General features: G+C 62.3%; 60 protein-coding genes and 1 pseudogene (2 of these 61 only partly in view). 25 read left to right on the top strand and 36 right to left on the bottom strand.

Going from position 1 to position 57,186, the window contains the following annotated elements; all coding sequences use genetic code 11:
* Positions 1–816: the 5' portion of a polysaccharide biosynthesis/export family protein gene (locus QNO18_RS24580; protein ID WP_283180081.1), read on the bottom strand. The gene continues 381 nt to the left of window position 1, outside the view; only the first 816 of its 1,197 coding nucleotides appear in the window; its start codon is at positions 814–816; the stop codon falls past the left edge of the window.
* A gap of 741 nt (positions 817–1,557) precedes the next feature.
* Here QNO18_RS24580 and QNO18_RS24575 point away from each other — a divergent pair.
* The 8 genes from QNO18_RS24575 (at position 1,558) to QNO18_RS24540 (ending at position 6,617) form a co-directional block, all read left to right on the top strand.
* Positions 1,558–2,103, top strand: coding sequence for a sigma-70 family RNA polymerase sigma factor (locus QNO18_RS24575; protein WP_283180080.1), 546 nt, complete (start codon positions 1,558–1,560; stop codon positions 2,101–2,103).
* Positions 2,100–2,816 (top strand): hypothetical protein, encoded by a 717-nt coding sequence (locus QNO18_RS24570; RefSeq protein ID WP_283180079.1) that lies wholly within the window; start codon positions 2,100–2,102, stop codon positions 2,814–2,816. The genes QNO18_RS24575 and QNO18_RS24570 overlap by 4 nt, the downstream gene beginning before the upstream one ends.
* 112 nt (positions 2,817–2,928) lie before the next feature.
* Positions 2,929–3,564: a hypothetical protein gene (locus tag QNO18_RS24565; RefSeq protein ID WP_283180078.1), complete on the top strand. Its 636-nt coding sequence runs from the start codon at positions 2,929–2,931 to the stop codon at positions 3,562–3,564.
* Positions 3,565–3,618: 54 nt separating this feature from the next.
* Positions 3,619–3,993, top strand: a complete 375-nt coding sequence (locus QNO18_RS24560) for a hypothetical protein (protein ID WP_283180077.1) — start codon at positions 3,619–3,621, stop codon at positions 3,991–3,993.
* Positions 3,990–4,256, top strand: a complete 267-nt coding sequence (locus QNO18_RS24555) for a hypothetical protein (protein ID WP_283180076.1) — start codon at positions 3,990–3,992, stop codon at positions 4,254–4,256. Before QNO18_RS24560 ends, QNO18_RS24555 begins: the two co-directional genes overlap by 4 nt.
* 112 nt (positions 4,257–4,368) lie before the next feature.
* The gene (locus QNO18_RS24550; protein WP_283180075.1) at positions 4,369–4,878 is read left to right on the top strand and encodes a hypothetical protein; all 510 of its coding nucleotides are present in this window, start codon (positions 4,369–4,371) and stop codon (positions 4,876–4,878) included.
* A 76-nt stretch (positions 4,879–4,954) separates the two neighbouring features.
* Positions 4,955–5,839, top strand: coding sequence for a hypothetical protein (locus QNO18_RS24545; RefSeq protein WP_283180074.1), 885 nt, complete (start codon positions 4,955–4,957; stop codon positions 5,837–5,839).
* A 64-nt stretch (positions 5,840–5,903) separates the two neighbouring features.
* The gene (locus tag QNO18_RS24540; RefSeq protein WP_283180073.1) at positions 5,904–6,617 is read left to right on the top strand and encodes an ankyrin repeat domain-containing protein; all 714 of its coding nucleotides are present in this window, start codon (positions 5,904–5,906) and stop codon (positions 6,615–6,617) included.
* Between the two features lie 7 nt (positions 6,618–6,624).
* Here QNO18_RS24540 and QNO18_RS24535 read toward each other — a convergent pair whose 3' ends face one another.
* The 7 genes from QNO18_RS24535 to QNO18_RS24505 form a co-directional block, all read right to left on the bottom strand.
* Positions 6,625–7,062: a DUF1176 domain-containing protein gene (locus QNO18_RS24535; RefSeq protein ID WP_283180072.1), complete on the bottom strand. Its 438-nt coding sequence runs from the start codon at positions 7,060–7,062 to the stop codon at positions 6,625–6,627.
* Positions 7,002–7,508: a hypothetical protein gene (locus tag QNO18_RS24530; protein ID WP_283180071.1), complete on the bottom strand. Its 507-nt coding sequence runs from the start codon at positions 7,506–7,508 to the stop codon at positions 7,002–7,004. Before QNO18_RS24530 ends, QNO18_RS24535 begins: the two co-directional genes overlap by 61 nt.
* The gene (locus QNO18_RS24525) at positions 7,505–8,011 is read right to left on the bottom strand and encodes a hypothetical protein (protein WP_283180070.1); all 507 of its coding nucleotides are present in this window, start codon (positions 8,009–8,011) and stop codon (positions 7,505–7,507) included. Before QNO18_RS24525 ends, QNO18_RS24530 begins: the two co-directional genes overlap by 4 nt.
* The gene (locus tag QNO18_RS24520) at positions 8,008–8,607 is read right to left on the bottom strand and encodes a hypothetical protein (protein ID WP_283180069.1); all 600 of its coding nucleotides are present in this window, start codon (positions 8,605–8,607) and stop codon (positions 8,008–8,010) included. Before QNO18_RS24520 ends, QNO18_RS24525 begins: the two co-directional genes overlap by 4 nt.
* A gap of 105 nt (positions 8,608–8,712) precedes the next feature.
* Positions 8,713–9,051, bottom strand: coding sequence for a hypothetical protein (locus QNO18_RS24515; protein WP_283180068.1), 339 nt, complete (start codon positions 9,049–9,051; stop codon positions 8,713–8,715).
* Between the two features lie 4 nt (positions 9,052–9,055).
* Positions 9,056–9,649, bottom strand: coding sequence for a hypothetical protein (locus tag QNO18_RS24510; protein ID WP_283180067.1), 594 nt, complete (start codon positions 9,647–9,649; stop codon positions 9,056–9,058).
* On the bottom strand, positions 9,646–10,239 hold the full coding sequence (locus tag QNO18_RS24505) for a hypothetical protein (protein WP_283180066.1): 594 nt from the start codon (positions 10,237–10,239) through the stop codon (positions 9,646–9,648). The genes QNO18_RS24510 and QNO18_RS24505 overlap by 4 nt, the downstream gene beginning before the upstream one ends.
* Before the next feature lie 149 nt (positions 10,240–10,388).
* On the opposite strand from QNO18_RS24505, the gene QNO18_RS24500 reads away from it, so the two are divergent.
* From QNO18_RS24500 to QNO18_RS24485, 4 genes are read left to right on the top strand one after another with little or no spacing between them, the layout of a single operon-like run.
* Complete coding sequence (locus QNO18_RS24500) at positions 10,389–10,931, top strand: hypothetical protein (RefSeq protein WP_283180065.1); 543 nt, start codon at positions 10,389–10,391, stop codon at positions 10,929–10,931.
* Positions 10,932–10,934: 3 nt separating this feature from the next.
* Positions 10,935–12,527, top strand: a complete 1,593-nt coding sequence (locus QNO18_RS24495) for a hypothetical protein (protein WP_283180064.1) — start codon at positions 10,935–10,937, stop codon at positions 12,525–12,527.
* A gap of 20 nt (positions 12,528–12,547) precedes the next feature.
* Entirely contained in the window at positions 12,548–13,174 is a 627-nt protein-coding gene (locus QNO18_RS24490) for a hypothetical protein (protein ID WP_283180063.1), read from the top strand.
* Between the two features lie 55 nt (positions 13,175–13,229).
* Positions 13,230–13,703, top strand: a complete 474-nt coding sequence (locus QNO18_RS24485) for a hypothetical protein (protein WP_283180062.1) — start codon at positions 13,230–13,232, stop codon at positions 13,701–13,703.
* An 86-nt stretch (positions 13,704–13,789) separates the two neighbouring features.
* Here the strand turns inward: QNO18_RS24485 and QNO18_RS24480 are convergent, their stop codons facing one another.
* The 5 genes from QNO18_RS24480 to QNO18_RS24465 form a co-directional block, all read right to left on the bottom strand.
* Positions 13,790–14,221: a hypothetical protein gene (locus QNO18_RS24480; protein WP_283180061.1), complete on the bottom strand. Its 432-nt coding sequence runs from the start codon at positions 14,219–14,221 to the stop codon at positions 13,790–13,792.
* A 12-nt stretch (positions 14,222–14,233) separates the two neighbouring features.
* A complete protein-coding gene (locus tag QNO18_RS24475; RefSeq protein WP_283180060.1) occupies positions 14,234–14,821 on the bottom strand; it encodes a hypothetical protein in 588 nt (195 codons plus the stop codon).
* Positions 14,805–15,032 carry a hypothetical protein gene (locus QNO18_RS25900; protein WP_349293953.1) on the bottom strand — a complete coding sequence of 76 codons (228 nt, stop codon included), beginning with the start codon at positions 15,030–15,032 and terminating at the stop codon, positions 14,805–14,807. The genes QNO18_RS24475 and QNO18_RS25900 overlap by 17 nt, the downstream gene beginning before the upstream one ends.
* A complete protein-coding gene (locus tag QNO18_RS24470) occupies positions 14,983–15,480 on the bottom strand; it encodes an SOS response-associated peptidase family protein (protein ID WP_283180059.1) in 498 nt (165 codons plus the stop codon). Before QNO18_RS24470 ends, QNO18_RS25900 begins: the two co-directional genes overlap by 50 nt.
* A 105-nt stretch (positions 15,481–15,585) precedes the next feature.
* Positions 15,586–16,716 (bottom strand): helix-turn-helix domain-containing protein, encoded by a 1,131-nt coding sequence (locus tag QNO18_RS24465; protein WP_283180058.1) that lies wholly within the window; start codon positions 16,714–16,716, stop codon positions 15,586–15,588.
* A gap of 318 nt (positions 16,717–17,034) precedes the next feature.
* On the opposite strand from QNO18_RS24465, the gene QNO18_RS24460 reads away from it, so the two are divergent.
* The gene (locus tag QNO18_RS24460) at positions 17,035–17,157 is read left to right on the top strand and encodes a hypothetical protein (RefSeq protein ID WP_283180057.1); all 123 of its coding nucleotides are present in this window, start codon (positions 17,035–17,037) and stop codon (positions 17,155–17,157) included.
* A 91-nt stretch (positions 17,158–17,248) separates the two neighbouring features.
* On the opposite strand, the gene QNO18_RS24455 is transcribed toward QNO18_RS24460, so the two are convergent.
* From QNO18_RS24455 to QNO18_RS24445, 3 genes are all read right to left on the bottom strand, one after another.
* Positions 17,249–17,950: a ParB/RepB/Spo0J family partition protein gene (locus QNO18_RS24455; RefSeq protein WP_283180056.1), complete on the bottom strand. Its 702-nt coding sequence runs from the start codon at positions 17,948–17,950 to the stop codon at positions 17,249–17,251.
* 104 nt (positions 17,951–18,054) lie between these two features.
* A complete protein-coding gene (locus QNO18_RS24450; protein ID WP_283180055.1) occupies positions 18,055–19,083 on the bottom strand; it encodes an AAA family ATPase in 1,029 nt (342 codons plus the stop codon).
* 659 nt (positions 19,084–19,742) lie between these two features.
* On the bottom strand, positions 19,743–19,907 hold the full coding sequence (locus QNO18_RS24445; RefSeq protein ID WP_283180054.1) for a hypothetical protein: 165 nt from the start codon (positions 19,905–19,907) through the stop codon (positions 19,743–19,745).
* 83 nt (positions 19,908–19,990) lie between these two features.
* Here QNO18_RS24445 and QNO18_RS24440 point away from each other — a divergent pair, with 83 nt between their 5' ends.
* The 7 genes from QNO18_RS24440 to QNO18_RS24410 all read left to right on the top strand — a co-directional run bounded on the left by QNO18_RS24440 (position 19,991) and on the right by QNO18_RS24410 (position 36,266).
* A complete protein-coding gene (locus QNO18_RS24440; protein WP_283180053.1) occupies positions 19,991–20,176 on the top strand; it encodes a hypothetical protein in 186 nt (61 codons plus the stop codon).
* A 937-nt stretch (positions 20,177–21,113) separates the two neighbouring features.
* Positions 21,114–24,947 (top strand): SdrD B-like domain-containing protein, encoded by a 3,834-nt coding sequence (locus tag QNO18_RS24435; protein ID WP_283180052.1) that lies wholly within the window; start codon positions 21,114–21,116, stop codon positions 24,945–24,947.
* 146 nt (positions 24,948–25,093) lie between these two features.
* Positions 25,094–28,750, top strand: a complete 3,657-nt coding sequence (locus tag QNO18_RS24430; RefSeq protein WP_283180051.1) for a hypothetical protein — start codon at positions 25,094–25,096, stop codon at positions 28,748–28,750.
* A complete protein-coding gene (locus QNO18_RS24425) occupies positions 28,747–29,283 on the top strand; it encodes a DUF11 domain-containing protein (RefSeq protein WP_283180050.1) in 537 nt (178 codons plus the stop codon). Before QNO18_RS24430 ends, QNO18_RS24425 begins: the two co-directional genes overlap by 4 nt.
* Positions 29,280–32,099 carry a hypothetical protein gene (locus tag QNO18_RS24420; RefSeq protein WP_283180049.1) on the top strand — a complete coding sequence of 940 codons (2,820 nt, stop codon included), beginning with the start codon at positions 29,280–29,282 and terminating at the stop codon, positions 32,097–32,099. Before QNO18_RS24425 ends, QNO18_RS24420 begins: the two co-directional genes overlap by 4 nt.
* Entirely contained in the window at positions 32,096–35,668 is a 3,573-nt protein-coding gene (locus QNO18_RS24415; protein ID WP_283180048.1) for a hypothetical protein, read from the top strand. Before QNO18_RS24420 ends, QNO18_RS24415 begins: the two co-directional genes overlap by 4 nt.
* 388 nt (positions 35,669–36,056) lie before the next feature.
* Entirely contained in the window at positions 36,057–36,266 is a 210-nt protein-coding gene (locus QNO18_RS24410) for a hypothetical protein (protein ID WP_283180047.1), read from the top strand.
* A 402-nt stretch (positions 36,267–36,668) separates the two neighbouring features.
* Here QNO18_RS24410 and QNO18_RS24405 read toward each other — a convergent pair whose 3' ends face one another.
* From QNO18_RS24405 to QNO18_RS24365, 9 genes are all read right to left on the bottom strand, one after another.
* Entirely contained in the window at positions 36,669–37,670 is a 1,002-nt protein-coding gene (locus tag QNO18_RS24405; RefSeq protein WP_283180046.1) for an ABC transporter permease, read from the bottom strand.
* Positions 37,664–37,831 (bottom strand): hypothetical protein, encoded by a 168-nt coding sequence (locus QNO18_RS24400; protein WP_283180045.1) that lies wholly within the window; start codon positions 37,829–37,831, stop codon positions 37,664–37,666. The genes QNO18_RS24405 and QNO18_RS24400 overlap by 7 nt, the downstream gene beginning before the upstream one ends.
* Positions 37,831–38,055 carry a hypothetical protein gene (locus QNO18_RS24395; protein WP_283180044.1) on the bottom strand — a complete coding sequence of 75 codons (225 nt, stop codon included), beginning with the start codon at positions 38,053–38,055 and terminating at the stop codon, positions 37,831–37,833. The genes QNO18_RS24400 and QNO18_RS24395 overlap by 1 nt, the downstream gene beginning before the upstream one ends.
* Positions 38,016–38,516 (bottom strand): ATP-binding cassette domain-containing protein, encoded by a 501-nt coding sequence (locus QNO18_RS24390; RefSeq protein ID WP_283180043.1) that lies wholly within the window; start codon positions 38,514–38,516, stop codon positions 38,016–38,018. Before QNO18_RS24390 ends, QNO18_RS24395 begins: the two co-directional genes overlap by 40 nt.
* Positions 38,509–39,774, bottom strand: coding sequence for a hypothetical protein (locus tag QNO18_RS24385; protein WP_283180042.1), 1,266 nt, complete (start codon positions 39,772–39,774; stop codon positions 38,509–38,511). The genes QNO18_RS24390 and QNO18_RS24385 overlap by 8 nt, the downstream gene beginning before the upstream one ends.
* On the bottom strand, positions 39,771–40,802 hold the full coding sequence (locus QNO18_RS24380; protein WP_283179844.1) for an HlyD family efflux transporter periplasmic adaptor subunit: 1,032 nt from the start codon (positions 40,800–40,802) through the stop codon (positions 39,771–39,773). Before QNO18_RS24380 ends, QNO18_RS24385 begins: the two co-directional genes overlap by 4 nt.
* Positions 40,803–40,813: 11 nt before the next feature.
* The gene (locus QNO18_RS24375; RefSeq protein WP_283180041.1) at positions 40,814–40,981 is read right to left on the bottom strand and encodes a hypothetical protein; all 168 of its coding nucleotides are present in this window, start codon (positions 40,979–40,981) and stop codon (positions 40,814–40,816) included.
* Between the two features lie 416 nt (positions 40,982–41,397).
* The gene (locus tag QNO18_RS24370; protein WP_283180040.1) at positions 41,398–41,664 is read right to left on the bottom strand and encodes a helix-turn-helix transcriptional regulator; all 267 of its coding nucleotides are present in this window, start codon (positions 41,662–41,664) and stop codon (positions 41,398–41,400) included.
* Entirely contained in the window at positions 41,589–42,485 is an 897-nt protein-coding gene (locus tag QNO18_RS24365) for a hypothetical protein (protein ID WP_283180039.1), read from the bottom strand. The genes QNO18_RS24370 and QNO18_RS24365 overlap by 76 nt, the downstream gene beginning before the upstream one ends.
* A gap of 66 nt (positions 42,486–42,551) precedes the next feature.
* Here QNO18_RS24365 and QNO18_RS24360 point away from each other — a divergent pair, with 66 nt between their 5' ends.
* A complete protein-coding gene (locus QNO18_RS24360) occupies positions 42,552–42,941 on the top strand; it encodes a hypothetical protein (protein WP_283180038.1) in 390 nt (129 codons plus the stop codon).
* A gap of 270 nt (positions 42,942–43,211) precedes the next feature.
* Here the strand turns inward: QNO18_RS24360 and QNO18_RS24355 are convergent, their stop codons facing one another.
* The 6 genes from QNO18_RS24355 to QNO18_RS24335 all read right to left on the bottom strand — a co-directional run bounded on the left by QNO18_RS24355 (position 43,212) and on the right by QNO18_RS24335 (position 48,247).
* Positions 43,212–43,703 carry a L,D-transpeptidase gene (locus QNO18_RS24355; protein WP_349293949.1) on the bottom strand — a complete coding sequence of 164 codons (492 nt, stop codon included), beginning with the start codon at positions 43,701–43,703 and terminating at the stop codon, positions 43,212–43,214.
* Positions 43,704–43,726: 23 nt separating this feature from the next.
* Complete coding sequence (locus QNO18_RS25895) at positions 43,727–43,909, bottom strand: hypothetical protein (protein ID WP_349293948.1); 183 nt, start codon at positions 43,907–43,909, stop codon at positions 43,727–43,729.
* Positions 43,909–44,712 carry a TlpA disulfide reductase family protein gene (locus QNO18_RS24350; protein ID WP_283180037.1) on the bottom strand — a complete coding sequence of 268 codons (804 nt, stop codon included), beginning with the start codon at positions 44,710–44,712 and terminating at the stop codon, positions 43,909–43,911. The genes QNO18_RS25895 and QNO18_RS24350 overlap by 1 nt, the downstream gene beginning before the upstream one ends.
* Positions 44,713–45,066: 354 nt before the next feature.
* Positions 45,067–46,461, bottom strand: a complete 1,395-nt coding sequence (gene dsbD / locus QNO18_RS24345; protein WP_283180036.1) for a protein-disulfide reductase DsbD — start codon at positions 46,459–46,461, stop codon at positions 45,067–45,069.
* 147 nt (positions 46,462–46,608) lie between these two features.
* Positions 46,609–47,241, bottom strand: a complete 633-nt coding sequence (locus tag QNO18_RS24340; protein WP_249498910.1) for a DsbA family protein — start codon at positions 47,239–47,241, stop codon at positions 46,609–46,611.
* A 169-nt stretch (positions 47,242–47,410) separates the two neighbouring features.
* Complete coding sequence (locus QNO18_RS24335; RefSeq protein ID WP_283180035.1) at positions 47,411–48,247, bottom strand: DMT family transporter; 837 nt, start codon at positions 48,245–48,247, stop codon at positions 47,411–47,413.
* On the opposite strand from QNO18_RS24335, the gene QNO18_RS24330 reads away from it, so the two are divergent.
* Positions 48,128–49,045 (top strand): LysR substrate-binding domain-containing protein, encoded by a 918-nt coding sequence (locus QNO18_RS24330; RefSeq protein WP_283180034.1) that lies wholly within the window; start codon positions 48,128–48,130, stop codon positions 49,043–49,045. The two genes, QNO18_RS24335 and QNO18_RS24330, sit on opposite strands and share 120 nt — an antisense overlap.
* 58 nt (positions 49,046–49,103) lie before the next feature.
* Here QNO18_RS24330 and catB read toward each other — a convergent pair whose 3' ends face one another.
* Positions 49,104–49,730: a type B chloramphenicol O-acetyltransferase gene (gene catB, locus QNO18_RS24325; RefSeq protein ID WP_283180033.1), complete on the bottom strand. Its 627-nt coding sequence runs from the start codon at positions 49,728–49,730 to the stop codon at positions 49,104–49,106.
* A 912-nt stretch (positions 49,731–50,642) separates the two neighbouring features.
* Positions 50,643–50,889: pseudogene (locus QNO18_RS24320) on the bottom strand (IS5/IS1182 family transposase); the annotation flags it as partial.
* A gap of 239 nt (positions 50,890–51,128) precedes the next feature.
* Here QNO18_RS24320 and QNO18_RS24315 point away from each other — a divergent pair.
* From QNO18_RS24315 to murF, 3 genes are read left to right on the top strand one after another with little or no spacing between them, the layout of a single operon-like run.
* Entirely contained in the window at positions 51,129–51,962 is an 834-nt protein-coding gene (locus QNO18_RS24315; protein ID WP_283180032.1) for a CapA family protein, read from the top strand.
* Positions 51,959–52,405, top strand: a complete 447-nt coding sequence (locus QNO18_RS24310) for a hypothetical protein (protein ID WP_283180031.1) — start codon at positions 51,959–51,961, stop codon at positions 52,403–52,405. Before QNO18_RS24315 ends, QNO18_RS24310 begins: the two co-directional genes overlap by 4 nt.
* The gene (gene murF / locus QNO18_RS24305) at positions 52,395–54,107 is read left to right on the top strand and encodes a UDP-N-acetylmuramoyl-tripeptide--D-alanyl-D-alanine ligase (protein WP_283180030.1); all 1,713 of its coding nucleotides are present in this window, start codon (positions 52,395–52,397) and stop codon (positions 54,105–54,107) included. The genes QNO18_RS24310 and murF overlap by 11 nt, the downstream gene beginning before the upstream one ends.
* Before the next feature lie 171 nt (positions 54,108–54,278).
* On the opposite strand, the gene QNO18_RS24300 is transcribed toward murF, so the two are convergent.
* The 3 genes in view from QNO18_RS24300 to QNO18_RS24290 are tightly spaced (at most 20 nt apart) and all read right to left on the bottom strand, a layout consistent with a single transcriptional unit that may run on beyond the window.
* Positions 54,279–56,552 (bottom strand): DPP IV N-terminal domain-containing protein, encoded by a 2,274-nt coding sequence (locus tag QNO18_RS24300; RefSeq protein ID WP_283180029.1) that lies wholly within the window; start codon positions 56,550–56,552, stop codon positions 54,279–54,281.
* The gene (locus tag QNO18_RS24295; protein ID WP_283180105.1) at positions 56,545–56,688 is read right to left on the bottom strand and encodes a hypothetical protein; all 144 of its coding nucleotides are present in this window, start codon (positions 56,686–56,688) and stop codon (positions 56,545–56,547) included. The genes QNO18_RS24300 and QNO18_RS24295 overlap by 8 nt, the downstream gene beginning before the upstream one ends.
* 20 nt (positions 56,689–56,708) lie before the next feature.
* A protein-coding gene (locus QNO18_RS24290; protein ID WP_283180028.1) for an ABC transporter ATP-binding protein crosses the window boundary here: on the bottom strand, positions 56,709–57,186 show its 3' portion. The gene runs 320 nt beyond the window's last position; only the last 478 of its 798 coding nucleotides appear in the window; its start codon lies off the right edge, out of view — the gene reads right to left on this strand; the stop codon is at positions 56,709–56,711.

The raw sequence follows: 57,186 nt of genomic DNA, 5'->3' as shown, positions 1-57,186 counted from the left end.
CAGCCGCGACTGCGCCTGTTCGTCATCCGCAAGGGTGGAAACCGGACGCAGCCCCCGCGTCACCAGATCCTTGCTGCGGTTCACCTCGACGCGGTTGCTCTCGACCGCTTTCACAAGCACATCATGCCGCTGTCCCATCAGATCGATCCGGTTCTCTGCTTCGGCGATCGCATCGGTCAGCAGGCCGCGCCGCGTGGCCAGACTTTGCGCATCCAGCGCGATGATCTGATCCTCGGCGGCGGTCAGCTCGTCGAACAGTGTCCGGTCAATATCTGAGCGGATCTCGGAGGGCACATCGCCCCAGCCTACCTTAGCACCGCCCGCGATCTGGACCCGCACGCGCGCCAGTTGTGCCGCCCGCCGCGCCAGATCGGCCCGCAGACCGCTGAGACTGCCTTCAATACTGCGCTTTTCCAGCACCCGGGTTTCGGCATTATTGGTCGAAACGGCTGCCCCCCCCGCCAGTCCCGCCGCCTGTTCTGCGGTCAGGAACGGCTGATAATTGTAATTGCCCGGCGTCTTTACATCGCCGATGACAAAGATCGGACGGAAACTGGCAACCGAAAGCTCCACCCGGGGGGCAATAAAAATCTCACGCTCGATGTAAGAGCGGGCGATCAGGTCACGCGCATCGCTGAGCCGGGTATTCTCCACCGACACCCCGCCGATAAACGGCAATTGCACCTGCCCGTTGCCGCCAACGACAAAACGCTGCGGCGGCTCGCTGTCATCAAGGATATCAAGTTCCAGCTCATCACCGATGCTGATCATATATTCATCAGGCGTCGCCCCGAAGGCGACGGTGACAGGCAGCAATAAAATGATCATGCTAAGAAGTGCGGCAGTAAACCCTGCCTCAAAAAGATCTGCCTTCGTGGGGGCATCAGCACACCTCAGGAAAAACGAATCGAAGCCGGGAAAACTGTATAGATCAGATTAGCGCCACAAAACCGCGGCGGATACGAAATCTTTTTAAGTTTGCGGGACAACAGGCGTGCAGCCTGTAATTGCATGGAAACCGCGCAAAGTGAGTAAAGCTCCTATTGACAATTCTAGGTTGCATGTTGTGCCTTACACTCACCCCACGCATTCAAAAAATCGGGTTCATGATCAATCCGCATTGTAGTGGCCTATTTGCAAAATGGCGGCTTGAGGGGCGACCTCGCCTCTCGCTTACTGGTTCGGGTCACGCGGATGAGCCCGGCGAGGGCGAGGGCGTTAAAGCTGTTCATAAGTGCCGCGCGGATGATGATTTCGGGGGCCTGGCGGGCTAGGGTTAGGTCATGTTGCCTGCATCAGGCTCTGGCTCCCCCATTTGTCAACATGACCTAAAGCGCACCTCGGCCATTACGGCACCGGCCGCTTCAACTGGCGGCAACCCTGCCCCGCGAATTCCAGTCGCTTGCCTCTTTGCGGGGTACGAAGGGCGCGTTGGCGTGCCATCGGCGGATATGTGCACATTCTGACGCCCCAGGCCTGCGGGGGGTGGGCGCGCGCGCGACCGGATGTTTCGTTACACGCACTGCGCTAATGGGACAGGTGGCACAGGGTTTGGGAGTGTTGACATTCAACAATGAGCCGCAGTTTGCAGAGGCTGACCAGCTTGTCGCACGCGCCCGGGCAGGCGATGCTGATGCTTTCGAGCAGCTGTTGCGCCAGCATTACCGCTTCATCTTTCGGGTCGCCCTGCGCTGGCTCGGAAATGACAGCGATGCCGAAGATGTCACCCAAGCAGTTGCCATGCGGCTCGCGCGGGCGATCCAGGGCTTTGACGGCCGCTCGGCTTTTACCAGCTGGCTTTATCGGATCACGCTGAATGCTGTGCGCGACCTGCAACGCAGCCAGAGCCGCAGCAGACGGCTGCACGATGCCGTGGCGCTGGTCAGTGAAGACAGCCATTCCGGCGACCAGGAGGATGCGCTGAGGATCGCCGATATCTGGCGCGTGGTGCGCAGCCTGCCCGATCAACAGCGCGATGCCGTCATGCTGGTGCATGGAGAGGAATTGAGCCAGGCCGAGGCCGCGCGTATCATGGGCTGCAAGGAACCCACCGTCGCCTGGCATATCCACAAAGCGCGTAAAGCATTGAGGCAGATCCTGTGAGCGCCCGCCCTTCTGATCCGTTCGACCTGTTGCAACAGGTGCCGCTCCGTGAGCCGGATCCGGCGCGGCTTGAGGCGGATGCCGCGCGGGCGCGGGCGGAGTTCCTCGACGCGGGCGCGCAGCAAAAGCGCGGCTGGTGCTGGCCCGCGTTCCTGCGCGGCTGGCGGCTGCGTTTCGCGATCCCGCTGGGCACCGGGCTGGTGGCGGGGATTGTGATGGGCATCTGGCTGGCGCTGCCCGGCGCGGGGCCGGATGTGGGGTCGGACGTACGGCCAGACGGGCAGAGGCTGGCCGATGAAAGTCCGGCCAGTCCAGGCAATCGGCTTGGCGCGCGCAGCGGACCCGGAACAGAGGCGGGCAGCGCAGAAGTTTCGGCGCGTTACAGCTTTGACGGGTTCGAACTTTTGCTGCGCGAGCCGCCGCGGCAACTGGTGCTTTCCTTGGCGCAAGACGGTCAGGATCTGCCCTTCAGCACCTATGTCGCCGAGGACGGCGTAGAGTTCCGCGTGCTTGACGCCTTCATCCAGCCGCGCGCGGGGCAAGACCCGCTCCTGTTGGTGCAATCGGACTATGGCGGGTTCACCAATTGGAACGCCTATGAGATGAGCCCTGGCGCAATCACCCTTTCCGGGCGGCTTTCGCTTTTGATCCATGATGCCGCCAGCCGCGAGGATCTGATCGCCCGCCTTGCGGGGCCTGAAATTGCGCCCTGACTTTTTTCCCTTTGCCGCAAAAGCCGGGCGCTGAGCAGGCGTCCTACAGGGGAAGAGGCAAAAAGGTGCTGTCATGTTCTGCTGCATATCCCTGTATAAGGCCGCGCGCTGCATGGCGCTGGCGCTGGCCCTCGCTCCCGCAGTCGCTGCGATGGCGGTGCCGGCGCAGGATTTTCCGGTCACGCCCGGCAGCACCCTGACCGGCGAGGTCATCACCGAGGTCTTTCCCGCCACGGGCGGCCAGCGGATCCTGCGCGAGACCGGCCGAGGCGAGGCGACGATCCTGGAAACCGCGCCGGGCGAAATCACCTTCACGGCAAAAAGCGAGACGGCCGACCGCGGCGGCATCAGCTTTTCCTTCCGGTTGCGACAGGGCAACGATGGGATCTGGCGCGAAATGCTTGCCGACAGCCATATCGCGGTGACCCCTGGTGGGCGGATCACTGGCCTGAACGATAGCGGATCAGACCTGATCATCCTGAGCGGCCTTGCCTCTCAAGAGTGGGTGCAGCTGGAAATCCGCCATCAGCCGCACCCGTTCGGACCGGAAGGCGAGCCGCCGGATCTGGCAGAGCTGGTCGATCTCCGCTTCCATTTCGATCTGCGCGCGCCGTCAAAGGCGGCGGCTGCCCCCCTCCCCGAAAAAGACAGCAATGCCTGCCGCCAGATCCAGTGGCAGACCCGCGCCAGCCCCAACATCTTTGGCGGTGGAGTCGATCTGATCCGTGTGCCGGTCTGCATTCCCTAACCTGACCATACGAGCTCTGGCGGCTTACCCCGGCCAAATTCAGAAGGTGACCCCATGATCCGCATCTTTGCCACTCTTGTTGCGCTCAGCCTCGCACCGGCAGCCCAGGCCGATGGCACGGCCCCTGCCCTGCCAGAGCCTGCGGCCGGTCAGTCCTGGTGGGGCCTCGGGTCCACCGGCATTCTGTGCTATCAACTGCCCTGCCCTTTCCACGGCGTCTTCCCGATCGCCCGCGATGGCACCAGGGGAAAACCGCTTTCGCCCGGAGATGACCGCGACCCGAACCTTGGCGGCCCGGATGCGGACCTGACACGGATCAGGGCGGCTTTCGCAGCCGGGGAATGCCTGATCGCCGAAGGGCGGCTTGAGGACGACCGGCTGCTGATCAGCCGCATTCACGGCCATTGCGATCCAGGGGGTGCACCATGAGATGCTGGTTGACCGGCGCGGCGCTTGTGCTTGCCATCGTCGCAGGCGGATGGTTTGGCTGGAGCGTATTGAGCGCGCCCTGCGGCTGGCTGGGGCGTGACGGCTGTGAGGCGCGGCTCCGCCTCCGCAATCTCACCATTGTCGGCGATACCATAGCCAGCGATGTGGAGGGGCGGCTCTGGCTGGCGGGGTGGATTATCAGCCCCGGCGGCGCGGCGATGATCGTCTCGAGGCCCGGATGGTCTTCGTCCGGCCCGACCTAACCGGCACCGGCGAAGAGCTCCGCATTGACACCGCCACCGGTGCCGCACCCGATCAGCTGCGGATCTCACCCAAAGCGGACCGGATCGCGCTGAGCTGCAATGCGCTTTACGTTTGCGACCTGCCGGGGGCAACAAACACGACCAGAGCCGGGTGATCGTCTATGAAGCGAATGGCGACAGGCTGTGGTTTGAAGGCATCCCACATCATGAAGCGCGGCCCGATGCCGATGCCCGCGCCTTTGATCTGGCCTGGTCGGCATCGGGTAGCGTGGTTTTTGCCCATCTGCCTTTCTTAGCGGAGGATGGCAGTCTGATCCTGACCCGGCAACTGCCGCTGGAGGGGCCGACCGGCCGCCTTGCCGCCACCGCGACAGAGATCGCAGGAACCGGCGTGACGCTGCCCGCGCTGCCTGCGGATTTCATCCCTTTTTCCCGCCAGCAAACCGCGCTTTCGCCGGATGGCGACCGGATCGCGGTCTTGTCGCGACGTTTTTCCGGCCCCGGCGCGCTGCGCGGGATGATCCGGGTGTTCGATCTGGAAACCGGCGCCATGCTCGTCCGCCATGACATTGCCGAAGATCTGGCCCCGCGATCCTCTGGCACCCGGAGCGCGACGCGGTGATCGTCGCGGTGAATGATCCGCCCGCTGAGGGCGCGGGGACTGAGCTGCGCTTTTACCGCGCAACGGAGGAAGGCAAATGAGACCGCGAAGCCTTTTGATCGCCGCAGGCCTTGCTGCCCTGCTGACCGGCGGCGGCTATGCACTGGCGCGCCAGGGGCTGCAGACCTGCGGCTGGCTCGACCGGCTGACTGGCGCTTCGGGCTGCCTTGGCAGTGTGAGGTTTGAAGGCGTGGCGCCTTCGCGCCTGAACAGTTCACTGCCCTATGGCGGTCAGGGGCAATTCCTGATCGCCTCGGACATCCTGACCGCCGATGGCTGGCGCACCGGGCTGATCCTGATTGACCCCGTTTCAGGGCGGGAAACCGGGCGCTACCAGGTTCCGATGCTCTATGGCGATGTGCAGCTTTTCACCGCGCCGGATGCGGGGCCGGGGGGGGATCCGGACGGGGGTCCGATCCTTATCGCCTGCGGCGTCACAGTGCCACGCTGCGGCGAGGATGGCGGCTCCGCCCTGAGCGCAGAGCGCGGCGCATTGCAGAATTTCACCGCCTTTCCGGTTTCAGATCCATATGTCTTTGCCTGGCCAGGCACGACCGTCCCTGATCAGGAAGCCTATGGCAACCGGGCTGAATTCGTCGCGGGAGGCGTAAGGATCCTTGCCGATCGCAGGCACGAGGGGTTGCAGCTTTTTGACCTGGACGGAACACTGGTCGCGGATCTGGCAAGGCAACAATTCCCGATGCAGATTATGTCGATCTCGCGCGATGGGATGCGGATCGCAAGCTGGGGTGCAAGGTCCGGCGCTTCGGGCGACAGCGACCGGATCATGATCTGGGATGGGATGGACGGACGCATGCTGGCTCAGATCGAAGGCAGCCGGGGTGGCGGCTGCGGGCCCAGCCTTTCTGGTCGCCGGATGGCAAGATGTTGTTTGCGCCTCGATTCTCAGAGGGTGCGATGATCATTGACCGGTTCAGCCTGCCATGAAGCGGTTATGGCGGATTTCCCTTATAGCGATTTGCGGTGTGGTAGCGCTGGTCCTTGTGCAGGGTCTGATCCGCGACCTGCTGGAACGCCCCGGCGATCATTTTGACGACCCCCAGACCCTTGCTCTGGCCGAGGCGCTGATGGCCCGGGACGAGGCCCGGATCACAGCCCTGGTTGCCGCAGGCGCCGATCTGAACGCGCAGGACAAGGACGGGCTGACCTTGCTGCAATGGCAGGTCAGGCGCGGTGATCTGCGGCGGACAAGGCAACTTCTGCTGCTGGGCGCGGATCCGAACCTGCAGGGGCTGCATGGCAATACCGCGCTGCATCTGGCCGCGGCCGAGCGAGGCGATGCGATGCTGAAACTCCTTCTGGATAACGGCGGTGACCCGGATGTGCGGGCAAAGCGGTTGGGCGAGAGCCCGATCTTCATAGCGCTGGATGCGAGAGCGCAGAAAAATATCGACCTGCTGATCGCGCGCGGGGCGGATATCGAACTCCCGAACAGCGAGGGCAGCCGCCCTCTGGCGAGTGCCGCCGCGATCAACAGTTTCGACACCGTTGTGATGCTCCTGAAGCGCGGGGCGGACCCGGAAGCGACCGACCGGCTCGGCTTAACCTTTCAGCCGTCCTTCTTCCGCACCGACCAAAGGCTGCTCAACGCCGGGGCGCTGCGCAACCGCACCTGGGTGATCGACTTCCTAAATGAGCGCGGCATCCCGCTGGACCCGCAGGCGCTGCGCGCGCCTTAAGTGCGCCTCACCAGATCTCGTTGCGGATCAGGGTTTCGGGCAGGTCTTCGCCGTCGAAAATGGCATCGACCGCGAAATGCACCAGCTGGAAGCGGCCATCTTTGTAACCCCATTCGGTCAGCGTATAGGCGTCATTCTGGCCGCGCCATTTATTGCGCTCGACCATCGTGCGGCTGGCGGGATCATAGACCGGATTGACCACCTCACGCAGGTCACGGATCTCGCCCAGGCTGACCGAGACCGGCTGCTGGCTCTGGTCCCCATCGGGCCAGACCACCTCGACCATGGGCGAGGGAAAGAGCACCTCGGTGATCGTGCCATGCTGATCGGCCATCAGGAAAACCTCGGTCTGGTTATAGGCGCCCCTCTGGCAGGGGAAGCCGATCAGCAGCGCCTGGCGGGCGGCGCTTTCCTCGCCGATCTGCAGCTCATGCCCGGCGGGCACCTCACCCCCGGGCCTCTCGCATTCCTCGGGCAGGTTGGCCGCGTGAAAAGCGGCAGCATCCGCGCGGGCCTTGTTCTGCCAGCCGCCCGCGTCACCGGCGAGGGCGCAGGATAGCGCGCGCGACAATCCTCAAGAAAAGCCATCGCCTCGGGACCGAGCATGTCAGGCAAAGGCGGGTTGTCGGCATAGGGAACCTGCATGTCGAGATAATCGCGGTCCCATATATCGGTGTAGCCAAGTTCCGCGCCCATCTCGGCGAACATCTCATTCGCGCGGTCGTAATCCTGCTGATGCCCCGGCAGATACTGGGAGGAATAGCGGCTCAGCTCCACCGCGCAGACCATGCGGTCATGAAGGTGGGGCGGCAGTGGGGTTTCCGCCGCCGCTGCGCCGGGGCTGATCATCAGGGCAAGGGCACCGCCCTGCAAAAGCGCGCGCCGAGTCATGTCGCTTCTCCGATGGTCAGCACCAGGAACGAGCGCTGCATATGCAAACGCAGCATCAGATCATAGGCGGGCTGGTGCCGGTATCGGCCCGGGGTGGCCACGGTCAGGGTCGCGGCGCAGAGCCCGCTTTCAGAGGCTTTGGTGCCCGATGTCAGCGTGCCCTGTGCATCTTCCGGCATCAGGGACTGCCAGCGCGCCTCCATCAGCCGCGCGGCGGTTTCGGCCGTTTCGCAATCGGCATAACTGAGCGAGAGGATCGCCGCGGGCCCGTCAAGCTGCGCATCGGTGAGGATGGCTCCAAACCAGGGCGGGATGCCAGCCTCACCCTCTTTGATCCGATCCTCAAGGCGCTGCCGGATCTCGTCGAGATTGCCTGCTTCGGGCAGCAAAAACTCGACCGGGTCGAGGCTCATCACCCCAAGCGCGGGCGAGACGACCATCGCATGAACCACCTCGCCATCGCCCACCGCCTGCGACAGCCCGTCAAGCGCGGTGATGATCACCGGGTTGTCGGCGGCCGAATTCCCTCGGCCAGCAGCACCGGCATCGCCTCGGGTGTGGTTGTGCTGATCACCAGATCCGCCTGCGCCACGGCAAAACGCGGCGCGCCCACGCGGCTGAGCCAGGGATCACCCGGATCGGCTTTTGCCAGATCCTGGGACAGCGGCTCGCCATTGCCGACCACACCGGGCAGACCGACCGGCGCAAAGCCGCGATCCGCAAGGCCCGCGATCAACCCGCTCGCCGCTGCCTCGTCTTTCAGGCCCCAGAGCACGACGTCATAGGGCGCCTGACCAAAGCCCGCGAAAAAGCGGACATCGTCCAGGGGCAGCCCGGCTTTTTCCGCCCAGGCCTGCGCATCACTCTCCAGCGCCGCCTCGAAGGGGCGCATAAAGGCCCCGGGCCAGGCGCGTGTCGACTTGCCCGGGGCAAGCGTGTTCATCGCCGTGACATTGACAAAAAAGGCCAGCTCGGGCGCGGGATTGGTGAGGATCACCTCGGGCAGGCCATCCAGCGCCTCACGCAGGGGGGTGACCCCATCGGCGAGGCTCTGGCTGGCGGGCAGCAAAAGGGCTGCAGCAAAGATGCTGTGACGCATGATCTGTCTCCTGGTCGGTCATCTGAAGGTAAGACGGTCGCGCGGGCGGCAAGTTTTGCCAGTGGGTGGATTTTTCCGCGCCGGTTTCTCAGCAGGCGCTTTCCGTCACAGCGCGATCTTGCGGCACTGAGTGACGCTGAGCCCCAGGTCATCAATGTTGCGATCCGGCAAAGGCGGGCGCCGGACGGCCAGAAAATCCGCTGACGGGTCAGCGCTGCCCGAGGTCACCACCCGCAGCCTTGCGGCATGGAAATCGGCATATTGGCTCTGCCGGTCCTGCAGCCAGGCCCAGGTATCTGCGCCTGCAGGCGCCTCTGCCGCCAGTGTGGCGAACCCTTTGGCAGCGGCGCGGGCGCGCTGCTCCTCATATTCCAGCGCGGCCTCAAGATCTGCATCGGGCAAAGCCAGGCGGCCTTCCCGTGCTGCGATAAAGGCATCAAGCACACGCTCACTGGCGACCCGCCCCTCCGGGCCTTCCCGCCCGGTAAAGATCGCGGCACAGACCGCATTCGTCTGATGGCAGAGCGGGCGAGGGCCCCGGACGGGCCTTCGGCAAGCAGCGCCATTTCACAATCGAGCCAGTCAGTGGACAGCCGCTCCGCAAGCCCGTCCAGCGCCGGTTGGGGACAGGGCTGTCGGTCGCAAGCAGCGCCTGCTGTTCTGTGCCGCGCAAAACCGCCTCGCGGTTGCCGGCCAGCCGGATTTTGAAATCGACCACTCCCAGCAGCGCGTCCCAGTCCTGCGCCGCGCTTTCAGGTGCCTCCAGAGGATCCAGCGCCGCCCGCAGGCGTTGCAATTCGGCGATCCCGGCCCCCAGGGCACGAGCGGCCCTTTCCCGGGTGGCGGCATCGGGGGTCTTGCGCCCGAAGCGCAGTTCGAGCGCCACAGCCGCGGCATTCTGCGCGGCTTTCATCACCCCTTCGGGGCGCGAAAACAGCTGATCGGCGCAGGTCTGGTTGGCCACCAGGCTGAACCCGGCCGCCTGCGCACCCACGGGCGCGGCGAGGCACAGCATCAAAGCGATATATTGCGGGCGGGTCATGAGCCGAAATCCGGCTTCGCCGCCCGCGCCAGGGCGTCGATCTGCTGATTGCGAAACGCGCTCAGCCCTTCGAGGAAGCGGCGCGCATCGGCCTCGCCATAGGCGCGGTGGCTGATCGCGAAGAGGAAAACCCCGTGCTGGCCCTGATCATCCTCGGCGGTGAAATAGCGGTAGCCATTCCATTCCAGGATCATTTCGCCCGCCTCGGTATGGCCGCTGATGACGAAATCCAGGATCAGCTCCTGGCCGTCCTTATGCTCAAGGATGCTGTAATTGGTCACCGGATCGCTGGCCTTGCGCGCATTGAGTTCGGTCACCTTCTGCGCGACAGCGTCGGCGGGGCTGATACCGCCCGCCAGAAACTCCAGCATGACCATGCTGGTCTGGGCGCCCGGCTGCTGTCCTGCCGGAAGGTATTCCTGCTTGGTATAATGCGGGGTGGGCTGCGAACTCCAGGCCAGGCCATACTCCGCGCCGCCAAGCGTGATGGGGCCGGGGATACCAAGGTAATCCTGCGCCATCTCGGCCATGGCCGCGCCGGTGTTAAGAAACAGCGCCATCGTCAATCCGGCAAGGGCCTGTCTGAACATCTCTGATCTCCTCTGAGCCGATTTCCCTTTTGCAGATGAGACGCGCGCCCGGCCTCCGACTTTTGCCAGGCTGAAAAAAACTCTGATGGCGCAAAAGCCGGGCCGGGGTCGGGCGTCCTACTGCCGAACCCGTTCTGAGGAGAGAGAGAATGAAAGCCGCAATTCTTGCCGCCAGCCTGATCGCCGCCGCCCATGGCGCCCATGCCGATGCCGCTGCCGATTATGTCGGCCTCGCGGGCAGCTATCTCACCACGATGGACCAGTCGCCCGATCTGACGGATCTCTCCGGCGAATGGCTGATGATGTCGCAGCTTTCTCCCGAGGCTCCCGCCGCGCCTGAGGATGTGACCCGGATGCTGGAACGCTTCTGCGGTGGCAATACCCCCACGAGTCTGGTGATCGAGGCGGTTTCCGATGTCAGCATGACCATGAGCCAGCAGATGCGCGATGTGACCTATACCGAGGGCTACCATTGGGCCGGCGGCCACCGCTTCCTGCGCGAGGGCAATATGGATGCGACGATCGAGCGGCTTGGTCTTGCGGGCATGGCGCCGGAAAAGCTGCGCCCGATGCGTCAGCAGATCGTGCGACAGCAGCTTGCGACGGTCGATATTCTGCGCCCGGCGCCTGATATGCTGGTGTTGATGCAGGATGGCATCGCCGGGATGCTGATCCGCTGCCCGGCGGGCTGAGCCATGCTGCGCCGCACCTTTCTGGGTCTTGCACTGGCCCTTGCACTGGCCCTTGCGCCGACCACCGCCCCTGCCGATGATCTCGCCGATCTGAACGAGGCTTTCGGGGCGGTGATCAATCCTCTGATGAAGGCGCGGGCGCATTTTGATACCTGTCGCGCCGCCTTTCCCGACCGCGAGGGGGCGCTGCGGGACGGGTTCAGCGCCTGGTATCACCGCCATGACATGGCCGAGGCCGAGCGCGCGATTGCGACTCTCGCTGCGGTCGATCCCGCCATTCAGGCACAGATGGATGAGGGCGAGGCGCTGGTGCGCCAGGCCATCGAGGCGGAAGTCACCGCCGATCCCTCGGGCTGCGATGATTTCGCAGGGGTTCTGGCTGACAGCTATGATCCGGGCCGGGCTTTGCAGCGCCTGAAACGCAGCCTGCGCCGATTCGGCCTTGATTTGCCTCCCGCCCCGCCCAGCCCGCACCCGCTGATGGCGGAAAATGAAGTGCTGCCGCTGGCTTTGCTGTCTGCGCGGATTGAAACCGTGATGTCCACGGTCGGCAGCCACGAAGGCTCCGCCGACAGCCGCGATCTGCGCGAGGCGCGGGGGGCCGAGGCCGAGGCCTGGCTGCGCGCGCATCCGGTGCTTATGGTCTCGGGGCGGGTGATTGATGATGATGAAATCCGCGACTGGCGCGGTGATCAGCAATCGCGTTTTACCCTGCGCTGCCGCAGTTTCGAGACGGATGCCTTTGAGGCCCATTTCGCGCAGATGATGGGCGAGGAGGCGGTGCTCACAGGCGGGGTGCGGTCGGTTACGGCCAATGCGACTGGCGGGGTGATCACGCTGGACCGCTGCAGCACTGAAGCCCTTGGCGATGCCAGGGGTCCGGTCGCAACCGGTGATGACAGCGCAGGCCTGATGCTGCGCCCACCAACTGCCGAAGAAATCTATGCCGGTCCGGGACAGGGGATCGCCACCAAGGACCTGACCCATATCCTCTACGAGGCCGATTTCGATTTCCGCATCGATGGCTTCGGCAACAGCTATACCGACCGCAATGAGGCGATCTGGCTTTTGCTGGACGATGGCAGCGCCTATCGCCATGGCTGGTCCTTCCCCTTCACCGACCTGAATGTCGATGTCTCAAAAGCCCGCGAACCCGACCGCTGGCTGCAATGGGAAGAAAGCGGCGAGGGCTTTGTCCTGACCGGGGCCGATGGCACCACCCAGGATCTGACCGGCGCGCAGGCGCTGGTCTCACCCGAGGCGGATTTCCGGCCCGAGGCGCGCTATTATTATCTCAATATCGGCATGGGGGGCGCGCGGTCGGACCGCAGCTATACCTTTACCGCAGAGGGCTCTGTCACCTATCGCCGGGGAGCGTTTGTGGCAGGCAATGTCGGCACCGGCTATCTGATCACCAGCGGCACTGCGGATGAACCCGTCACCTCGACCTATCGGTTTGAGGATTTCGCGCTGATCCTCCAGACGCCCGAGGGCGAGATCCGCCATTTTGTGGCCCGCCCCACCTCCTCTGACGCAACCCGGCCCGACACGCTGTTGATCGGCGGCACGGCCTATTGGCTGGAGAAGGACGAATGAGACGGGGTTGGTGCAGACGGATGCTCGCCGCACTGCTGGTGCTGGCGGCGGGTATAGGTCCCCTTATGGCCGAGGATCGTGATGCCAGCATCACCCATTTCCGCAGCCATGCTCTGGCCGAGATTGCAAACCCCGCGGGCCCGGATCAGGGTCTCACGGCGATGGCGGTCGAGGTCAGGCTTATCCTGTTGCAAAATCCACTTTCGCCGGGGGATGTCGCAGAATTCGGCGCACTTGCACGGGGGCTGCCGGGCGCATTGCCGGCCAATCGGGCGCTGATCCTTGATGTGCTGACCCAGATGCTGAACGCCGCCCGCGACCCGCAAAGCGCCGAACTCCCGGCGCAGGATCGCAAGGCGGCTCTGGGTGCCGCCCTGGCCCTCGCCAGTGAAGGGGAGACCGACAGCCGCGATGCCGCCTTGCGCTATCTGCGCGAAACCGGTGACAGGGCGGCTATCGGGCCGGCCATTGCCGCGATCCACGAAGGCGCTTCAACAACCCGACTGGAAGCGGCGTTCGTGCTCCATGACCATGCCAAAGGGCCAGAGGCCGCGCGGATCAGGGTCACGATCACCCGCGCCGATCCTGGGGAGGATGCGGATCTGCTTCGGCTTTTCGCAGCAATCCTCGCCCTGGGGCCGGAGTGAAATCGGGAACAACCGCCCTTTAAATAACATGTCAAAGACAGCCCGGAGGCAGAAATTGCCAAATCTTGCCAAGCCCTTTTTCGCCCTGATCCTTGGGATCGTGCCGTTCTTCCTCTTCATCGGCACCACCAGCATGACCACGTCAAATGGCGAGATAATAGCCGAAAGCCGCCTGAATTTCGGGGGGATTCTGCTCGCGCCGATCGGGGCAGGTCTCGCCTGGAGTGTCTTGTCAGAGCGCAGGCCGGGGCCTGCCGGGCGCAAGCCGCTGGCGGTGCTAGCCGCGCTGATCTGCGCGCTGCAACTGGTCAGCGCGTCCGGTCTGTGGCGCATCGACCCGCTGGACTGGCTGATGCCCGACCGCAATCTGCCCGCCCTGCAGTATACTGGCCTCTCCGGGATGACCGGATCGTGCTTTTGCCCGAGTCGGAGGAAAACTATTGTTGAACGTCACGTCCAACTTCAAAGATCTATCGCCGCATTACTGAACCTACACGCGGGAAGCAGCGTCAATGAAAATCCCGGCTAGGGAAAAGCTTCTTCGCTTGCTCCCTCGGGTGCAGCGCTCTGGCCGCTATACGCGTCGGTCTGACGGTCTCCCCTGCCCTCTCGGTCTCAGCCCCGATCCGCAACTGATGCCCGATGGTGAAAAGCCGTGCTGACAGATCCTCGATGCGCTCGGCGATCAGATGCGTCACCTGCCCGTCTCTCGGCAATGGCGCTTTTCGAGGAGACCCCTGCCCTTTCGAGACGAGCCTCAAGATCGGCCAGAAGCTCGATTTCGCCGCCAAAGAGATGCGGCACGCCCGAGACATCGACGATCAAGCCATCCGTTCCGTGTTTGGCGGCATATGGACCGTAGCGGCTCGCCCATCTGCGCAGACCATCGAGCGCCCTGCCCTCCCCGATCAGATCAACTGGCCGCGTGGAGAGCAGCGGACAGATGGCGCGCGCATCGGCCAGAGGCATGCCGCGATGGAGCCCGGCAGCGCTTGCGATGCTGTTGAGGCAATGCAGATGTTCCGCGTTCGACGCCCGGAGCGTCAACGCGAAAGGCCCTCAACGGGGCGGGCTCTCAGGCTGATGTCGCTCGCCAGCCTGAGGAACCAGATGGACAGCAGCCGTCGTGCCGTTCCAACTCACATCATAGATTCCGGGCGTTCCCTGTTTGTTCTTATTGGGGATCCAGCGATGACGAGTCGAGCCCAGCGGATCACATTTCCAGCGGGTCTCGGCGACATTGCTTCCCTTGCCCTCATGGATCAGCACGAGGCCCGTTGTGTCCCCGGCCTCCGCGGCCAGTTGGAGCCGCCTGCCCGCGGTCAGCGAGATCGGCTTTTCCGGAGCGGCGATGACCAGAGAAACCGGTCGTGCCCTTAGCGCTTCTTCGACGGTCCAGCGCAAATCGGTCTCGTCTTTCGCCTCTATGAAATACAACCGCTCGGCTATGCCGTCTGGCAGGGATCCTGGCATTGGCCGATCACGGTCATGCGTCAACACGATCCAGAAGACCGGTCCCGCCAATCTTGCTGCGTGGAATAGTGCAAAGCCGGTTCGGCCCCGGCCCTCGACATCGTGAACGCGGCCCTTCAATAGGTGAAGCGATTCATCACTTCCGGCCTGTAGCTGGTCACGCAGGATCTGCACGCGTTCCCTCCGCTACTATATCGAGAAGCCCATTAGCCAGCGGCCGTTGGAGCTTGAGGGCTTCGCTTGTGTCCGCGGTCAGCCAGCAGCGCCATTCGTCCGGACGCGTCAGAACTACTGGCATAGCTTTCGGATGTATGGGGCGAACCGCATCATTTGGTTCACAGATCAGAAATCCGAAGAGCTGAGCTGTTACCTCGCCCTTCTTCAGCTTTCTGACCGAAGTCCATTCGGTGCGGATCCCGGCAAAGAACGCGAGTGGTCGACCCTAGCCAAGTGCGAACCAGACCGGGTTGTTGCGCGGCGGGTCTGGCATCGAGTTCGGAAAAGCTAGTGAAGGGAACGAGACAGCGATGTTCAGCCCCGAGCCATCTGCGCCAATGGGGCGAGCTGACATTGCGGATGTTCGTCACGCCGGGGTCAGTGTGCTTGCCGGCCAGATAAACGGGTGGGGTCGGGATACCCCATCGATCCGTGGTCAGTGTCCAATCCCGTCCTTTACTGCGGCGAATGATCGGCGCAGCGTAGTCGGGAAAGATACCGGAATCAGGGGCCAGGTTACCTGCGGTATCGATCAGTTCCTCATCTTCTTCCAGCACATCACGAAAGACCTGGTGCATGGCTTCCTGGCTCTTGGTCTGGGAATAGAGGTTGCACATGATTCCTCCTCGCGGCATCTCCGCTTGAGAACAATCAACGAACCTATTCGATTCCACTCGAGCGGTCTATCTGCGTATTTAGGGCCATGCGACCGCGGTCATGCATCACGCTCGTAGGACGGATCTGACATAGGCATCAGGGTTGAGAATAGTTCCGATCTGCTTTGCCATGCGGTTTTCGAGTCTGAGAAGTTCCCAAAGCCCAAGCCTGCTTGCTGCGCTGGCGAGGATGTCCTGGCTTATTCTCAGCATCTTCCCGAATTCGAAAGCGATACGTGTGGCCTCTTGGGCGCTGGTCGGTTCTTCATAGAAAGCGCTGACCTCGGACAGGGCTGTCCAACTTGGAAGGTCATCGACTTCTCGCTTTCTTTTTTTTGTATCTGACTCTTGCTCTATGTGGCGGACATTCCGTCCGTCAGAGGCGGGCTTTTGCTCGGTTTGCGGCAGGTCGCAGGTTTTTGCGGCGAGGGCCTGAAAGGTTTCAGGGACCGCTTGGTCTGGGGCGCGGTCCATGGCGGTCTCTGCGCAGGATGTCGTGTTAGCGACTTCTGCATTGGAGGGCAGGGGTTGCTCAATCTCTTCGATTTCGCAATGGACTACAGCTTGTGGGGCTGCATGTGACGAGAGGACTGCGGTCAGCTGCGAGAGAGCTCCCCGAGCCTCAATGAGGGTCAGCGAGGTCCGCCGAACTAGGTTTTGCAAACCGTCAATGAACGTGGCGACAACGTCGGTCAATTGAAGTTCGGCGCAGGCCGCGCGGAGTCTGAGGATCTGTGCCCGCAGCCCCCGCAACTCGTCTGCTTCTTCGCGGCGGCGCAGGGCCAGCGCGAGAAGTGCGTCCGATTGTGCAAAGAGTGGGGAGAGGTCCAACCCGAAGGCGCCGATGGGCTTGCCATGCTGCATGACCGGGAAGCGCTTGCCATTTGCACTGTTGCGGCGACGGATCAGGCCGGCGGCTTCGAGAGTTTCCAGATGTCGTCGCAGTTGACGGTCGGTGAGACCCTTGGCGCGGAAGCATAGAGTATCGTTGCTGGCGTACACCGTGAGCAGGGTGGTCGGAGAGACGGGTGTATCGCGGCCATCCGCGCCTTGGCAGGGCAGGCAGCTCAGCAGCGCATCGAGGACTACAACCGCCCCTTGCCGAATTCCGAGATCGCGACTGCATGTGTTGACCGCGGCCATGATGTCACGACGTGAGATCGGCCGGAATGCTGGCTGCAGGGTGATCGAACCCATGCCGGGGAGCGAGTGCTCCTCAGATTTGGCACAGATCTTCTGTGCCCCGGCCGCAAGGGCCGTGGATGTGATGTGGTTCATTGTGATTTAGGAAGAAAAAGTGCCCCCGATCACCGCAAGCGATGTTGATGCCGATTCGCATATAGGGTATCAATCAGGTGTCGAGACTAATTGAGGCCCTTCGGAAGCACCGCTTTCGGGGGTCTTTCTTTTTCGCTCCTGTCCTCCTTTCTGCTCGTTATCGTTATTATGAGTTGTCCGTCTTGACCGCGGTCAAGACGGTATGGCTGTGCCTCGGGCAGGTTCCGGCGCTTCTTCTTGACCGCGGTCAAGAAGTTCAGCAACCAGTTTGCGAACGGCGTCTTCAAGGTGAGGCAGCATCAAGAGATCAGCTTCGAGAGTGATTTTGTTGCCCTTCCGCTTGACCGTGATCCGATCTGACGTCGCCGGCTTTGTGGCGGGGGCAGGGGGAGGACTCATGCGGTTTATGGCCAGTTCCAGCCGCTCGGCACCGGGAAGGTCCTTCGGCAAACTATCCGCCGCCGCAGCTGCGAGATCGGGGTTGTTTCGCAAAGCTTTGCAAGCTTTTCCCAGACCCGCCGCCCGAGCCATGCGCCGGTCCAATGGCCCGGATCAGGACCATCGGGATTGCAGATGCGATACGGTGCATCCGTGAAACCAGAGACTCATCGATTTGCAATGCCCGATACGCAACTGTCTGGGCGTTCTTCCGCGTCTCGTCGGTCTTGCCGAGTTCTGCGATGATGCCTGAAACAAAAATCGCCCGTTCGATAAACGAGGGATCTTGGCGCGCATTGTTCTCTACGCCTTGGGCGATCAGAGCTTCTTCGTCCGAAAGCTCCATGACCGTGGCCCGGACTTTTTGTCCTAGCTCTCGGCAGGCGAGAAGGCGCCGCCTGCCATAAACGATCTCATAGGCCCCGTCCGCCAGGCGGCGGACAAGGATGGCCACCTTCTGGCCGTGCTCCCTGATAGACTCCACCAGCTCTTCGAGACCGTCTGACGGATCGAGGCGATCCTGAACCGCGGACATGCGGATCAGATTTGGGTCGAGCAGCCGGGTGGCATGTTTGTCCTCCTCGAGAACCGAAGCCTGGGCCCGTGCAACGGTCGGACTGGTCCGGGTCTGTACCGCATGGGCCTCAATGGCATCGAGAGAAACACCTTCTTCCATCGCTTTTTTGAGCGTGGAGCCGAATACCTTACGCGCCATCAGTCCGTCCCAAGCCTTACGGATTTCCCGTTCGATCTCGTCGGTAATCCGAGAGACGGATTCGATTGCACGCTCGTATGTCCGACGGTTCACGTCCTTCGGCTCTACTTCGAAGATACTCTGCTGCGTGTTCGCAGCATCGCCGACGGCAGTCGATTTGAGGAACTCGGCGGGCAGGACCGAATCCCGAGCACCGTTCGCAGAAGAGACGAGATCTGCACCTGTGGCCCGTCTGTCGGTTCATAGCGGGTCAACAGAAGACGAACGAAGTTCAGCCCATGCTCAGGAGCGTGGCTCTCGACCACGCCCATTAGGCTGCTTGCCATTTTAAGAAAGCTGGCGAGAGACATCACATCCAGCATGGAGGCATTAAGTGGGATCAGGACGCCCGTTGACGCAAAGATGGAAGAGATCACCGAGAAGTTGAGCTGCGGTGGTGTGTCGATGAGGACGATATCGTAATTACCAAGAACGGGTTCGAGCGCTTCCTTGAGTTGGGTGTGGAAGGTCGTCGTCCCGCTGCGGAAGCTTAATGCAACCTCGAACTCATACTCCATGATGTCCATCGACGCGGGGATGAGGTCCACGGTAGGGAAGTTGGTTTTCCTGATGATCTCTGAAGCGGGCAGGGGGTTCTCTGCGCGAATGAGATCGTAGGAGGTCGGCAAGTCGGGCGCGAGCTCGGGCGTGATACCGAAGAGATTGGTCAGGCTGGCCTGACTGTCCAGATCGATGAGCAGTACACGATAGCCGCGCAAACCAAGAAGCTGCCCAAGGTGGGTCACGGTCGAGGTCTTGGCAGAGCCGCCCTTCAGATTGAAGACAGTTACAACCTGACAGGCTTCGCCGTCCGTGCGATGGGGGTGATCCTCACGGCGGATGCGCCCTGTGTCCAGAAGTATGCGCTGCGCCTCGACCAGTTCGCTGGCAGTAAAAGATCGCCGATTGCCACCTTCCAGTATGCCCTCCGGAAAACCTTCCAAGTTTGACACATGATGGCGAAAGGTATTTTGATTAATGCGCAACAGATCGGCGGCTTCGCGCATGGCGAAGCGCCGAAGGCCCTTTTGAGCATCCGGTGGGAACGTCTCTTCGGCATGCTCTCGCAAACGGTTGCCGAGCCGCGTAGACATTGTTTCGAACCGCTGAGATGCCTGTATCGCACTCATTGCTGCCCTCGATGTTGTTATTTTTTGTTACTTTAACAGCTTTTCTCGATTAATCCAGCCAAAACCGTTGAGGCCGAAAAATGCGTTTAGAGAGTGGTTTCCTGATGAATAAATTACACTATAAATCAGTCAGTTAGTCAGAAAATCTCGCTCTACACTTTAAGAGGCGGCAAAGCAGCTGCCGGCTCCCGGTGGCTTCTGTGGATAAGTCGTCTGGCAGCGGCTTCTGGCTTGGGCCGAATCTTGCTTCCCCAGAGAGAAAGGCGGGCTTCGATCATGACGAACAGGTTTGGTTTGCAATCCGGCAGCTTTGGTCAGGGTCACCCGGAACCTGTCGCGTCCGCGCTGATACCTGCGTGTCGTCTCGGCGCTGGCGTGGCCCAGCTGCTTCTGTACATGCCGCTCGTCGACCTCAGCTGAGGCGGCCAGACCGGTGCGAAAGCTGTGGCCGGAGAAGAGGGCAGGGGGGTCCTTCTCGGGCTGATCGCCCCGCAGTCCCCCGGTTTGAGCGGCCCGCGTGACCAGCCTTGCGATCTCGCGGTCGTTGAGGCGAAACGGCTCCGGTTCCTTTACCCTGCCGGTTACACGGCGGAACGGCGGTCCCTGGCTGATACGACCGAACTTCACCAGAGCTCCAGCGCCTCGACTGTGCAGGTCGCGGGCGAAGACCTGCGGCCGATCTTCACCTCGCGCCAGCCGGACTTGCCACGAAGAGTCACAAGCAAGCCGCCGGGCAGAACCTCGATCCAGCCGCGCCCATTCTCCGTCTGGTCACGGCCTGGATCCAACCCGGTGATCTCTGACCGGCGCAAGCCCCCGGCAAATCGCATCATCAACATGGCCCTGTTGCGCAGCCCCGCAGGGTGCCTCGGTGGCAGGTTTCCAGCATGGCCAGCAGATCGTCGGGCAGGATCGCCTCCTGTTGGCGCGGAGGCGCGGCGTCGCTGTTGCGGATGCCCGTGAGGACGTTGGCGAAGTGCCGGTCGAGCCGGTCAAGGACAAGGCCGCGTTGCGTCTAGGCCAGACCAGCGCTGAAAGACGCCGCTCGATGGTCTAGACGGTGTTCTTACGCCCGCCGACCTGCGTTGCGCCGGAGGCGCAGGCAGTAATGTAGAGGCCGACAGTTTGCGGTCGGGCGCAAGCGCATCCAGCCCCCCACGCCGGCACCAGCCGACTAAGTGATTCCAGCCGGCGGCGTAGGCCTTGTGGGTGTTGACGGAACTAGCCACCTCGGTATAGTCGCCCGCCCGTTCGGCCAGACCCGCAAGGCAGGGGCTGGTGGTCGAGCAAGACAGGGGAGGGGGCGTCCTGCTTCGCGCCTTCCAGATCGGATGTCTCATCTGTCATGGCGGTTTCCACGGGCGGAACGCGACGGTGTGTGCGTGCTGAAGCGCTGTGCCCTCGCAGAAACCCAGACGACCCGCGTTCTGCATGGACTCGCTGGCGCGTCTTGGCGGGACTTTGAGGCATTTTCGGGGTTCTGGCGAGTATCTCTCTATATAGGCGAAACGACCGATAATGCAAGAATTGCACGTCACTCCTGTAATCGCTCCCGATCGACGCATCTTTTAGAAGAGAAACCTCACGTTGCAGAGCAGCCACCTTCAGAAGAGAGGAAGCGCCATAACTGCTTGGCAAGCGAATTATCGCGCATCTTTTGGGGGAGCTGAGCGGGTGTTGCGGGTATGGCGCACCTCGTGAAGCAACAAAGGGGGAGACAGAAACAAACTAACATATTGGTTTGATGAATAAAAATTATGGCGTGTCACGTACTGGTGAATTCCGCCTCCAGCTTCTGTGATCATGAACTTGCTGAATATTTTGGCAATATTTTGCCAATTTTCCTTGTTGCTAAGCCGTGTAAACGCTTTTTTACACACCAATTAGGCGAACGCGAGCAGTGACGCGGCCATCCATTTTCGGGTCTGCCACCCCGTTTTTGGACGGAGTGAGTTCATGCGCGCGTTCTCTGCCTGTCAGGATGGAGTTCGGTGATGATGCGCAAGGTAACCTCGATTCTGGGGACCGCTTTTGTCGCTCTGGGTTTCTCTGCGGGCCTGGCCAGTGCGAACGGGCTTACTCTCAATATCACCGATACCGGTTATGACCCTATCCCGGCTGGCGGCACGATCCAATATGCTGTGCGGATCCAGAATGGCGGGAATGTCCGTGAAGCTGCTGATACGATTACCTTCGCTATTCCGGCCGGAGGCGTATATGTCGGCGTTAGCGGCGGACTGCAGAATTGTACGCCCGCACCCGAGCTGACCGGCCCGGCAGCTGTTACCTGCGATGTTCCATCGCTTGCGCCGCGCGAGCAGCTGACCGGTCACGTGCTGGTTCGCACCACTGGTTCGGGAACTTTGAGTTTCAATGGTACGATCGTTAACGCCGCCGTTAACGTCGATCAGGGCACCACCGTTGTCAGGGGCGCCGATCTTTCGCTCGAGCTTGACGCACCCGCGCAGGTTCAGGCTGGCGATAATGTGACACTGACGGCCACCATCACCAACGAAGGCCCAGATACTTCGGACGGAGCGACCTTCTCCCTGACACTGCCGAGCGGGCTTTCTTCCAATGTCAGCCTGCCTGCTGGCTGCTCGGTGACTGCCGGGATGATCAACTGCACAGTGCCTGGACCGATAGCCGCCGGTGAATCTATCACGCTGGATTTCACCACTCAGGTCACGACCGACAACGCATCGAATATCGCGGTGGCGGGCTCGGTGACGGGTACATCGCCGATGGACCCCGATCTGAGCAATGACGCCGACAATGTCAGCTTTGCCGTGCAGCCGGGAACCGATGTCTCACTGGGCAAGAGCCGCTCACCCTCGGGGCTGATCTTTACCGGCAGCCCGGTGACGTTCACGCTGACCCCCGGCTATGCCGGCGGCGCGCCACTTGAAGCTCAGATCAGCGATCTTGTGCCCCCGAACTATACGATCACTGGTGTCAGCGCAGCCGGAGCCGGCTGGACTTGTCCTTCGCCAGTCGGGAATGCCGTCAGCTGCAGCTACAGCGCCGCCAGCCCCTCGGGTGCCGATTACAGCGCGCCGATCACCATCACTGCAATTGCAGCCACCGATACCGCCGCCAGTGGTCCGGTGGTCAACACTGCAGAGATCACGTCGCCGACCGATGTGCTGACGACCAACAATTCCGCATCTGACGGCGGTGCCGATATCGCGGTGCCGATGTTTGATCTGGTCGCCCATAAGGGTAGCCCGCCCCATGCGCTGGTAACAGTCGGCAATCAGTACGACTGGCCCATCTGGACCCAGAACACGGGCAACGTGCCTTTTAAAGGCCGGCTGATCTTTACCGATCATCTTCCGGCTGGCCTGCGGCTGGATGAGGTGGTTGTTCCTGCCGGATCAAACTGGACCTGTAATGTGACGCCGCCCGTAGCCGGGCCGGCGGATATCACCTGCTATACCGACGATTATGCCACCACCGGCCTGCCCGTCGGTGGCCAGACGCCGCAGCTGAATATTCGCACCACGGTTCTGGAGGAGGGCAATCTGACGAACGGTCTGACCGTTGGTTATTCGGGGCAGGAATTCGACGACCGTGATCTCTCGAACAACACGACCTCCACTGGCGTGGGCTCCGGTGAGGGGCCACAGATATCAGATCTGCGGATCGAAAAGACCGTCACCAGCACCGGCCCCTATGTCTCGGGCGATCCGGTCAGCTTCCGCATTGAAATCATCAATCCCGGCAATACGGCAGCCGAGAGCGTTGTGGTCACCGACCGTCTTGCCGATCTTTACTTTGCCGACGCTTCCACCACCGCGACCGTGATCGACAATGCGACCGGTGGCGCGGTCTGTTCGGTCACGCGTGGCGCGGCCTTCTACAGCGATTTGCGCTGCGAGATCGCAACGCTTCCCATCTGTTCGCCGGGGGTCGACTGTCCGTTCATCGAACTTACCGTGCTTGCCGGTGGCACAGGCAACAAGAGCAACACCGCCGAAACCTATTCGACGGTGACCCCTGACCCCGACTATACCAACAACTCGGCCACGGCTCCCTATGCCGTGACGCCCCGGACCGATGTGGTGGTCGAGAAGTCAGCTTCACACGACGAAGGCGCCTCGCTGCCTGCGGGCCAGCAGCTGATCTATACCATTGCAGCCATTGTTCCGGCCAACGGCCTGTCGGATGCCGAGAATGTGACGGTCACCGACAGCCTTCCGGCGGGTCTGCGCATTGTCAGCGTAGTGCCCAGCCAGGGTAGCTGCGGTGCAGTGAGCGGACTGTCCGGCGGATTGACGACCGCTGGCTCCAGCGTTGTCTGCAATCTGGGCACCATTCAGAATGGCAGCCAGCATTCGGTGACCGTGGTGACGGTGCCCTCGACCGCACTGACGGGCTCCGCGATAACCAATTCCGTCAGTGTCTCCACCACTACGCCGGAGATAGATTCCACCAACAATTCGGATGCGATCAGCCATCAGATTTTGGCTCCGGCGCTCGATCTGATCATCAACAAGATCGACAGTACCGACCCGCTCGAACTGGGCGAGAATACCGTCTATACTGTTACGGCAACCAATGCCGGTCCGTCCGAAGCCTTCTCGGTTGTGATTACAGACACTCTGCCGACCGCTGGCATGCAGCTTGTAGCTTGGCGGCCGATGACGAGTGGCATGGCATGCAATCTGACGTCCGGGGCTGCGCAGAACGCTATCGGGGGGAGCATCGTCTGTTCCGCAGAGCACCTCGCGGTCAATCAGTCGCTCATCCTGGAGGTCGAGATGACCGGCGTGGCCCGTGGTCGTTGGACGAACAACGCCCGGGTTACATCGGCCGAGGCCGCCTATGATCCGCAGGCCAATAACGTGGTGAATGAAACCACCTCGGTCTATGAACGGGCCGATTTGCGGGTCAGCAAGACCGCTTCCGCGCCTGAGGCAGATCTGCTTGAAGGTTTCGACTGGGATATCGTCGTCAGCAACGTCGCCGGCGCGGGTATCGGCCTTGCCGAAGGCGTTGAGCTGGTCGATCAGCTGCCGGCGCATATGGAGCTGACGGGTGCTCCTGTTCCGTCGCTGGGCAATTGCGACGGCCAGGTCGGTGGCCGTGACGTGATCTGCATCCTTCCCGACATGCCGGCTGGCAGCTCGATCTCGATCAGGGTGCCCGTCCGGGTGACCGACGTGACCAGTTCGCCGCAAATCTTCAGCAATAGCGCAACGGTTTCGACGCTGTCTTTCGACGACGAGAGCAACAATACTGCAACCGGCACGATCGACATCGTGACGACGCAGGTCTCGGGCACGATCTGGCGGGATTTTGACTTCAACCAGATCCGCGACCTTCCGCAGGACAGCGGCGTGTCCGGGGTTTCTGTTCAGCTGACCGGCACAGACCTGCTGGGTGGTTCGGTTACCCGCACGACAACCACCGATGCAGCCGGGAATTACGTTTTTAAGCTGCTGCCCCCGGGTGTTGCCTATCAGGTCAGCTATACCATCCCCACCGGCGGGACCTTTACAGCCGGTTCGGCCTATCCGGCCGGCGTTGGCGGAGGTACGGCAAGCGGCACACAATCGATCCTGGGCATTACGGCGACCACGGCCGCGCCGGCTGTGACCAAGGATTTCAGCCTGATCCCGGTTCCGGGGCTTGCGCTGTCCAAATCGGCGGCCGCGCCCGTGCTGCGGGTCGATGGCACCTACTCAATTGAGTACACCTTCAGACTGCAGAACAACAGTCAGGAGCCGATTACCAATGTCCGGCTGCGTGACACGCTGGACCCGCTCTTTGGCACATTCAGCGGTGCGTCACCTGCCCCGGGTCGTTTGCTGTTAGCTCGCTAAGCGCGGCCAGCGACCTGACTTTGAATTCGGCTTTCAACGGGAGTGGTAACGATGTGATTTCCGGCGGGACTATCGCGCCGCAGAGCACGGCCTGGGTCAAGTTTACAGTGCTGGTCAATCCGCCAGTGCCGCGTCCCGGTTCCAGCATGACGCTGCCCAATACAGCAGCCTTGCAGGCCGACGGCCAGTTCTCTGGCCTTCAGGGAGCGACCGATCCCCGCCTGAGCGATGCCTCCAACGATGGGACGACGCCGACCTGGGGCCTGGACATTCCGACCGAGGTGGTTCTGAACTTCGCGCCAGAGATCGAGCTGACAAAGACCGCCAACATTTCGCAGCTGTCAGACCCTCCGGTGCCGGGCGATTTGATCACCTATACTTTCTCGGTAGAGAACACCGGTAATACGCCGCTGCTGAATGTCACGGTCGCTGACCCGATGGTGGATCTGGTCTGGACCAGTTATACGCCCGTGGCCCAGCTGGCGGCAGGTACCACCAGTCCGGTGGGTGCCTTCATCGCGACCTATAAGCTCAAGCAAAGCGATATCGACAGCGGTCTGATCGAGAATACCGCCACCGCCACCGGAAAATGGGGCGAGGATGGTTCCGGCGATCTGACCGTCACTGACGACGACACCGAAACGGTCACGGCTTTGGCCGAGCCGGGTCTGACCGTAGTGAAGGCGCTGGTCACCAGTGGTGTCCAGGATCCGACCGTGATCGGCGACACCATCCGCTACAGCTTTACCGTCACCAATACGGGCAATACCCAGCTGAACAATCTGGTTCTGACCGATGCGCTGCCGGGCATCGAGGAATCGCCTGCGGGTGCTTTCACCATCGGTTCGCTGGCGCCGTTCGGACAGTCGGGCAATCAGGCTGTGGTCTATGCGGAATATGCCGTAACCCAGGTGGATATCGACGCGGGCAGCGTGACCAATACCGCCACCGTTGACGGCGACTATCTTCCGAGCCGTCAACCGATTTCAGCGCATTCCAACGATATCGTCGAGCCTCTCTTCCAGAACGCTCTGATGCGGGTCACCAAGGTGGCCACGACCGTCCCGGCCGAGCCCTTTGAGGGGGATACCGTCACCTGGACGATCACGATCGAGAACATCGGCAATACCAGTCTGGTGATCGACTCCATCTCCGAGCCTCTGGCCAATACCACCGTCTCGCCTCCGGCCAAGTCGCGGCTTGCGCCGGGCGAAAGCACGACCGCAACGGCGACCCATACCCTGAGTCAGGTCGAGATCGATGCGGGCGAGGTCGAGAACCAGGTCGAGGTGGCGGGTACGGTCCCGGATTCGGGCAATCCGTTCCCGGATACGCCCTCGGGCAATGACCCTTCGGATCCGAATGAGGATCCAACCGTCACGCCGCTCAACCCGGCGCCTGCGATTGCGCTGAAGAAGGAGCTCATCACCGATGTGACCGGCGTGCTGATGCCGGGTGACGAGATCGAGTTCCTCTTCACGATCCAGAACACGGGCAACGTCACGCTGAACCAGCTTACGCTGACCGATGACCTGCCTGATGTGGTGATCGATACGGGACTTCTTGGTTTCCTGAGCATACCGCCGGGTGCATCAATGTCGTTCCCGGGGACCTATGTTCTGAAGGTTTCCGATCTTGAAAACGGTGGACTGGAAAACACTGCTGTTGCGACGGGTACGGATCCGAACGGAACTGTCGTCACCGACGATTCCGGAACCGAGCTGACCAATGACGACCCGACCGTGGTCAGTCTTGTGCGCAGCCCCTCGATCAGCCTGACGAAGGCCATCACGACTGCCCCGACTGATCCGGTCATGGCGGGTGACATCGTCACCTACAGCTTCACCATCACCAATACCGGCAACGTCGAACTTCGCGATATCGTCCTGACCGAGCTTGACGATGTGTCGATCACGGGATCGCGCACCACGCCGCTGGCTGCCGGGGGCGTTGACAGCACCACATTCACTGCCAGCTATACGCTGACGCAGGCGGATGTAGATGCCGGCATCTTCACCAATGATGCAGAAGTGACGGCTGTCGGAACCGGGCCGGCCGGAACAGATCTGGACGTCGATGACCAGGCTTCTGTTGACCTGACCTATGATCCGGCTCCGGGTCTGACCTTGGTCAAGAGCGCTGACGATACCGGCGTGCAGAACCCGTCCGAGGTGGGAGATCAGATCGTCTACAGCTTCACGCTGACAAATACCGGCAATGTGACGCTGACAGATGTGACGGTTACTGACCCGCTGCCCGGTCTGGTCTGGACGGCAGGCAATGTAGTTGCTTCGCTTGAGCCTGGCGCGGCCAATGCCGTTATCCTGACCGCAACCTATGATGTGACCCAGGCCGATATCGACTTTGGCCGCGTCGACAACCAGGCCAGCGCCGAAGGTGATTACTTCGACCGCACGACCGGCGGTGATCTGACGATCCCCGAAGTGGATACGGATCCGGTGACCGTCCCGCTCACGCAGGGGGCCGCAATCGATCTGGTCAAGACCATCACCTCAACCCTGTCCTCTCTGGCTCAGGAAGGTGAGGTCGTCACCTATGGCTTCACCGTCACCAATACCGGCAATGTCACGCTGACAAATGTTTCCGTGGACGAACTGCTGATCGGCGCGGTGGTTTCGGGCGGGCCGATCGACCTTGATCCGGGTGATGCGGATAGCGCGACCTTCACCGCCACCTATACGCTGACCCAGGCCGATATCGAACGCGGCAACCTGGATAACCGCGCCGAGGCCAGCGGTGACTGGGGTACGGATCCGGCGAGTGGTGGCACTGTCACCGACGAATCCGGCAATACCACCGGCACCGATGAGGATACCACGCTGGTCATCCCGCAAGTGGCGGGGATTGAGCTGGTCAAGACCGGCAGCATTTCGGGCTTTGCAGATGTGAATGCTCCGGTTCCCGGGGATGAGATCCGCTATAGCTTCACGGTGACCAACACCGGCAACGTGATCCTGAGCAATATCACGCTGACCGACCTTGGCGTGACCTTCGATGCGGCGATCGCACCCTTCACCCTGAACCCGGGCGCCTCCAGGGTCCTGGCCGATGTCGGCGGCTATGATCTGACGCAGGCCGACATCAACCGCGGTTCGTATGAAAATACCGCCGAGGCCGAGGGCGAATGGGGCAGCACGCCGACGACGATCTCGGATGATGACACCGTCATCACGCCGCTGACGCCGGTGCCGTCCATCGATCTGGTCAAGGTGATCGATACCGCGAATTCGGTTCTGTCCACTCCGCCCATGGCCGGTGACGTGGTTCACTATGACTTTGCCGTCACGAATACCGGCAACGTCACTCTGACGGATGTGACCATCGATGATCCCCTGACCGGGATCTTGCTGGCCGGCAGCCTGCCCGTCCTTGAGCCGGGCGCCACCGACAGCACTTCCCTGAGTGCAACCTATGTGCTGACCCAGGCGGATGTGAACCTTGGTTCGCTCACCAATCAGGCCACGGCGACGGGGACCTGGAGTGTTGACGGTTCGGGCGTACCGCAGACGGTCAGCGACGATTCCGGCACAAGCCTCGGGACGGATGACCCGACGGTTCTGCCGCTGACCCAACAGACCGGCATTTCTGTGGTGAAATCAGCTGTTCCCGCACTTTCGCTGCCGCCGCAGCCGGGTGATCTGATCACCTACAGCTTCCTGGTGACCAATACCGGCAACGTGACACTGACGGCGGTCGAGCTGACTGATCCTCTGCCGGGACTGGATTTCACGCCGGGTGGGCGGGTCATCGCAGTGCTTGAGCCGGGGCGGCCAATGCCGTGACCCTGACCGCAACCTATCCGCTCCGCCAACATGAGATCGAGGCCGGCGAAGTGGTCAATACTGCCACGCTTGACGCGATCTTCACGGATCCTGGTACCAATGCAGTGACCAATGTGCCGGGAACCTCGAATACTGTCGTGGTTCCGATCGACCAGCTTCCCGAACTCAGCTTCGTGAAGACGGCTTCCTCGGCTATCTCGACACCGGCGGTGGTGGGTGAGACGATCACCTATACCTTCACGGTCAAGAACACTGGTAACGTCCTGATCGAAGGGGTTACCCTCGCCGACCCGCTGCCGGGAATGACCCCTGCCGCCTTCACCCTTGGCGACATGGCCCCGGCGCAATCGAGACGCGCACCGCGACCTATCAGATCACCCAGGATGATATTGATGCAGGTCTGGTCGAGAACCAGGCCCTTGCAAGCGGTACCTTCGGTCCAGATCCTGTCGACGAGCCTTCGGGCCCGAGCGAGGGAACACCTGGCAAGACCATCGTTCCGGTTCCGCAGGATCCGCAGATCGAACTGGTGAAGCGCGCTGATGCGACGGCGCTGTCTGATCCGGCCGTGGTCGGCCAGCAGATCCTCTACAGCTTCACTGTCACCAATACGGGTAATGTCACTCTGCGTGACGTCGAAGTGGCGGATCCGCTGACGGGCCTGACGCCGGGCAGCTTCACCATCGGCACCATGGCGCCCGGCGATACCGTAACGGTCGGCCCGGCAAGCTATGCGATCACGGCCGAAGACATCACGGCCGGCAACGTCACCAACCGTGCGCTTGCCAGCGGTGACTATGGTCCGCCCGGCAGCCCCGGTACGGTGACGTCCTCTTCCATGACCGACAAAGGTCTGGACGAGCCGACGGTGACTCCGGTTTCGGGTGTGCCTGCCATCGCATTGGTCAAGGCGCTGGATCCCTCAGTTGATCCGGCCGGCCTGAAGCTGGGCGATCCGGTCCGCTGGGTGTTCACCGTCACCAATACCGGCAACGTTCCGCTGACCGGCATCACCCTGACCGAAACCCTTGCGGGGGCTACGGTATCGGGCGGCCCGATCAGCCTGCTGCCCGGCCAGAGCGACAGCACCAGCTTCTCGGCGGTCTATACCGTCAAGCAGTCTGACCTTGATGTCGGCTCGATCGAGAACCAGGCGATTGCTTCGGGTACTTTTGACAACGGCACAGGAACGCCGGTTGTGGTGACCGACAAGTCCGGCACCACGGTCACTGACGATGATCCCACGGTCACCCCGCTGACGCGGACGCCATTGATCGATCTGGTGAAGACCGTCGACGCCTCGGCGCTTGGAACACCACCCCGGCCCGGTGATCTGCTGCACTACAGATTTGCCATCACCAATATCGGTGATGTGACGCTGACCGGCATCGTTCTGAACGATCCGATGCCCGGCCTGCAGATCAGTGGCGGACCAATCGCAAGCCTCGCGCCGGGTCAGACCGATGCCACCAGCTTTACCGCCGTCTATGCGCTGACACAGGCCGATATCGACAGCGGCGATGCGATCAGCAATCAGGCCGAAGCGGTCGGCAATTATGTCGATGGTTCCGGCATTCCGGTGCTGGTGAAGGACATCTCGGGCACCACTGCCGGGGCGAATGACCCGACGCTGATCTCGCCGGTGCGCAGCAGCGGGCTGAAATTGGAGAAGACCGCCGATGCTTCCGGGATCTCGGCCTCGGCCCAGGTCGGTGAGGAAATCATCTATACCTTCACCCTGACCAATACCGGCAACGTCACGCTGACGAATGTGACAGTGAGTGATCCGCTGCCGGGTCTGGTGCTGACCGGAAATCCGGTCGCCAGTATTGCGCCGGGCGACAGTGTCGCCATCACCGGGACCTATGCCATCACGCTTGAGGACATCCGTGCCGCCAAGCGCGAGAATACCGCGACGGCAAGCGGAACCTGGCAGCCGTCCGGCGGGCCTGCGGTAACCGTACCCTCTGATCCCTCCAGCGCGCTTGTCGAACTGGGCTACCCCGAGCTGGAGCTGAACATCACCGTGGGTGAGCTGCGCGATGTGAATGGCGACGGCATGATGGGGCAGGGGGATCAGGTGATCTACCGCTTCGAGGTGATCAATACCGGGACCGTGGCACTGAACGGCGTCACCATGGATCCGGCCTCGCTCTCGCTGAACCTGCCGGGGCTTGTCTGCCTTCCGATCACTCTGCAGCCCGGGGAGCGCGCTTTCCTTGAATGCAGCAATGCGGCCTATACCCTGACCGCAGCCGATGTGGGTCGCGGGCAGGTTGTGCTGAGCGGGGATGCCACGGGAAGTTCGGATGCGGGCGTCGACGTGCGGGCCCATTCTTCGGCACCGGCGGTTCCGGATCTGGGCCTTGGCGGCTTCGGTCTGGAAAAACTGGCCGGTGTTGATACCGCAATGGTCGGCGATGTGGTGCCCTATACCATCCGCGTCACCAGCGCGGCCGAGAATGTGCCGCTGACAGCGCGGATCATCGACCAGCTTCCTGCGGGCTTCCTCTACCGCGAGGGTTCGGCACGGCTGGACGGTGTCGCGGTCACGCCCGAGGTTTCGGGCCGGAACGTGACGCTGGACGGTGTCAGGCTTGATCCAGGCCAGACGCGGCAGCTGACGCTGAATGTGCTGATCGGCTCTTCGGTCAAGCCCGGGGCCCATACCAACCGGGCACGGCTGGTGAACAACACCACCGGAGGCGAGATTGCCAAGGAGGCGACGGCGACGATCCGGGTGCTAGCCGATGCGGTGATGCAATGCGCAACCGTGTTGGGCCGGGTCTTCGATGACGCCGATCAGAACGGTCACATGAGCAAATCCGCCGAGGAACGCGGCCTGCCCAATGTCCGCCTGATTGCTCCCAATGGTGTGGCGATCGTCACCGACGAGCATGGCCGCTTCAACGTGCCCTGCGCCGCCCTGCCGCAGACCTTCGGTTCAAACTACATGCTGAAGCTGGATGAACGGACCCTGCCGGCAGGCTATCGCCTGACGACAGAGAACCCGCGCGTTGTGCGGCTGACCCAAGGCATGATCACGCGCCTTGATTTCGGGGCAACTTTGGCGCGGCTGGTACGGGTCGACCTTTCGGCCAATGCCTTCGAAGCCAACGGTGATCTGAAACCAGCGTTGCACGCAGGCCTGCAGAAGATGGTGGGCGAGATCCGCGAGACCGTCACGATGCTGCGCATCAGCTATGTGCTGGCGGGCAGCGAGTCTGATGCGGACGCAAAACAACGTCTGCGCCGGGTCGAGCGCGCTATACGTGTGCTCTGGCGGGACAGCGGGAAGTACAAGCTGAACATTGAGACCGTCGTCGAGCGGGCAGGAGTGGCACAATGAAACCTGTCAAACGTTCTTCCGCAACGCTGAAAGCCCTTCTTGCGGGGGGGGTGACTGTCTCCGTGCTTGGCCTCGGCATGCCCGTTATGGCGGATGACTGCCGCGCCGAAGGTCCGGTCTATGAGGGTGACTGCCTGCATTACAACGCAGGCACCACCGTCAGCCGGCCGGTCCAGCCCAATGTCTCGGACGCGCCCGCTGCCCCGCTGGGAGAGATCGGCTTCTCGATCTCCATCGATGGGGTGACGGCGGGTGAGGGAGCCGCAAGGCGCACCATTGCAGGGGCTCCGGCCCGTCCTGACAGGCTGCGCGAGATCGACCGGCTGCTTGACCTTGCCGGTGTGGATCTGAGCTATGATGGACTTGGGGCACGCCCCCGCCTGGCTGTTGCCACTGGCGACCTGCGGCAGGGCTATGCTGCGGGAGAGGTTGTGACTTTCAGGGCCTCTTCCAACTATCCGGGCTGGATCGACCGTGCCGACGTCGTGGTTACGGACCGCCGGGGCCGCGAACTGGCTCTGGTGCCGATCGGGGTCAATGGTACCGCTGACTGGCGGATGCCCGCTGCCGATGCGGACCGGAGCGAAGGCGATTACCTCTATTTCCTGCGCGTCATCGACACCGGCGGCCGGCGGGATGAGACGCGCAGTCTGGTGCTGAACCGCACCGCCCGGAGTGCTGCCGCCGATCTGGACGGTCCGGTCACGGCTGCGGCCGAGGGAGACGACATGACTGCCCGCCGCGGCATTCCGGTGCGGGGCGGTGCCATCACCGTCTCTGGCCATGCGCTGGCCGGTCAGGTGGTACAGGTGCTGGGGGAAAAGATCCCCGTCGATCCGGCGGGCAATTTCGTGGTCCAGCGCATTCTGCCGCCCGGCACCCATGGCGTTGCGATTGCCATCGATGGCCGCAGAATGGACCGCTCGGTCACCATCGAAAAGTCCGAGTGGTTTGCGACCGGCATCATCGACCTTACGGTCGGCGACGATAATGAGGGCACCTGGAAGATGGGCCGCATTGCCGGATTTGCTCAGGGCACATTGGCCAATGGCACCCGGATCACCGCCTCGGTCGATACGCAGGAAGATGAGCTGCGTGACCTCTTCAGCAATTTCGGCCGCAAGAACCCCGATCAGACACTGCGGGAAATGAAGTCCGAGGATGTGTTCAACACCTTCGGTGACGATTCCGTCATGACCGAGCTGGCTCCCAGTTCGGGCAAGTTCTTCCTGCGGGCCGAGCGGGACGGAAGCCACTTGCAGTGGGGCGATTTCAAACCCCGCGAAAGCACCGGGCTCACCGTCCGCACCGACCGGGCACTCTATGGTCTGTCCGGGGAGTACCGCGATCTTGATGTCACTTCACGCGGTGAGACGAAGCTGCGCGTCACCGGTTTTGCCGCGCAGGCCGACAGTCTGATGCAGCGCGACGTGATGCGTGCGACCGGTGGCAGCGCCTATTTCCTGTCGCGTCAGGATATCCTGTCCGACAGCGAAAGCGTCTTTGTCCAGGTGGTCTCACGGACCACCGGGCTGGTGGTTGAAACCCGCCGCCTGACAGAAGGGACCGATTACCGCATCAATTCGGTGCAGGGGGTGATCATCCTGAACGGGCCGCTGTCATCCAGCACCGGCGGCGACGGGCTGATCCAGAACAACCCACTGGGTGACTATGATATCAATCTGGTAGCACAATACGAATATGTGCCGACCACCGGCGATATCGACGGCTATACTGCCGGTGCCCGCAGCGAAGGCTGGATCAACAACAACATCCGGCTTGGCGCTTCTGCTCTGCGTGAAACCACAGGCATTGCCGACAATACGCTGGCCGGAGTCGACATCCTGTTGCGGGACGGGCAAGACCGGGAGCTGCTGCTGGAGTATGCTACCAGTGAGGGACCTGGCTTCGGCTCCAGCTTCTCGCTGAACGGTGGTCTGGACCTGGAGCCGTCGAACCCCAGCTATGGCTTGCCTGGACTGGATGCGGCGTCCTGGCGGATCGGGGGCAAGACCGATCTGACCTTTGCAGGGCTGGACGGCGAACTGGCGGCCTTCTTCGATCACAAGGATGCGGGGTTCTCTTCGCCGGATGCCGATTTCGAATATGATCAGGATGCCTGGGGCCTGTCCGGTACCGTGGCGCTGAACGCCAGCACCGATCTGACCTTTGGTGGCGAAGGGTTGAAGCGCGACGATGGTGATCGTGAAGAAAAGGCCCGGATCGGCTTTGCCCATCGCATCAACGCGCAGTGGAAGGTCGAAGGTGAGCTGGCCCATGATCGCCGCGACGAAAGCGGATCGCCGCAGGATTTCGGCAGGCGGGCCGACGCAGCAGTCCGTGTAACATGGCAGCGTGATGCCGATCTTTCGGTCTGGGGCTTCGGTCAGGCGACATTGTCGCATGACCCGACCCGGCGCAGCAATGACCGGGTCGGGATCGGCAGCACGCTTCGGCTTTCTGAACGTACTGAGATGACGGCCGAGCTTTCGGACGGCAGCCTCGGCGGAGCAGGGCGGCTGGAGTTCGGATACCGGCCTAACGACAATACCACCACCACAATTGGCTACCGCCTTGATCCGCTGCGCCGTTTCGATGCCAGCGATTTTTCGGGGCGTGACAAGGGCAGCCTCGTCTTCGGGAGCAGCTCGCAGGTCAATGACAATTGGGCCTATACCACCGAAAGCAACTACAGCGCTTTCGGCACAAGGCCGGCACTGACCTCGGGCTATGGGGTCACCTATACCCCCGACCAGCGCTGGCGCTATGACGGCATGATCCAATATGGCGAAGGGCGTGAGACCGACGGCAGCAGCCTCAAGCGTGAGGGTCTGTCGCTTGGTGTGCGCTACAGCGAAGCAGAGGTAATGTCGGCGGGCCTGCGCGGCGAATGGCGGCGCGAGCGGTCGGATCGTCCGGGCAATGAACTTGACCGCGATACATGGCTGATTTCGGGCTTCTATGAAACCAAGGTCAGCCAGGACTGGCGCTTTGTCTCCTCGGTCGACGCGGTGATCTCGGAAAGCGACCAGTCCTCGTTCCGAGATGGCCGTTACATCGAGACCCGCCTTGGATATGCATGGCGTCCGGTCGAGAATGACGAGCTGAATGCGCTGGTCAGCTATACCTATCTTTATGACCTGCCGGGTGCCGATCAGGTCAATATCGACGGTGACGTCAATGGGCCGAAGCAAAAGAGCCATATTCTGAATGCGGCTATTAGCTGGCAGGTTGATCCGCTTTGGACCCTGGGCGGCAAATACGGCTATCGGCTGCGCGATAGCGCCGGGCGTGGAACAAGTGATTTCACCTCAAGCGAGGCGCATCTGGCTGTCCTGCGGGTTGATTACCACGTCGTTCACAACTGGGATGTGATGGCCGAGGTCCGCAGCCTTTATGCTCCGCGCTCGGATACCACCGAAACGGGCGCGCTGCTGGGCGTCTACCGGCTGTTTGGTGACAATATGCGGGTAGGTGGCGGATACCTCTGGGGCAAAGTCGATGATGACCTGCGGAAGATCGATGCGCCCCGGACCGGCTTCTTCCTGAATGTCACGAGCCAGTTTTAGCGGGGATGTTACAGGCGGCAGCTGGTGGCTTCTTTGAAGTCAACCGGCGGCCGCAGATGATGATTTTGTTGAAACGAACATAACATCCGATAATGCAACATTATTGGATATAATATAGATGTGACGGGCGCGGCGGATATTTTGCGCATGTATAGAGTAAAGCGCCGATTTTGGAAGTGCTCCGACATGGCCCGTGCCCGGAGATCTTCTCAGCTCGCGCCAGGTCTTCCGGCCTTAGCCGCGCTGGATCCGAGCGCGCGCTGTGAGGAACCGGATGCATCCCGTGGCGCTTTGGCTGGCGGATCCGCTTATGGCTCGGGCGACTTTTCGGCCGGGGGGCGCGGCATGGATTGTGGCCTGTGCGTCTGCCTGGGGCAGGGGGGCGGTTGTGGTCATTGATCTTCGTGTCGATCCGGCCCGCCGCGCAGATGCACGGACGACAGAGGACGAACTGGCGGCGCAGGCAGGGCCTGAGGTCAGTGACGGCGCGGCGCGGCGACTGTTCGAAGGGCTGACGTCACCCGGTCTTACTCCTCCCCGGCTTAGCACCATAGAACGAGGCAATTTCGGCCCCGCCTTCATGTCTTCGACCGTCTGAGGTTTTCGTCACGTCGCCACAGTCCTAGGTTTAATACCCGCTTCGCGGCTCAGTGCCGCAGTCAAAGCTTCCATTCGGCTCGTGTTGCTGCTCGGAAAGCGTGCGTGGTCGTGGCGCTGCCGTGACGAACTTGTCCCATAGGGCATCCTTCCATTCCAAAGAAAGGATCGCGCCAGCAAACCATGGGATCAAACACATGGGGTGCGGCGAGCGGATGCCCTATATGTCTCGGCTTGGGACCTTCGAGTGGTCCTCTGCAGATGCAGTATTGCTGCCCAGCTTACCTCGAAATCCTCTCCGATGGCGTGGGGACTTCACGTCGCCCGCACAGGCTGCCTGCTGTCGCTTCGTGTACGAACTGCGCATGGCTGTTCTCATCGCAGGACGCCAAAGCAGCGTCAGTCAGCCGCCGCGCAGCACGATGGCAGGGTCAATTCGGGCGGCGACAATGGCGGGGATCAGACCCGCCGTGACGCCTGCCGCCAGAAACATGGCTGCAAGCTGGATAAGGCCGACAGGAGACAGAACCGCATGTGCCGCCGGGTCCAGCAATCCGGCCCCCTGCATCTGCGCCAGGAGATACAGGCCGAGATATTTGCCGCCGATCATACCTGTCAGCAGACCACCAAGAACCAGGGCTGCGATCTCGGTCTGAACATGGCCGATGATCTGCCATTGCGTCGCCCCTATCGCGCGGCGAATGGCGATTTCCCGGCGTTGCTCCGACACCGAGAACATGAAGGTTGTGGCAATCGCGAAAGCACAAAGGCCCAATGCGACACCACTGATTGCGGCTGCTACGAAATTGTAGATTGCCAGGATACCCGCCGCGCGTTCGGCGTGATGCTGGCTGGACCAGATTTCCACCGCCCCGGCCTCCAGCCAGGGGGCCAGGCCCGCGCGCAGATCCGCCTCGCTCAAAACGGCGGTATCCGCCTGCAGATAGCTGCTCCAGAGAATGGTCTCCTCCGCCATGACCCGGTCACGCGCGGCCAGCCGCAGAACAGCCCGGTCGAGCGTCCAGAAAGGCGGGCGGGTCTCACCGTCAAAGACGCCGGCAAGCCTGCAGCGCATGGTGCCAAAATGCAGCCATTCGGGCAGCGTTCCCTTTAGCTGATCAGCAAGGCGGCGACCCATCAGGCAGCTTCCCGGCTCCGGCTTGCGATCGGGGCTGAGGCTCAGCCGGTAGGCCAAAGGGAAATGCGGATCGCTTGTCAGGATTTCCACCATGCCGGCGGCAGGCAGTTCGGCAATCGAGGCAAATTGCCGCGAATAGGGCGAGACGGAGATCCCCGCCCCGGCAAAGGCGGCTTTCAGCGCCTCCTCCGTCCAGGGGGCGAGATGGTCCGCGTCCGTGTGGCCCCGGCTGACCTTCTGTGCCGAGAGCATCGGAAAAGTCAGCACCGCCTCATGATAGAGGCTTGCGCGAATGCGGGCTCGAAGCCTTCGGTCGCGGCAGATGTGATGATGCGATTGGCAAGAATGACCGCGAAACAGGCCGAGACGAGGCAATAGATCAGCAGCCTGCGCAGGATCACGCGACGAAAGGGGCGTCGCACCTTCATCAGGCGACCTCATGCAGCCGACTGTCCCGCAGCACGAGAACGCGGTCGAAATGGCGACTGTAGGCATGGTTATGTGTCACCATCACGAGGCTGTGCGGGCTGTCCTGCCTTCGTCCAAGGATCATCTCCAGTATTTCATGGCCGGTCTGTGGGTCGAGGCTGCCGGTCGGCTCATCCGCCAGGATCAGGCGGGGCGCATGGATTGTGGCGCGGGCAAAGGCCACGCGTTGCTTTTCGCCCCCCGAAAGCGCGCTGGCGGGCACCGCAGCAAGATGCGTGAGGCCAAGGGCTGCCAGCCGTTCCGCCGCACGCTGATGAGCGCCTCGGCCCGGACGCCGTCAAGCCGCAGGGGCATGTCGATATTGGCAAGCGCCGTCAGCCCTTCGATCAGAGCATAATCCTGGAAGATGAACCCCAGCTGCTGACGGCGCAGCCTGGCACGAACCCGGTCTGCGGCCCCCGCCGGATCAATGTCGAAAAGGCGCACCCGCCCGGCATCCGGGCGCCGGAAACCGCTGATCACCTCCAGAAGCGTGGTCTTTCCCGAACCGCTTTCGCCAAGGATGCAAAGCCGCTCGCCGGGCGCGACGGTCAGATCGACATGGTCCAGCACCATCCGGCGGTCCTGGGCACCATGATGCACCACAACCCGCTCAAGAAGGAGCGGCAGCGCGGCCTCACTCATTGGCCGCCGCTCCGTCAGGCCCGCCTGGCTTCCGCGCAGCAGGCGTACACAAAAGGGCAAGCCCGGCTTCCAGATGCTCCTGCACCAGCCTGGCGCGACGCTTTTCCAGATCGTAAAGCCTGGCGGAAAGATCGGCGGCGCATCCGGTCTCTGCCCTGGCCGGAGGCGTCAACCCGGCCTGCAGCACATGGGCCTCGGCCAGGGCCAGGGTCAGCTCGGCATGGGCCAGCATGAAGGCCGCTTTGCTTTCACGGGCCGCGATCAGCGCATTGGCGACCGCGATCCGTGCCCGCTGCACCTGCCGGTCACCCTTGCCCTGATCAATCAGCGGCACCATCAGATTGAGCAAAAGTTCCAGCTGGGCCGGGCTGTCCGGCCCAAGCTGATTGGGCACGATGCCAGACAGCGCGATCCAGCGATCAATGCGGGCGGCGTCCAGCCCGTCTTTGGCAATCCGGTGCAAAACCGCGTTGCGCGCTTCCAGCGCGGAACCTTCATAGCATTGCTCTGCCGTCCGGGCACGCAAGGGCCCCGGGTGCAAAGCCGCGATCCGCAGATCCGGACCGAAGGGGGCGCCGCCTGTGCCATGGGCAAGACTGGCGCGGCTGGCCTCATACATGGTCCGGCGCGCGGCATGGGCGGATTTGCGGCTTTGCAGCGCGGTCTGCCCGGCCGCAACCTCGTTGCGCGGCAGGGTACCAAGCGCCAGCTCACCCTGCATGTCCTTTATGCGGCAGCTCTCGGCATCAAGGGTCAGGCCGGCCTCTTCAAGCGCCAGCCCAGCGTCTAGGGTATCTGCCAGCTGGTCTAGCAGTTGCTTTTCGGCGCCTTGCCGGGCAAGCGCGCTTTCCTGTGCAACCAGAATGGCGAAGATCTCGGGCGTATTCCGGAACAGGACATAGATCGCCCGGATGAAATCCCATTCGATAACAAAGGCATGATTGCGACCCCTGACCGAGAAGCCGCCGCTTTCATGCCATTGGGACCTGCCCTGAACCATGACGCTCAGGCGCGGCAATGCGCCCCGGCGCAGTTGATCCAGATCCAGCAAAAGCTCTGCCTCGCGCAGTCGGGCGGTGTGAAAGGCCGGGCCATAACGGCGGACGTGATCGCCAAAGGCAAGACCTTTGGCGGGCGCATCCTGCGCGAGATCCAGGGTAACCTGGTCGATCAGCGCTTCCGCCCGGTCAAAATCGGGCGCAGCACATCCCGCGCCAAAGGCCACCGCAAGCCAGAGCAGGCGGGAACGCAGGGTCATGGCGCGGCCTCTGTGATGGTTTCGAACAGGCAGCTTGCCGATTGCGGTTCGCTCGCGAGACCTGTCGGATCGAAGCGAATTTCAACCTCATGCGTGCTGCCATCGGGCAGAGGGCTGCGAAGGGCCGAGATGCGCGTGACCTGACCCGTCAGGATCCCCGCCTCCAGCGCTAGGCGGGCGGTGACGCGGCGATCGGTGAAAAGCGACAGGTCGCGCAGATGCACCGGAACTTTCGCGCGGAACATGCCAGGGCGGGCAAGGCTGATCACATGTTCGCCGCGCCGCACCGCGACAAGGGCACCCGTCGTCAGCGCGGGCGCCACAAAGCTGATCACACCAGCGGTTTCGCTGCGCAGAGAAAGTGTCCCGATATGGTCCTGAAGCGCCTTTCTTTCATTGGCGAGGGCCGCGCTTTCCTGCTGCAACTCAATCAGTCTGAGGGCATGTTCTGCCTCCAGCAGGGTAAGCGCAGGGGCGGTCTGCGCGGCAAGATCGTCAATTTCGGCAAGCTGATCCTCGGCAAGTTCCAGCGAGAGGCGGTCGAGCCTGCCTTCGCGATGGCGGGTGGCGGCAAGCGCCGCCGCCTCGCGCGCGCGCATGCGTTTGCGATCAACGGCGCGGGCCTCGGTCGCGTGACGGGCGAGGGCGGAGGCATGGGCGGCTGTTGCAAGGCGCTGCCGGTCCTCAAGTCCAAGGGCGCGCAGATCCAGCATTTCCAGCTGAGCGCGTTCATTTTCAGCGCGGAAGGTCAGTAGAACGTTGTCCGGCTGGACCAAGTCTGAAACCGAAAGCCCGGTTGACGCAAATCCATCGCGCAGAGCAATCAGTGGCGTCTCTTCGGCCCAGTCCAGAAAGCAGGTCCTGAATGTCGCAGGTTCAACCGCAGCCCCCGATGGAGACGTAGCCGTCAAAGCCACTGCCGCCCGGACCTCCGGTGCGACACTGGCGGGGCCATGGCCAAGTCCTGCTGCGACGGCACCGGTCAGGGCCATCGCAGCAAGACCTGCGGTTATGTAAAAACGCAGCACGTCAGGCAGCGTCAGGGGGCGCAGCCGATCTGCTGCACCATGCTGCGCGCCAACCCGGCGGACCGGGCATGGTTGTCGTAAAGCTGTTCCAGCGTCGATGCGGCTGTGCCGGCCCGCGCGTTTTCGACATAGACCTGGTAATAGGATTCTGCGGCCTGGCAGCTGGTGCGGGTCTGCACATTCTGGCAATTCGATGGGCAGGTATAGGCGGGCGGGCGAACAGTGACACTGCCACCACCGGTACCGCCAGTGCTGCCGGAGCCGCCGCTGCTGTCAGAGCTGCCGCTTTCATAGCAGCCGCAAGCACAAGAACTGCAGCGAGGGTCAGGCTGAGCTTCAGAATTTTCAAGGTATTACTCCCGTTTTATCAGCCGGGCAGGAAGACTGCCTCCCTGATCTGCCCGTCCTGAACCATGTGATCAGGTCAGGCCTAGCACCGGGCAACCGAGGCGGGCTGCACCCAAATGGGTGAAGACCCCGCCCGACAGCAGAGGAAACCGCATGGCGCGCGGATCGCTCCCCCAAACGGGTGAGGCGATGCCGGGCTGCATAGGGCAAGGCTTTCTGAAGATCTGATGGGGGAATATGCGTGATGTCAGTCGGGATCGGGATCCGCCAGACCGATGGCCATGCGGATAAGCTGGGGCTGGCCATTCGCGCCGGTCTTCGAGAAGACAGATTTCAGCTGGCTGCGCACCGTCTCGACCGAAAGCGAGGCTGCCGTCGCGATTTCAGCCGGCCGCTGTCCGTCAAGGATGGCGGTGAGAACCCTTGTCTCGGCAGGCGTCAGCCCATAGCGCCGGGCAAATTCAAGCGCCGGTGCAGCGGTCCGCGCCAGAACCGGAGTGAATACGGCAGCCACGGTCTGGCCGCTGAAGGCAATGCCCCTTCGTTCTGGCCAACCGGCATCAGGGTGATCCCGAAACCGCCATCCTGCAGGGTGACGGGCAGCACGGCCCGCGGGCCACGCAGCATCTGTTGCAGCGCGCTCTGGATATCGGGATTGCGAAACCGCAGCGTCGCATTTGGCCCAAGGCTCGCCGCGCGGCCATCTGCCAGGTATTTTTCGGCGGCGGGGCTGACATGGCTTGCCCGGCCCACCGGATCGACCAGCACAAAGCCGACCCCGCCCGCTTCGCTCAGCCAGCCGGTCAGTTCAGCGCCGATGCCGGAATGATGGTTGCGCCGGTAAAACTCCGACGCGCGGCGCAGATGCGGGGCAAGGCGGCTCAGAAGCCTGGCCCGCGCGGCATTGCGTTCCTCATCCACGTCTCCGCTGAGGGTGGACAGAAGCAGGAAACGGCCTTCGGTGCGCTCGATGGTCACGCCGACCCCGGTCTCCTGGTCAAAGCGGCGCAGGAAGTCGTTGTAATATTCGGTCCGGTGGAACCTGTCGCGTGCGACCAGCTGCTCGCCGACGATTGCTGTACCGACAGGGGTGCGCCCGACCTGCCACATCCAGGGGTTCAAGGCCCCGTAATGGCTGAGATAATCGCGTTGCGCGACATCCGGGATGCCCGACTGAAGGGTAACGGCGCCTCTGCCGCTCTGACTGTCATGAAAGAAAAGCGTGGCGCATTCCACATCCGCCAGTGCCGCAAGACGACCGATGAACTCCTCCCAACGGGTCTCTCGCAACAGAGAGGCATAGATCAGGGGAATAAGCTCGTCGGCAGCATCCATGGGCGGCGACAATCCCTTCTTTGACTGGTTCTGGTTGAAATGAAAATCACTTCAAAAGGAAGAAAGATGAAACTTCAGACTGTATTTGCTGCTTTTATACTGACCGCGCTGGCGGGCTGTGTCGATGGTTTTGACGACAATGGCGGCTATCTTACCCATTCAGACCATCGGCTGAGCCGGGCTGAGACGGCGCAGATCCAGTCCCGGATGGACAATTATCTGAAGCAACCAACCCATCTTTCCGGCCTGCGGGCGACCTATAGAATGAGCAATGGCGTGGTGCCGGTCTGCGGCTATGTCACGGATGGCCGCGCCCCGCCGGCTCTCTTTGGCGGCGTGCTGGGCGCCGGTCAGGGAGGGGCTTTCGTGCTTCATAATATACCGGGCAAAGGGCAGGATCCGGCACGGATCGCGTCGGTCCGCGCCTTTTGCAACGCCCATCACATCGCGATCTGAGCCGATCGTGCAAATGCCTCACAGATAGACCGCATTGCCCCGATGTCTGAACGTGTCAGACATCGGGGCAATGTTTCGGGCAATATGGCATGAGCATAAGAGCTCTGTTGCCTGCTCCCTTGTGTTTAAAAACGATGTTCAGACCGAAGCAGGCCCAGGGCGTTCAATCGCACCCTCAAATCCTGGGATCAGACACACGAGATCGCTCGGGCAGAGATATCCGAACGGTCCTTCGCCATCTTCGATTCAGGTCTTCCCAAGTCGCATTTCTTACACTCCCTGCGCGGGAGAAGTCGTGCCTTTGCCGCTTTCCTCCTCGGTCAGGACGACAACGCGCGCGCCGGACCGGACGAGCGTTTCCAGTTCGATCACATCCTGATGGAACATGCGGATACAACCGGCCGAGGTCGCATTTCCGATTGACCCCATGTCGGTCGTGCCATGGATCCGGTAATAGGTATCGCGATTGCCTTTGTGCAGATATAGCGCTCTCGCCCCCAGAGGATTCATCAGGCCGCCCTCCATGCCGCCACTCAGATGGGCATATTGTTCGGGGAACTCGCGGATCATGTTCTGCGTGGGGATCCAGCTGGGCCAGTCCCGCGAATAGGGAATATGGGCGGTTCCGGAAAATGCACGTCCCTGATCCCCGACTGCAACAGCATAGCGGATCGCCCGGTTTCCCGGCTGGACATAATAGAGAAACCGCTGCCAGGGATCGACAATGATGGTGCCTGGCTTTTCATCCGTCCAGTAATCCACTTCGCGCCGGATATTGCGGTCGCTCAGATATCGGGAGGAACGGCGGGAATCTCGAACCCGCCATCCTGCAGACCGGCATAATGGGCGGCAACCTCCGGGGGCAGTTCGGGTTGCGGCGGCGCAACCGGCTCTGGTGCAGTGGCACAGGCCGCAAGCAGGCCCAATGCGCCCGCCGCCATCAGCATTCGACAAAATCGGTTCAGCATCAGTTCGTATCCCTGAGAAAGGCGATACCGGCCAGCAATTGCGCGCGAGAGATTTCCCCCAAATGCGCGGCTTGCAGCCGACCATCGGCATCAATGAACAAGGTGGCGGGCAACCCCATGGAGCCGAAATGCCGCATCATCTGCGAGCCGGGATCCATTACCGGCGCGATGACAATGCCCGACTGCGCCAGATAGGTGCGGACAGTTTCGGCGCCTTCGCCCTGGTTGATGAAATGCAGGTCGACCCCCGTTTCCTGCGCCGCAATCTCTGCCATCATCGGCATTTCACGCCGGCAGGGCGGGCACCAGGTGGCCCAGAGATTGATGACCATCGGCCGCCCCTGCCAGCTTGCAGGCAGGATCGGATCACCCGACAGTGCGGACAGCAGGACGTCTTTCGGCAAGGCCACATCCGGCCCGCGCGCCAGCTGATGCACGACATTCAAGGCCGCAAATGCGATGACCACGCTGCCCGCAACCGGCAAGACAAGATTAGCCTGCCGCCGGAGATACCAGACCGTCACCATGGCAAAGCCCGCAATCCCCCATAGCGGGCTGAAGCCGCCCTGCCAGAAGGCAAAGATGCTCAGCGGCTCGGCCAGATAGACAGAGGCATGTTGCGCAACAAAACCCAGCCTTGCGGTGAGCGCCGCGCCGATGCTGGCCGCGCTGGCCCAAAGGCTGATGGCGGGCCCGGTCTTGCGGGCGATCAGGCCTGTCACCAGCAAAAGAACCAGCACTCCGGCAATAACCGGCGCGCGCTCGGCCGAAAGGGCGAGCGGCCCGAATGAAATCCCGCCCATCAGTCCGCAGCCTGGACCAGAGCTGCCGAGGCCCGGATGTCTTCGGCCCGATGGTGCCGATCAGGCGGCTGTCTGCGGCTTCGCGGCTATGGCGGTCGAGGAAGATCATGGTGGGCGGCCCGGCGGCCCCGATCATCTGCATCAGCTCCCGCGCATCGACACCGGTCTCGCTGACATCCGCCTTGACGAGAAGAAAATCGCCAAGCGAGGTGGTGACGCCCGGATCGGGCATGACGTTGCGCTCGATCCTCTTGCAGGTCACGCACCAGTCAGCGGTCAGATAGACCATTGCCGGGCGATCCGCAGCGGCCAGCGCGTGGCTCAGCCCGGCCGTGGTTGTGACCTCGGCAAATGTCATATCCGGACCCGCAGCCCGGGCAGACCCGGTCGCGACCGAGAGCGGGGCCAGCGGCGCAGCGGGTCCGTGCCACCGAGCGCCGCGCCGAGGCCCAGAACTGCCGCGGCAAACAGGGTGACAACGCCGCCGGTGCGCAGCAGACGGTTCGCAGGTACTGCCCCGGATTCTGGCCGGTCGAGCACGCCCAGAAATACCGCGACCCCGGCCAGCAGCACGGCCCAGAGCAGAAGGATCGCCGGGCCAGGCATCAGCCGTTCCAGCAGCCAGATCGCCATGCCAAGGAAGACCACCCCGAAAATGCGCCGCATCGCCTCCATCCAAACGCCGGCTTTCGGCAGGATCTTCGCGCCGAACGTGCCTGCAAGGAACAAAGGCACGCCCTGGCCGAGGCCCAGCATGAACAGCGCTGCCGCGCCCAGGGTCACATCGCCGGTCTGGGCGATATAGATGAAGGCACCGGCCAGCGGCGCCGTGACACAGGGCCCGACGATCAGCGCCGATGTGAAACCAAGCGCCGCCGCGCCGCCAAGCGAGCCGCGCCGCCCTGCTCCGCCCGAAAGCCGGGCCGTCAGCCCCGCCGGAAGCCGGAGGTCGAACAGGCCAAAGCTCGACAGGGCCAGCGCCAGAAACAGCGCCACCACCGCGCCGATCGCCCAGGGCGATTGCAGCAGGATCTGCAAATTCTGGCCGGACCAGCCGGCCACCGCACCCAAAAGCGCGAAGGCGGTGGCCATTGCCAGAACATAGGCCCCGGATAAAGCCGCGCCGCGCGCCGGTGTCAGGGTCTCGCCCTGTCGCGCCAGCATGCCCGCAAGGATCGGCACCATGGGAAAGACGCAGGGTGTCAGCGCCAGCATCAGGCCAAAGCCGAAGAATGCCAGCAGCACCAGCGCGGCGCCGCCTTGTCCGGCCAGGCTGGCCAGAAGACCTTTATCTTCGGCCAGATGCAGACCGCTGCCGCCGGCGGGTGTGGCAGCCACGGCGCTTTCAGCCGGCGGGGCCGCGCCCGACCAGTCGGCCAGCATCAGCGTGCTGGTCACAGGCGCATAGCAGATCCCGTCTTCCTGACAGCCCTGCCAGGTGATACGCACCTCGCCCCCCGCTTGCGACAGAACCGCCGTGGCGGCGTTGTAATAGACCTCCACCGCGCCGAAATTCGGATCTTCCTTCAGCTTGCCGGCATGGGTTTCGATATCAAGCGCCGTGCCATCCACCGTTTCCGCCTTAATGTGCTCACGATAGAGGTAATATCCCTCTTCGATCTGCCAGCCGATCTCGCTCCGGCCCTCCGCGCTGTCCAGAAGCTCGATCCGGAAGGCGATTTCCGGGTCCAGCGGCTGGGTGCTGCGGGTGGGAAAGCTGAATTGTTGCGCGAGGACCGATCCGGCCACAAACAGCCAAAGCAGGGGATCAGGACCAGAAGGCGGATTATACGGGGGGAGGAGTTGAGGCTTTGCATCATGAGGCCCCAGTTCCCGGGGCGGGCTTAACCAAAACTTAAGCCTGCCCCGTGTCGAAAACACGAAATCGCGATTGGCTTACAGCAGGTCGCGCCGTGCCTGTGCAACAAGGGCGGTCAATGAGGCCAGATCCTGCCCGCCAAACAGCCCGTCATGCCCCGCGATGAAGGTCGGCGTGCCGGCAAGGCCCAGGTGATCGCCAAGTTGCATCGAGTGATCGATATGGCCCAGCACTTCCGCACTCTCCATGTCGCGCTTCAGCCGCGCTTCGTCGAGCCCGGTCTTGCGGACGACCGCCATGACCGAGGTCTCCTCGGCCTTGCCCCTGATCTGCATCAGCGCCTCGTGAAATTCCCAATACCTGCCCTGCTTCAGCGTGGCCAGCGAGGCCTGGGTCGCGAAATACGAGCCCTCGCCGAAGATCGGCCATTCGCGGAACACGACCCGCAGCTTCGGATCGGCGGCAATCAGGCGTTTCATCACGGGAACCGCAGTCCGGCAATGTGGGCAATTGTAGTCGAAGAATTCGGTGAGGGTGATATCGCCCGCCGGATTGCCCAGTACCGGCGCAAAGGGCTGGCGTTCGATCTCGTCGCGCAGTTCGGGCGGCATCGGGTTGTCATGACCGAAACCGGCCCGGGCTCCAAGTGAGAGCGCACCAAAGCTTGCCAGACCGAGTCTGAGCGCTCCGCGCCTGTCCATCAGCTTCATGTTTCGCTCCTTCACCCGGTTATGACTGGTGCGGCCCGGTCCGCCGGGGCAAGACCAGCACATCGCTGCCGCAGGATGCCTGCAATCAGCCCGGACTTAAGCCGGGCTTAAACCGACCATGCAACTGGCAGAAAATGATAACGTAAAAGGCGATTTATGCGGGTTCTGATCATCGAAGATGATGACAAGCTGCGTGACGGCCTGACGGCGACCCGAAATTCGAGCCGCCGCGCAAGTAGGCAAGGCCACTAAAATGTCGGGCGCCTGGTGCGAGAGACAGACCAGGTTTGGGCTGGAGCCTTTCGCCCGGGCAGACATCTGTCTTCACATCAACCCCGGCCATTCTGGACAGACCAGGCCATTGAAACAAAAGCGCGCCACCCAGAACCAGTCCTGCGCCCAGGACCCGCCAGAGGTCAAAGGGTTTGGGCACCAGCCCCGTCAGCCCGAACCGGTCGATGATGAGAGATCCGATAAGCTGGCCCGCGATCACGGCGATCATGAAACCCGCCGCGCCCATCATCGGCATAAGAAAGATCGCCGCAGAGACATAGATGATCCCCACCAACCCACCGATCCATATCCATTTCGGCTGTGCGAGGGCCGCGCCCGGATCCGGCATCGGCACCCGCAATGCGATCAGCGCCGGCAGAATGCAGATCAGGCTGACGATCAGTGAGGCAATTGCGGCCCAGAGCGGATGACCAAGTGCCCGGCCAAGCGCGGCATTGGCTCCGCCCTGAAATGGCACCAGCGCGCCGGCAATCAGGGCAATAAGAAAAAGGACAAGGGCTGGCATTCCGGACTCCGTTGATTGGTTGGTCACGGAATACGTTATTCTCAATGTATATGGGAAATTCGATAGTCTGCCCATACTATGTCTGGTATGAATAATCTTCGGTCCATTGACCTGAATCTGCTCGTTGTGCTGGAGGCCCTGCTGGCCGAACAGCACTTGTCCCGTGCGGCGGCCCGGCTGAATATGAGCCAGCCCGCCATGAGCCATGCCCTCGGCCGGTTGCGGCTTCTCCTCGGGGATCCGCTGTTCCGGCGTGAGGGCGGGCAGATGCTGCCGACACTTCGCGCCCTCGCACTTGCCGGGCCATTGACCGAAGCCATGGCGCAGATCCGCAGCGTGCTGGGGCCGGAGGGCTTTGATCCGGCCACAGAGCATGTGTTTCGCCTTGCCATGTCGGATTACGGGGCGGGCCTTCTTCTGCCCGGGCTGATGCAACGCCTGCGCAGTGAAGCAGCTAGCATAGAGCTGATCATTACCCAGCATAGCCGCGAAGCCATGATCGCGGGCGTGGCAGATGGCACGCTGGACCTCGCGCTTGGCGTCTTCCCTGCAGTGCCCGCCCCGTTGGCGCAGGAGCTTCTGTTGGAAGATCGCTATGTCTGTGTGGTCGATCCCGCCCATCAACCGTCCCTGCCTGACGGGATGACACGCGAAGCATTCCGGGCGGCAGCCCACGCGCATGTTGCGGTGCAGGGCGAATTCGCCACCGAGCTCGATCTGGCCCTTGATGCACAGGATGGGCCCCGGCACGTGGCGCTTGTCCTGCCGCATTGGGGCATCGCGCCTCAGGTCATCCCCGGCACCGATCTGATCCTGACCGTGGCCCGGCGCAGCCTACCGCTCAAAGTTCATCCGCTGACGGTTCTGGAACCGCCATTTCCCCTGCCCCTGATCCCGTTCAGCGCGCTCTATGCCAGACGGCGCCGCGCGGATCCCGCGCTGCGCTGGCTGCTGGCCCGCATCCACGATGTGGTTGAACCGGCGGCGCTGCAGGTTCCGCCCTGACGATTGCGTGCCAAAGCCACGCCCGCCCCTGAAGGGCTGACGTGGCCCGCCTGTCACATTAGGACTGAAGCGCCCAACGGCGGTGAAGCTCCGCGACGTCACCGCTCGTCAAAAGGGGCATCGCCGCCCTGAGCTGGTCCTCCGGCCAGTCCCACCAGCGCATCTCCAGCAGCATTCCGATCAGGTGGTCTTCGAACCGCTTCCGGATCAGTCTGGCCGGATTTCCACCCATGATGGCATATGGCTCGACGTCTTTGGTGATCAGCGTCCTGGTACCGATCACGGCGCCATCGCCGATCCGGACCCCCGGCATGATGATCGCCTCGGAGCCGATCCAGACATCGTTGCCAATCACCGTATCGCCGGCCGGCAGGAAACCATTCCCGGCACCCGCGAAGGCGGGCACTTCCGGCATCCAGTAAAACGGAAAGGTGCTGATCCAGTCGGCGCGGTGGCCCTGGTTTCCGGCCATGATCAAGGCCGCGCCGGAGCCGATCGAACAGTAACTCCCGATGATCAGCCGGTCCGCGCCCTGGTCCGGCAAAAGGTAGCGCGCGCAATCGTCAAAGAGGTGACCATGATAACAGCCGGAGTAATAGCTATAGCGCCCGACGATGATATTCGGATTTGTGACCTGCTTGTCCAGCGTCACGCCCTTGAACGGGCTTTCGAATGCGTTCTGCATATTGGGTCTCACTTGAAGATCGATCTGATCGCTTGCCCTGAGGGCACGCGATTACCGCGCACTGCCGGTCAGCGGCGTGCGAAGCGGGCCTCCGCAAAAGCAGAGGCGGTGTCAGATCGTTCGTCGAGCGGCTTTCATGGGGTGGCAGAACCTCTCCTATACGCCGTCGATCTTCGCATATTCCGGCGCCTCATCGCAACCGGCGCGGATCTTTCAACTTCACCCGTCATGAAATCGGGCTGGCGCATATGCGCGGAGAGATGCGCAGCCTTACATAACCGGGTGTTCTAATGCAGCCGCCGGCCCATGCTGACTTCCATGACTCACGCAATTCAAACCGGCGGCGGCCTGATTGGCGTTGCAATCTGCCAGAGCCTTCCGCGAATGGGCTGGCAAGCGGCCTCGTTCGACCTGAAACAGTGCCCTTTCCAACCCCCGGCCTGTTCATTGCGATATGGCCGATGATCAGATCGGGCGGACCGGCCTTCCTGATCGCGCGGCGAAACAATGCGACATCTGATCCGCTGCACCGCGATCATCGCCCCCATGTGCTTTGCGGCACGGGTTGATCCGAATGACCGGCTGATCAAGAGCCAGATGTAAAGAAACTGTCATCAGCAGGGATGGCTTCCACCGCATCCGGCACTACGGTCTGCTGGCCAGCTCGGCCCGTAAGATCAACGCCGCGAAGACCAACCCGCGCATGAAAGCTTGCTCAACCGTTGTCTCAGTTCCGCCTCCTGCCCTGCACCTCCACACCCAAAAGCACCCGGCAGCGCTGGATTAAATGGCCTTGAATAAGGGGCTGAATGCGATCGTGAGAGTAGGGTTCTGATTTAGTCTGGCACTGAGAGATTTATTCCCTGCTCTTTCTGGGGGTAGGCTTTCTCATCTGGGTTGGCTGGCGGGTTGCCGCCGTGTCGAACCCGGCGAATGGCGGTGGATCAAGTCGATTGCGGCCTGCCGCTCGGCGCGCCGTAGCGCGGGTGAGATCGGCGTCGACGATCAGCCCGCTGCGGTTCTCCATAAGCCCATGACCGATGAAACACAGAGCAGTGCCGGTGCAGGGTGCTTTCTTGTAAAACCGCGCATCCGGATCCGTTGTCGAGGCGTGGGTCGCATTCGAACGCTTCTCGCCTCTGAAGTCCACTTCGGCATTGTGAGGAGTGGGTTTGGTGCGGGGCATCGGATCGGGCTCGGTCGTGGTGGCCTGATGATTGGATGCTGTGTTTGGCTTCTGATGCGCGACAGGTTTCACTTGCCGTTGACCAGCCTGAGGCAATCTCGGATTTCAAGCCCACGGTGATTCCTGCGCTTACTTTCAAACCAGGCGTGAAGGGGTATAACCTCAATACAGATATTACACCCGCACGCGCAGACAGAACACAGGAGCAGGCCATGCCGGATCAGCTGAGGATGACTGTTGCCTGGGGTGGTGATGTCAGCCTCGCCCGCAGGCAACATCTGTTGCTGTCCGCATTTGCGAGTGGCACCGAAGAGGGGGAAACGGCTGTCCATCTGCCGTCTTTCAGCGGTGCAGATCTCAGGATGGTCAATCTCGAATGCGTGGTCTCAGATCTTGGAGAACAGGGCGCAGATAAGAGCGAATCCGGACCCTATTACTTTCGCGCGCGTCCTGAGATGACCCGCGTCCTTCAAAGGTTAGGGGTCGATCTGGTTGCCACTGCGAATAATCATTCCGGCGATTACGGACCCGAGGCGTTGCTTGATCAGGCCTGTTGGCTTGAACTGGCAAACATAGCCCATGCAGGTTCGGGACGGGATCGCGAGGCCGCGTTTGCGCCGCGCTTTTTCTGCCGCAATGGCCTTGCCGTCGCGGTGTTCTCACTTGATGCCACCCAGGCGGAATTCGCCGCGACCGGCAACCGGCCCGGGCACGCGTTTCTGCCGCTCTCGGACCCTGCGCTCTGGCAAAGGGAAATGCAGCCGCGCATTCAGGCCGCGCGGCGCCATGCGGATGTGGTGATCGTTGCGGTGCATTGGGGTCTGAACCTGAAACCGGTTCCCGGCCCCGGCGAGATAGCCGCCGGCCATGCGCTGATCCGCGCCGGAGCCGATGCCGTTCTTGGTGCCTCGGCGCATATGTTGCAGGGTATCGAGATTTTTGAAGGCCGGCCGATTTTGCATGATGCCGGCAATCTCCTGTGTGATTTTTCCGAAGGGAGAGGTGACAGTGCGGTCTTCCGGCTGGAGCTTGGACGTCAGGCGTGACCGGCATCGAAGTGATACCGGTCACCGTCGCCCCGGGGCGGGCCTCAGAGGCCGAGGGAGACGCCGCCATCTCGATCGCCGCAGATTTCGCCGAAAAATGCGCGGCCTTTGGGACCGTCACCATTCCGGGTTCGGACGGACGGCTTCAGATCCCGCTTTCTCCGCCCGGGCGCATACCGCAGGATTACCGCCTGACTGCGCTGCGGTCCCGCCTGGCTGCGCCGCCCGTTCCGGAAAGCGCAAGGATCGCGCCGGTCGCCATCGGACCTTTGACCCTTCACGGCGTCAGCCTCGGTCCTGAAAGGCTTACAAGTCGCAACATGCTCTGGGTAGAAACCTGGTGGAGTGCCGAAGAGCCGGTCAGCCGCCGCCTGACCATCGCTTTGCATGCTGTTCCCGCGAAAAGGGTAATATGCCGATATGGGGCGCGGCATGGCGCATGAGCCGGGTGACTGGCGATTGCCGACGCCGAATTGGCAGCCGGGAGAAATCTATCACGAGCGCTTCGGCCTGCGCCCGCCGCCGGGATCCCGGCTGGAAGACAATGTCCTCGACCTGGAAATATCGGTGTTCGACCGTCTCAAAAGGCTGGGGCGGCTGCGCACCGGTCTTACGACCACACTATCCTTCTCGGGCAAGATGGCCAGGAACCCGGGCAGCGCCAGGCCCGCAGACCTTCCCGGATGGAGTGCCGAAGAACTCGCCGGGCTGACCGGTGGCACCTGGATCACCCCGCCGCCGCCGGGCTGGTTCTGCCGTTCAGCCGTCGCAGGCCGGACCCATCTGGCGCTTGTGCCCGAGCCTGTGCTTTTTGCCGCCCACAGCCGTCAGGACCGCAACCGTCATGAAAGCATGACCGCAGTGTCGAAAGACAGCTGGGACAGCCACGCCTCTCTGCACAGATTGCAGGATCGCCTGGCTGGCGCGCTGGTACGGGAACGGCCGCCGGGGCTGCGGCCGGAATTTCCGCTTTTGCAGGTGGAGGATCCACTGGCGGCGCTGATGCAGATCGGTGCCGCAGCCCGTGACCGGATGCGCGGCAAGGTCGTTTGCGTCACCGGCAGTTCGGGCAAAACCACCACGGTTTCGATGCTGCAAGCCGCGCTCTCTCCTCTGATCAACTGCCGCGCAACATATGACAATTACAACACCAGGGTCGGCATTCTGGTCAATCTCGCCTCGGTCCAGCCTGAAACGGATGCGGTGATCCTGGAAACGGCTCTCAGCGCGATCAATTCCACGGGTCAGGCCCATATCCGCCGTGTCGCGCCCGATATTGCCGTGATTACCAACATCACCACCGCCCATCTGCGCGAGGGAGAGACCACCGGCGATATCGCTCGCAAGAAATCGAATATTTTTCTGGGGATGCAGCCTGGAAAGAGTGCAGTGATCTGGAGCGGCAGCGACCATTTCGATGAGATGGCCGAACGCGCCAGAGAGGCCGCGCTGAAACTGGTCACTTTTGGCGCAGCGGATGGCTCGGATTTCCGGCTCCTGTCTTACGATCCCGCACGGCGGCTGGTCGAGGCTCAGACCCCACATGGCCAACTGACTTACCGGATCGGTGCCAGCGGCGTTCATATGGCGCTCAACAGCCTTGCCTCCCTGGCAGTGGCGACAGAGATGTCGCTTGATCTCGTGAAAGTGGCCGAAGGGTTTGAAACATTCCGCCCGCTCGCGGGGCGTGGTGAGACCCACAGCCTTTCGATCGGTGCGATCAGATTCCAGCTGCAGGATGAGGCCTATAATGCCAATCCCCTGTCCATGCGCGCAGCCCTCCAGAGCTTTGCTGCCGCTCATGCATCCGCAGAAAGAACGCTTATTCTCGGCGACATGCTTGAACTCGGCGAACAAAGCCCCCGGCTTCACGCAGAACTTCTGTCGGATATTCTGTCGCTGAAACCGCGCCGGGTCATGCTGGTCGGCGCATATATGACCGCCCTCGGCCCGGCCCTGCACAATGCCGGGATAGCAGCCGAAACCGCCGCAGATGTCACTGCCGTCTTTGATCGTTTGCCAGGGTACATCTCCCATCAGGGCGCACTTCTGATCAAGGCATCAAACGGTGTCGGTTTGTGGAAACTCGTGGATCACCTGACCAAAGCGGGAGAGGATATGCGCTCTTCCGCGGCTAGCGGATAGTGACGAGAGCTGTGATCTGAGGTTTGCTGGTCTCCAACGACGATGAGATCATGGATGCGGACAGGCAGTCTGCCAGGACAGCTTGCGTGCGCATGGCGCATCCTTTCATTCCAAAGAAAGGAGCGCGCCATCAGACCCAGGGATCAGACACTCCGGGGCCCGGTAATCAGGTCAGTTGCAGTCCACCGAAGTGGCTGACAGCGCGCGCGCGATCCAGTCCAACAGGCGGCGCTGGACCCAGGGGTTGCTTTTGAACGTGGCGTGATCGTCGTTTGGCGCAATCAGCATGTCATAGCACTTACCCGCTTTGGTCAGTGCTGCTGCAAGTTGCAGGCTGAGCGCGGGCAGCACGTTTTCATCCATATCGCCAAGTCCGATCAGCAGCTTACCTTCCAACGCATGGGCCAGACGGGCATTGCAGGCGCTGTCATAGCTTGTGCTGCCATCGGGGTTGCGGACCAGAGGGCCCTGCCATTTTTCTGGCCAACAGCGGTTATAGCCGGTCAGATCATGGCTGCCTGCGGTGGAAACGGCCGCGCGGTAGGTGCCGGGATGGGCGAGGATGGCACGCGCTGCAGCATGACCACCGGCGGAATGACCCATGATCCCGATGCGGGACAGGTCCAGCCAGGGTCGGTTTCTGGCCAGCTGCGGATAGGCGGCGACATGGTCCGAGAGGAACCCCGGATCACTCAGATTGCCATGGCAGAGATCGTGAAACGCCTTTGATCGCCACGGCGTGCCGCGCCCGTCCATCATCAGAACCGCGATACCGAGCGCAGTGGCGGCATGAACCATTGCGAGCTTTGCGACCTCGTCATGCGGCAGCGCCGAGCGCGGGGTCTGAATGCATTGCGGGCCGGGATAGACCATGTCGAGCAGCGGACAGCGTTGATCTGCTGCCATGTTCACCGGGCGCCAGAGCATCCCGAACAGCCGCGTCTCGCCATCGGCGGCCAGCAATTCGACCCGTTCCGGCGTGACCAGATCAAGATCGAAACTGCCGCATTCCAGGACTGTCACAACCGCATGGTCCGCGATGCGCAAAAGCCGGGTCTCGCCCAGATCACCGGCGGTCGCGCTGGTCACGACGATATGCGCCAGATCGGGTGAGAGGGGGCGGGGAACAGGACCCGCACCTGCCTCGATCAGCTCGGCCCAGCCCAGCTCGCGCAGGAAGGGCGCATGGTCTGCCGCTTCCGGCGTCAGCACCCGCATCGTGTCATGATCGAGGCCTGAAATACAGATACGCCGCGCATAGGGATCGCGGCTGTTCTCACCGCTGCCGGCGAGGAAAATCACCTCGCGGCTGTCCGGGTTCACTGCGAGGATCTCGACCACCGGCCAGTCACCTGCCGTGATCTGCCGGATCACCGCCCCGGTGCTGAGGCGGCAGAGGTAGAGATGCGCATATCCGTCGCGTTGCGAAAACCAGATCAGTTCATCAGTGGCGTCCAACAGGCAGATATTCGGCATGCCGCCATAGGCCATATGGATGTCTACAAACCGCGCGGATGTCTCCGAGATCACCCGGCGGGCGGCACCGGTTTCTGCGTCGGTTTCGATCAGCGTGATCTCGCGCTCATGGCGGTCATGCTCCAGCCAGAAGATGCGGGTGCAGTCGCGGCTCCACCAGGCTTCGCGTTTCTCAAGGCCGGAGGTCTCGGTCACATCTGCCGGGCCGCATGGGACAATGCGCCCGCTGTCGACCTCAATCACCGCCTGATGCGCGATGGGCAGGGCTTCATCACCTGCAAAAGCATTGCGCAATTCATGCAGGATCGGACCCGGGCCACCATCTTCGGTGACGTTCTGCACCAGAGCGATCCGGCGTACGGCACGCTCATCCAGCTGATAGGTAAAAATCCTGCGCGAATCCGGTGACCAGAGCGCGACGGGCGGCAGCCGGATCCCCCTGAGCTGCAGATGTACGGTCTCAAGGCTCTGATCCGGCGATTTTGCCCATTCGAAATGCGGCTCTGCGGTATCGGTCAGCCGCCGTGACGTGCCACCCGCTGCCGGGCGCAGCCAGAGATCGCCCGCCTCGCGGTAAAGCACCCATTGGCCATCCGGGGACAGGCTTTCGTCATCGGCATTGGGGCGGGGCGCGAGCGGGGTCAGCTGACCTTGTGCGAAACGCCAGCGATCCCGTCCCGAGGCGAGGATGACAGCACCATCCGCGACCACAAGGATCATCAGCGCAGCGAATGCGGCGTCATCCTGCAATGCTTCGCGCAAAGCTGCATGGTCGAATGCGGGCGTGCGCGCGCCGGTAACTGTCACCAGCACATATTCCGGCAGCCCCGTCGTCTCACGCCGATACCAGAAGCGACCCGTGTCCAGCCAGTAAGGTGCCACTGTCAGGTTGCGGCAGGCGGCGCGAAAGGCGGCGGGCAGGCGGGATTCGGCCTCGGCGGGCAGACGCAGATCAGCAGATTCAGGCATTTACGGAGGCTTCCATCGGGAAATGGCAGGTATAGCTGACAGGACCTTCCTCGCGCAGCGACGGCGGTGTGCTGCGGCACAGGTCCCGCACAAAGGGGCAGCGGCTGTGGAATTCGCAACCCTTCGGGCGCCGCACAAGGCCGGGCACTTCGCCCTTCAGGTAAAGCCGTGTCTTGCGGGCCTCGGGTCGATGATCGGATTGGCCGAAAGCAGCGCCGCTGTATAGGGGTGGTGCGGATGCGCGAAAACCGGCGCGGTGTCCCCGGTTTCGACAAAGCGGCCGAGATACATGATCGCCATCCGGTCGGCGATATGGCGCACGATGTTGAGGTTATGCGTGATGATCAGCAAAGAGAGCCCCAGCCTTGTGCGCAGATCATTGAGCAGATTCAGCACCTCGCTTTGCACCGAGACGTCAAGGCCTGCAGTGGGCTCATCAGCGATCACAAGGCGCGGTTTCAGGGCCAGGGCACGTGCCACCCCAACGCGCCGCGCCTGGCCGCCGGAAAGCTCATGCGGGCGGCGTTCGGCGATGGTGGCGGGCAGGCCGACAAGACGCAAGAGCCGCTCCACCTCGCCTTCGGGGTATTGGATTCCATGGATGGCAAAGGGTTCGCGCAACAGCGCCCGCACC

The sequence above is a fragment of the Gemmobacter sp. 24YEA27 genome, from assembly GCF_030052995.1.
Lineage (GTDB): Bacteria > Pseudomonadota > Alphaproteobacteria > Rhodobacterales > Rhodobacteraceae > Pseudogemmobacter.
The sequence above is the reverse complement of the archived record's forward strand: the minus strand, read 5'-3'. Positions and strand labels throughout refer to the sequence as shown.

Coding starts and splice junctions, on each gene's coding strand:
- QNO18_RS24565 (WP_283180078.1), top strand. CDS start 2,929: ATGGCGCTGGCGCTGGCCCTCGCTCCCGCAGTCGCTGCGATGGCGGTG.
- QNO18_RS24560 (WP_283180077.1), top strand. CDS start 3,619: ATGATCCGCATCTTTGCCACTCTTGTTGCGCTCAGCCTCGCACCGGCA.
- QNO18_RS24555 (WP_283180076.1), top strand. CDS start 3,990: ATGAGATGCTGGTTGACCGGCGCGGCGCTTGTGCTTGCCATCGTCGCA.
- QNO18_RS24545 (WP_283180074.1), top strand. CDS start 4,955: ATGAGACCGCGAAGCCTTTTGATCGCCGCAGGCCTTGCTGCCCTGCTG.
- QNO18_RS24530 (WP_283180071.1), bottom strand. CDS start 7,508: ATGACTCGGCGCGCGCTTTTGCAGGGCGGTGCCCTTGCCCTGATGATC.
- QNO18_RS24520 (WP_283180069.1), bottom strand. CDS start 8,607: ATGCGTCACAGCATCTTTGCTGCAGCCCTTTTGCTGCCCGCCAGCCAG.
- QNO18_RS24510 (WP_283180067.1), bottom strand. CDS start 9,649: ATGACCCGCCCGCAATATATCGCTTTGATGCTGTGCCTCGCCGCGCCC.
- QNO18_RS24505 (WP_283180066.1), bottom strand. CDS start 10,239: ATGTTCAGACAGGCCCTTGCCGGATTGACGATGGCGCTGTTTCTTAAC.
- QNO18_RS24500 (WP_283180065.1), top strand. CDS start 10,389: ATGAAAGCCGCAATTCTTGCCGCCAGCCTGATCGCCGCCGCCCATGGC.
- QNO18_RS24495 (WP_283180064.1), top strand. CDS start 10,935: ATGCTGCGCCGCACCTTTCTGGGTCTTGCACTGGCCCTTGCACTGGCC.
- QNO18_RS24490 (WP_283180063.1), top strand. CDS start 12,548: ATGCTCGCCGCACTGCTGGTGCTGGCGGCGGGTATAGGTCCCCTTATG.
- QNO18_RS24470 (WP_283180059.1), bottom strand. CDS start 15,480: ATGTGCAACCTCTATTCCCAGACCAAGAGCCAGGAAGCCATGCACCAG.
- QNO18_RS24465 (WP_283180058.1), bottom strand. CDS start 16,716: ATGGGTTCGATCACCCTGCAGCCAGCATTCCGGCCGATCTCACGTCGT.
- QNO18_RS24455 (WP_283180056.1), bottom strand. CDS start 17,950: ATGGCGCGTAAGGTATTCGGCTCCACGCTCAAAAAAGCGATGGAAGAA.
- QNO18_RS24450 (WP_283180055.1), bottom strand. CDS start 19,083: ATGTCTACGCGGCTCGGCAACCGTTTGCGAGAGCATGCCGAAGAGACG.
- QNO18_RS24435 (WP_283180052.1), top strand. CDS start 21,114: ATGATGCGCAAGGTAACCTCGATTCTGGGGACCGCTTTTGTCGCTCTG.
- QNO18_RS24430 (WP_283180051.1), top strand. CDS start 25,094: ATGACGCTGCCCAATACAGCAGCCTTGCAGGCCGACGGCCAGTTCTCT.
- QNO18_RS24415 (WP_283180048.1), top strand. CDS start 32,096: ATGAAACCTGTCAAACGTTCTTCCGCAACGCTGAAAGCCCTTCTTGCG.
- QNO18_RS24400 (WP_283180045.1), bottom strand. CDS start 37,831: ATGAAGGTGCGACGCCCCTTTCGTCGCGTGATCCTGCGCAGGCTGCTG.
- QNO18_RS24390 (WP_283180043.1), bottom strand. CDS start 38,516: ATGAGTGAGGCCGCGCTGCCGCTCCTTCTTGAGCGGGTTGTGGTGCAT.
- QNO18_RS24385 (WP_283180042.1), bottom strand. CDS start 39,774: ATGACCCTGCGTTCCCGCCTGCTCTGGCTTGCGGTGGCCTTTGGCGCG.
- QNO18_RS24365 (WP_283180039.1), bottom strand. CDS start 42,485: ATGGATGCTGCCGACGAGCTTATTCCCCTGATCTATGCCTCTCTGTTG.
- QNO18_RS24360 (WP_283180038.1), top strand. CDS start 42,552: ATGAAACTTCAGACTGTATTTGCTGCTTTTATACTGACCGCGCTGGCG.
- QNO18_RS25895 (WP_349293948.1), bottom strand. CDS start 43,909: ATGCTGAACCGATTTTGTCGAATGCTGATGGCGGCGGGCGCATTGGGC.
- QNO18_RS24350 (WP_283180037.1), bottom strand. CDS start 44,712: ATGGGCGGGATTTCATTCGGGCCGCTCGCCCTTTCGGCCGAGCGCGCG.
- QNO18_RS24340 (WP_249498910.1), bottom strand. CDS start 47,241: ATGAAGCTGATGGACAGGCGCGGAGCGCTCAGACTCGGTCTGGCAAGC.
- QNO18_RS24330 (WP_283180034.1), top strand. CDS start 48,128: ATGAATAATCTTCGGTCCATTGACCTGAATCTGCTCGTTGTGCTGGAG.
- QNO18_RS24335 (WP_283180035.1), bottom strand. CDS start 48,247: ATGGCTCATGGCGGGCTGGCTCATATTCAGCCGGGCCGCCGCACGGGA.
- catB (WP_283180033.1), bottom strand. CDS start 49,730: ATGCAGAACGCATTCGAAAGCCCGTTCAAGGGCGTGACGCTGGACAAG.
- QNO18_RS24315 (WP_283180032.1), top strand. CDS start 51,129: ATGCCGGATCAGCTGAGGATGACTGTTGCCTGGGGTGGTGATGTCAGC.
- murF (WP_283180030.1), top strand. CDS start 52,395: ATGGCGCATGAGCCGGGTGACTGGCGATTGCCGACGCCGAATTGGCAG.
- QNO18_RS24300 (WP_283180029.1), bottom strand. CDS start 56,552: ATGCCTGAATCTGCTGATCTGCGTCTGCCCGCCGAGGCCGAATCCCGC.